Source organism: Limnohabitans sp. TEGF002, assembly GCF_055395845.1.
In genome coordinates this window covers 443,321-498,064 of record NZ_AP029224.1, presented here as the reverse complement: position 1 = coordinate 498,064, position 54,744 = coordinate 443,321, and the positions used below count along the sequence as shown (strand labels likewise).

The following is a 54,744-nucleotide window of genomic DNA, read 5'->3' as shown; positions in this document are numbered from 1 at the left end:
GCGTCATCATCACAGCCGTGGGCATTTGGTCGTCCATCTGCCACCAGCCCTCGGGCACGATGTCCAGAAAGCTCGGATCGTTGAGCTGCATGCTTTCTTTGAAGCTGCTGACCTGCGTGACCTGCGACGCCGCGCCTGTGGCTTGCCCAGCGCTGCCCCGGGTCGAGACCATGGCGGCGTGGCGGTGGTGCGCGTCCATGCGCAGCTCGCTTTTGTTGTCGGCACGCCAAAGGCCGAAGGTCACAAACCAGGTGTGCAGCAGGCCGGGGTGGTACGGGTCTTTGATGTTTTCCTGCATCAGCTTCCAGTTGCCCGGAATGCGCTGGCGGTTGTAGCCCAGCACCACCAGCTTACGGCCATTGAACAGGCGGTCAAAGTATTTCAGGATGGTCGGGCCCATGAAGTCTTCGAGCGACTCCACGTTGTGGTCGAACGACGCGAAGACCACACCGCCGCGTGTGGCCACTTTCAAGGCTGTGAGGCCGTGGTCCTTGGGTTCAAAGTCAGCGGGCATGCCGCCGTTGACCTTGCCGTCTTGCCGCACACCGCGCCGAAACGGCACGCCCTGCAAATCACCCTTGAGCGTGTAGCTCCACTGGTGGTAGGGGCAGACAAACTCTTTCTTGTTGCCATGGCGTTCGCGGCAAAACTGCATGCCCCGGTGGGCGCAAACGTTTTCCACCACATGGATCTGCCCATCGGCGGCGCGCGTCATGATGACCGAACGCTCGCCCACCACGGTGCGCTTGAAGTCGCCCACGTTCGGGATCTCGGCCTCCAGGCCGACATAGCTCCAGTGGCTCTTGTAAAAGAAACGCTCCAGCTCCTTCTTGTGCCGGTCTTCGTCGGTGTACACGGCAAACGGAACGCGGCTGGTGCCGGGCGTTTCCCAGTGGATGGGTTGTTCTGTCATGGTGTCTCCTGCAATGTGTCGGTTTGCACTTGGCCAGCATCATGTCGCGCCCAACCAATTCGGTAAATCGAAATTTAAAGATAATCGGTATTTGAATTTCAAATAACACTGCACCATGGACCTTGCCCGCCTCGACCTGAACCTGCTGCTGGTGTTTCACCACCTGCTGCGCGAAAAACGCGTGTCCAACGTGGCCACCGCGCTGGGCATGAGCCAGCCCGCCGTCAGCAGTGCATTGGGTCGCCTGCGCACCAGCTTGGGCGACGCGCTGTTTTTACGCACGCAAGGCGGCATGGTGCCCACGCCTTATGCCCTCCAACTGGCCGAACCCGTGGCGACCGCGCTGGATGGCCTGCAGCAAGCGCTCCAAGTGCGCGCCTCCTTTGACCCGGCCACCAGCGAGCGCCGTTTCACCCTGGCCATGACAGATGTGGGCGAAATGTATTTCCTGCCCGTGCTGATGGACGCGCTGGCCCAAAGCGCCCCGAGCGTCACGCTGAACGTGGTCGCAGTGACCAGTGCCAGCTTGGGCGAAGACATGGCCACGGGCCGCACCGACTTGGCGCTGGGCCTGCTGCCGCAACTGCAAGCGGGCTTTTTCCAGCAAGCGCTGTTTCGCCAGCCCTATGTGTGCCTGATGCGCGAGGGCCACCCGTTGGCCCTGTCTGAAGAATTGACCTTGCCCGACTTCGCCGCCGCAAGCCATGTGCGCGTGATCGCCGCAGGCACGGGCCATGGACGGGTCGATGAAGCGCTGGAGCGCCAAGGCCTGCAACGCCTCATTCGCCTGACGGTGCCGCACTATGTGGCTTTGGGCGATGTGCTGGGCCACTCTGACTTGATTGCCACGGTGCCCGAACGCTTCGCGCAACGCGTCACCCGCCCGTTTGCCCTGACCACCCGCGCCCTGCCCTTGGCGGTGGACGGCAGCGTGATCCACCAGTTCTGGCACGCCCGCCTGCACAAAGACCCCGGGCACCAGTGGCTGCGCGAACAAGTCGCCCAACTCTTTGGTGACGGCAACAAGTCTGCGGACGAGCAAACGGTGTAAAGCGCCGAGGGCGGGCCTCCTACAATCCTTGCCATGCTCCAATTCGACCTGCTCAAAACCGACCCCTCCAGCCATGCACGCCGCGGCACACTGACCCTGAACCATGGCGTGGTGCAAACACCGATCTTCATGCCCGTGGGGACTTACGGCACCGTCAAGGGCGTGATGCCGCGCAGCTTGCACGAGATGGGCGCGCAGATCATTTTGGGTAACACTTTTCACCTGTGGATGCGCCCGGGGCTGGACATCATGAAAGGATTTGGCGGCCTGCACCAGTTTGAAAAATGGGACAAACCGATCCTGACCGACTCGGGCGGTTTTCAGGTCTGGTCGCTGGGCGACATGCGCAAGATCACCGAAGAGGGCGTGACTTTTGCCAGCCCGGTGAACGGCGACAAGCTCTTCATGTCGCCCGAAGTCAGCATGCAGATCCAGACCATCCTGAACTCGGACATCGTGATGCAGCTCGACGAGTGCACGCCTTACGAGACCAAAGGCCACCTGACCACCGAGGCAGAAGCGCGCAAGTCGATGGAAATGAGCCGCCGCTGGGCTGTGCGCTCCAAAGACGAATTTGCGCGATTAGAAAACCCCAACGCGCTGTTTGGCATCGTGCAAGGCGGCATGTTCGAGAACCTGCGCCAGGAATCACTGGACGCGCTGGTGGAGATGGACTTCCCCGGCTACGCGGTCGGCGGCGTGAGCGTGGGTGAGCCCAAAGACCTGATGCTGCAGATCATGGCGCACACGCCACACCGCCTGCCCGCGAACAAGCCGCGCTACCTGATGGGCGTGGGAACGCCCGAGGATTTGGTGCAAGGTGTGGCCGATGGCGTGGACATGTTCGACTGCGTGATGCCCACCCGCAACGCCCGCAACGGCACGGTGTTCACCCGCTTTGGCGACCTGAAGCTGCGCAACGCCCGCCACAAAAACGACCCGCAGCCGCTGGACACCAGCTGCACCTGCCATGCCTGTGCGGGAACGTCCGGCGTTTCTTGGGACCAAGGTGGCCGAGACGGTTTCAGCCGTGCTTACATGCACCACCTGGACCGCTGCGGCGAAATGCTCGGCCCCATGCTGACCACCATCCACAACCTGCACTACTACCTGAACCTGATGCGCGAGGTGCGCGAGTCGCTGGACGCGGGGCAGTTTGCGCAGTTCAGGGCGCAGTTCAAAAGCGAACGCGCACGCGGGGTTTGATCAATCGGTCGTGAACACCGTGAGCACCCCGGTGTAGCCATACAGCTGCTTGCGGCCGATTTCGCCAGCGGCAAAAAAACCCACCAGCGGCACATCGCCCAGGGCGTGGCGGATGATTTGCAGCTCGGCGCTGGGGCCGCCAAAGTGGGGGCCGCCACGGCCGGTGCAGCTAACGTACACCGCGCCGGCGATGCGCTTGCCGGGCTGCGGCGCGGTGGGCACCGGGTCGTCGCTCAGGGCGTTGATGGCCTCGATGGACAGGGTTTCGGGCTCCAACTCTTCGCGGATTTCGGCGCACACGCGCACCAGATCGGCGCGGGCGGCCTGCACGTCGCGGCGCACAAAGCTCAGGCGCATGCCGGGTTGCAAGTGCTCGGCAATCGCCACACCTTGGCGCAAAGGGTCCAGGCCAATGATGTGGCGCACCCGCACATCGCAGCCCAAATGGCCGGTACGGCCCACGCCTAATTGCCCAGCGGGGCTCAGGCCTACCAAGGTCGAGCGCACCACCGCAATGGCTTTTTGCGGCTCGCTCAGGCTGATGTCCAGATCGGCCAGCATCACGTCCAGGGCGGGCTCGCCACCCAGCTTGAGCAGGACATGCCCCTCCGCCTCGGTGACCTCGCGCTCGACTGACACGGGCTGGCAACCCTGCGTGACCCGCGACAGCAAACCCACCGCCGCAGAAAACGCCACCCCGCTCAAACCGCCTTGCAGCACACCGCTCCCGGCCAAGTCCTCATCACCCACACGGCCCGCTTGCGCAGAAAACTGCACCGAGCGCGTGCGGCTGGCCGTCAGGCCGCCAAACAAATAGCTTTGTTGTGTGCGCTCAGCCACCTCGTCGATCAACTCGGCCAAATCGGGCGTGTGCGGGTCGGCGTGCACCAAGGCGGTGTCGGCCCAGCCCGCCGGCAAGGGCGACACCCCAGAAAACAGCCGGTAATCTTCGGGCGGCACATCGCACAGCATCACCGCCATGGCGGGCTCGTCAAAATACTCGGCCCCATTGACCGCCAGGCCAATACCGACCGTGCCCGCCCAATCGCTCACCCCCGGCAACTCCTGCCGCAAGTGATCCAACACGGCCTGCGCATCCTCGGCATAGTGGTCGGTGATGTAGAGCAGCGCCAGCCGGGGCGCAGCGGCATAGCCGGGCAAACCCATTTGCGCACGCAACTGCGCCAGCACCAAGCCAGCGGCCATCTGCCACTGCGGGTGGGTGGCGTGGCCACAGGGAAACAACTTCATGGGCAGATCACTTGGAAGAAATTTTGCGCGGTGCAGACTTGGCCTTGACCACTGTCTTGCCCGCCTCTTTGGCGGGTGCTTTGCGTGCAGACTTTGCAGGGGCTTTGGCCGAAGCCTTAGCCGCATGGGACTTTGGGGCCACCGCTTTGGCGGGGGCTTTCTTGGCCGACACACCTGCTTTCATGGCATCGGCGGCCACGTCTTTCAGGGCCGCAGCCGCAATGCCCTGAAACTGCTGCGTGAGTGCGCCCCACCACTGCATCGGGTCCACGGCAGGCTTGGCCTCGGACGCGGCTTGTGTTGTGTCTTGAGCGGCGTCGGCGGCGCTGGGCGGTTGGGACTGCGCAGGCTCGGGGGCTGTGGGCGAGGCAGCAGGCTTGGGCGTGAACAGAGAAGGCTTGGGGGCAGCGGGTGTTGCTTCTGGCGCTGCCGAAGAAGGTGGAGAAGACGAAGCGCTCGCATCGGATGGGGCGCTTGGCGGCTTGGCCGTAAAGGCTTTGGCCAAGTCAGCCATGTTCACGTTCATGCTTTGCAGCGTCGTCAAAGTCATTTTTTGCACCTCCATCGCCTGGATGGTGGCCTTGAGCGCCGTGGTGTTTTGTTCCAGCCAGAACAGCACCGACTTGAGCTCCTGAATGCGCTTGTCGATGTCTTCGATGCTCAAGGTAGGCGCTACCCAACTGGCCATCCCCGGCATGCCTGCAGCCGCAGCGGGCTGGGCTTGTGCGGCGGTTTTCGACAGGTTTTGCAAAAAGTCAAAACCAGGGACGAATTGACCAAAGCCGAAGGCGGATGTGTCGCTCATGGCAGCTCCTTAAAAAAGTGTTCTGCAAAGCTTACCTGAAGACGCTTTCAAATACCCCGTGCGAAAAGATGCGCGACTCATCCACCCCAGGCTTTTACCGCCTAAGACTCAGAAAGTGCGGTCGGCCGTGAACGTAACCCGGTGCAGTTTGCGGTGCTGCGGATAAAAGTCGGCCACGGCGTAGTGCTGGGTCGAACGGTTGTCCCACACGGCCAATGAGTGGTCCTGCCAGCGAAATCGGGCTTGCACTTCGGGTGCCGTGATCAGCCCAAACAACTGCGCCAGCAATGCGTCGCTTTGCGGGCGTGGCAAACCATGGATGTGGGTGGTGAAAGTAGGGTTGACGTACAAAATCTTTTTGCCCGTGATGGGGTGCACGCGCACCACGGGGTGCGTCACGGGCGGGTACTTGGCGCGAGCAGCCTGCAGCTGCTCGCCCGTGGCATCTTGGCGCAGCAGGTATTCGGTCCAGCCGGTAACCTCCCAGGTGTGCATGGCGCTGAGCGTTTCCAGATAGGCTTTGAAGTCGGCAGGCAAGCCTTCGTACGCGGTGGTCATGCTGGCCCAGACGGTGTCGCCACCGCTGGCCGGAATGACTTGCGCATACAAGCTGGTGCCGATGGGTGGATTGGCCTGCCAGGTGATGTCGGAATGCCAATTGTTGTTGGCAGCAGGGCGCTCGGCGGTGCTTTCCACAATTTCAATCTCGGGCTGGCTCTCCACACGGGGAAAGAAGGCTTTGACTTCATTGACTTGGCCAAAACTGCGGGTGAACGCCACCTGCTGAGCAGGAGTGAGCACTTGATCCCGAAAAAAGATCACCTCGTACTGGGCCAAGGCCGCTCTCAGCTCGGTTTGAGCCAACTCGCTCAATGGCTGCGACAAGTCCAAACCATGCAGCGTGGCCCCGATATTGGGGGTGTAGGGTTCGGCTACAAAGGTTTGGAAGGACGCAGAGGAATGGCTCGATAAGGTCATCCTTCAATCATGCCAGAGCACTTCAAGCAGGTGCCAACCATCGCTTGAGCATCACGGGCGTTGGTGGCCCAATCACCCTCTGAGTCTGGCCTTTGGCGTCCACCAGAACCACATAAGGCGTGACGTTGGGCCAGGCCGGATCGACCGCCTGACGGATGGCGGGCTCAAACCCCTCAAAGGCATACATCTGGGTCATGCCCTTGAAATGCGCTGCATGGCGCAAAGCCTGTGGGCCCGCCACGTCCATCATGACGGCATTCAGCTCAGGCTTGTCTTTGCGTTGTTGGACCGCCTTGTGCAGCACCGCAAAAGCAGCAGGGCAAGTGCTGCAGTAAGAGGTAGTGAACAAATACGCCGCAGGACGTGGGCCATGATGCAAAGCATGCGCCCAGGTTTTTTCATCGAAAGGCAAGACCGTGCGCTGGGTCGAAGCTTTGGATTGGCCCTGAGGGTGTGCGTGCTGGTGTGTTTGCGCCCAAACCGCCGAGGCACTCAGGCTGAGTGCAGCGCTAAAGATGGCCAGAGCCGTGTTTTTAAAAACGGATGTCATGAACTTGCGTCTCCTGTGTGTTGCGCCAAACCACCACCATGCGCGCGCCACTTTGGGCCAGGCGCGGGTGGTCGTTGTAACCCGTGGCTTGGCCCAGGGTTTTAAGGGTGAAGTTCTGACCGCCATCGGTCGACAGCCAGGCCTTGAGTGTGGTCTGCGCCCCTTCGCTGCTGCGCCAGACCACGGCCACGTTTTGCCCATCGGCCATCACATCGGCATGCTCGGCGCGCGCATCGGGCAACACGCGCACAGTCTCGGTCAGCGGCTCACCTTGCGTATTGAGGCGGGCATAGCGCACAGCAGCTTGGTCTTGACCATTCACTTTGCGGATGCCAAACCAGACGGTGTGATAGCCCGAAGTACCTGCGTTGAGTGCCAAACCGGGGCCGTGGTGCGGGCAGGCGTTGATCTGCCAGTCGTCATGTGTGCTGCGCGTTATGCGGTTGGCAGGTGCGCCCACACTGGCAAAGGCATGGTCGCGCGTGCTGTTGTCAAACACATGCCGCCAGGTCGCTTGCAGCTGCCCCTTTGGGTTGCGTGCCAGCCCGATGCGGCAGCACTCGCACGAGTGGTCGGCCACTTTGGTGTCGGGGCCAAAAGTCTGACCACCGTCCTTGGATTCGTTACGGTAAATGGCGGCACCCGCATATTTTTGTGCCGAGCCTTTGGGTGGTTGGTCGCGCTTGTCTACCCACAGCGTGTGCAACACACCTTGCCCATCAAAGGCCACCGAATCGAAACGGTGGGTGATTTCCTGCCGATCCTGATGCACCGTGAAGGGCGCACTGAATGTTTGCCCGCCATCGCTGCTGCGCAGCATGCGAATGAAGCCTGTGTAGGGTTTGGCCAACGGCATGGTGTAACTGATCACCGCCCAGCCTTGGGGGCCAAACACTATTTTTGGGCGGCTCTCGCCATCGGCCGCAATCGGGTCGGCTCCGGTGTTCAAGATGCGTGCCTCGCTCCACTGCACAGCGTCGCCCAAAGGCGTGCTTTGCACAAAGAGTTGCGCTTGCGCATTCAAACCCACCACCCACAAACGGCCGTCGGGTGCAATGGCTGCGCCCGTGGCCAGTTGCGGACGCTGGTGGCGGTGCTGTGAAGTCGCAGCAGGTTTGCTGGCATCCTTGGCAGCAACTTGCGCCCCAGCCTGCGGCACCATCAACAACCAAGTCATCACCAGGCCCCACACGGCACACCAACGGTTCAATAATTTCATGGGCTTCTCTCAGAAAGTCGGGAGATTGAATTAAAGGCTGGCGAAGTCATATTTACTTTTTAACAAATCATCGCCAGCCAGACTTCACGTCAACGTTGACCAAAAGATTTGGTCAGGCCCAACATGACGCTGCGTGGCGCACCTGCGGCGTAGGTGTTTTGTGTGTTGGGTGTGTAAGCGCCGCTTTTGTAGTTGCTGGACGCGTTGTCCGAATACAGCTTGTCGGTCAGGTTGCGCACTTGACCCCAAACCTCCCAGCCATCGCCCAACTTGTGGCTGGCCGTCAGGTTGAGCAGCGTGTGACCCGCGTAACGCACCGTGTTGGCGTTGTTCATCCAGTAGCTGCCTTGCTTGACCAGCCCCAAAGCCACGCGCGAAGTCGGTGTGAATTTCCAACCGACTTGGGCCGTGATGGTGTGGTTGGGGGCCTGCGGCATGTCTTTGCCCGAATAGTCTTCGACAGCACCCACTTTGTCGCTCACCCGGTAAGACACAAAGGTGTGTTCGGCCCAGGTCGCACCGACGCGCCAGTCCCATTCACGCAGGTCCTGATTCAAGCTCAACTCCAAGCCCCGGCTGCGCGTGTTGCCTGCGTTCTTGTTGAAGCTGTTGCCAATGTCCGAGGTGTAAGACACGATGGTGTCCTTGCCGCTGAGTTGGTACAGCGCAGAGTCCAAACGGATGTCAGAGGCCAACAAGGCGCGCCAGCCCACTTCCACGTTGTCGTAAGTGGCCGAATTCAATTCGGGAATGGCGGTCTTGCCGTACAGCTGGCTGACTTCGGGCGGTGTGAAGCCCATGCTCAGGTTGCTGTACAGGCTGCTGCTGGGGCTGATCGCGTAGGTAGCGCCCAGCTTGGGGCTGAACTTGGCAAAACTGCGCACCTCGTTGGCAGCGCCGAAGTTGGCACCCGGGGTCAGGTTATTTTTGAAGTCGTAGCGGATGCTGTCGTAACGTCCACTGGCGACGAGACGAATTTGCTCGGTGGGACTGAATTCCAATTGTGCAAAAGCAGCATCGTTCGCAATACCCGCACCGTAGTTGCGCACACCACTGGGGTTGGCAACGCTGTTCAAGGTGTAGCTCATGTAACGGCCGGTGGGCACATCGCGCACGATGGCCAGGTTGTCCGACACGTAATCGTTTTGGCTGCGGTCAATGTAAACACCCGTGACCAAACGGGCACGCAGCCAGTCCAGTTTTTGCTCGTGCTTCACGTCCAAGCCCAGAGACTCCACATGGTTGTTGTTCAAGGTGCCTTTGCAGCTTGCGCCCGAGCACCCCGAGATGGTGTAGTTGGGCAACTGGCCGTGGTCGTTGTTGCGGGCGAACAGCGTCACAGAGGTCAAGCCGCCTTGGGTGGTCTCACCCTCCCACGCCAAATTAGCACGGGTGGTTTTGTCTTTGCGCCAGGTAAAAGTGTTGATGCTTTTGCTCGGGTTGGTTCGGAAGTCGTTTTCAAACAAACTGCCGGGCGTGTCCGAGTCCAAGTTGGTGTGCACCAGCGAAGCGCGCAACCAGGACTTGTCGCTCAGGTTGTAGTCGCCACGCAGTGTGAAAGAGTCTTTTTTGCCACCGCTGTATTGCTGCCAGTTGTGGGTATCGCGCTGCGAGCTGTAGTGCGAAAACCGCAAACCCAGATCACCCCAGGTGTTGCTGGCGCCCGAGTCCACTCGGGTAAAACCGTCGGTGCTGTCGTGGCGAATGCCCACATAGCCGGTGGGCGTGCGTGAAGGTCGTTGCGTCAAAAAGTTGACCGCGCCACCCACAGCGTTGCTGCCGTACAAAGAAGATGCAGCGCCCTTGACCACCTCGACACCGCCCGAGCCGTTCATGTTGTTTTCGTTCAGGGCGTTGTGGTTGAACACGCCCAATGGACGGATCGGGATGCCGTCTTCCAGGTACTGGTAGACCGCGTTGGTGCTGATGGGCTGGCGAATGGCCATGCTGTGCTGCTCGTTACCCAGATCGTTCCAGTGCACGCCGGGAATGCGGTTGATGATCTCGCCCACCGACTTGGGCTTGTCGGCGTCCCACTGAGCACGGCTGACCGCACCAATGGACACAGGGGTTTCGGACAGTTTGGTTTCTGAGCGAGAACCCGACACCACGATGGTGTCCAGCGCTGTTGAAGTTTTGGCCACAGCGTGACCACTCAGGCTGGAGAACAGGCCGAAGATGGCCAAAGACAAAGGAGAAAGAGAAAGGGTGTTTTTCATGGCAAGTTTCAAATCGATCAATCACCGCCAGCACACAGGGCTGCAGTGACAACAAGCGCCGAACACCTGGCGGTGTTCAGTCTGGTTCAACAAGGATCAATTCGAAACAGGTGGCCCGCGAGAGGGCAAAGGCGGGGCCGTGCGTGCGGTCAGCACGGCCTCGGGCAAACGCTGCACGATGTGCGAGCGGGCATCAGGCACATGGGCCAGAGCGGCCACCGTGGGCGGCGGCAGAGCGGGCGTGGCGTGGGCGCACAGCGGGCAGTCCATGCTGCTGCGCACCTGGGCGTCACCACCCTCGCCTTGCACCACCACTTTCATAAGACCCATGCTGGAGCACACCACCTCCATGGTTTTGGGCTGCAGCGTGGCAGCTAATACCGACACCCCCACAAACAGCACGTACCAGACCAACACAAGGCGGGCCAGGCGGCGCAACTTTGTCGTGGTAGAGGTCATGTTTGTGCTCATGGGCTGGTCAGTGGCTGACGCTCAGGCCGATCAGTGCTTGTGCATCTGGCCTGCGCCATGGTTCATGGCCGGTGCAGCGGCCGTGCGGGCGGGCACTTTCAATTCGACCGATTGGCGCTTGCCATCTTTGCCTTCCACCACCAGGATCACGGGCACGGTGTCACCGTCTTTGACTTGGCCTTTCAGGTCCATCAGCATGACGTGGTAACCGCCGGGCTTGAGTTCAACCGCTTTGCCTGCAGGCAAGGCCAAACTGGGTACTGCGCGCATTTTCATGACGCCGCCGTCCATGGCCATCTCGTGCACCTCGACCACACCGGCCACGGGCGACTGGGCCGACAGCAGTTTGGCGTCTTGCGCCGATTGCAGTTGCATGAAGGCGCCGGTGGCTTTTTGCTGGGGCACAGTGGCGCGCACCCAGGCGTCTTTCACAGTGACCTGCGCTTGCGCGGCCAAGGACACGGTCATGGCCAGAAAAAGGGCAGACACAGACAAAGTGGGACGGAACATGGATCACTCCTGGTGGTTATCGAAAGATGAAGGGGCACAAACAGTACGCTCGGCAAACCCCACCAATCGGGGCGCACAGGCACTGGGGGATGCCGAAACCGACTCAGCCTCCCTGCGTTTCAGGGGGTGGTGTTTCAGGCGAAAAAGATGGGGGGTGCGCGGGCTTGCCAGGGCTGACCCAGCAAACTGGCCAGCCGAGCGGCTGGCAAGGGCTGCAAAACATGGGACAAGCTGCCCGTTGGCAAAGGTGCCAACAGGTCGACCACAGGGGGCGCGATCAGGGGCAAGCAGGCGGGGCAGTCGAGCGCGGTGTGTGATACCACGCCATCCACATCGGCACCTGCAGCGTCCGCCTGCACCAATTTCACGCCGCCAATGGCGCTGCAAACCAGGTGTACGGCTTCCGGTTTGACCAACGGCGAAGCCACCGCCGCCCCCACAAAAAATGCAAACCACACCAGCACGAGGCGGGTGAGGTGATGGGCATTGCGCAGGGTTTGCAGGCTGAACATGACGCGAATTATGGCATCGAAGGTCTGGTAACTGTGCATCACCTTGACAAGAAGGGGGACTGGCCGATCTCCGCAATCTCACACGATCCGGCCGTGTCGCCACCAAGCCCAAGCGCAACCCCAGCTCAGCAGCAGCATGCCCAGCAAAGCGCACAAGGCAGAGACCTCGGTGCGGCGGTGCTTTTTGAGCACGATCTTGCTGCTCAGGGATTTGTAAATCTGAAGCAGGTCTTGGCGGTTGTCCGCGCTGAAGTATTCAGCCTTGGTGATCTCGGCGATTTTTTTCAAGCTGGCTTCATCCAGCTTGACCCGCATTTGCATACCTTGGGCTTTGAGCACCGTGCCTTGCGCCGTGCCCACCCCCACGGTGTAAACGCGCACCCCCAGATCGGCGGCCACTTGGGCCATCTTGACGGCATCAGGCCCCACATTGCTTTGGCCATCGCTGAGCAGCACGATGGCCGCAGCCGTGTTGGAGCCGGGTGGCACTTTGGGCAGGCTGACCGGCTTGCGCGGGGCCGTGCCTGAATTGCCTGCGGTTTCTGGGGGTGCGGGTGTGGCGCCACCCAGGGGTGCCCCGCTTGCGGGCTGGGGGCTGGTCTCGCCCTCAATCAGCCCGCGCACGTCCAGGCCCGAGCCGGGCAGCATGGCATGCAGTGCGATCACGATGCCACTGCCCAAGGCCGAGCCGGGTTGCAGACTCAGCTGCTCAATGGCCTGGATGACCAGGTCGCGTTGGTCGGTGGGTGCCTGCACCAGCGCAGCCGCTCCTGCCACGCTCACCACACCCAATTTGACTTGGCCAGGCTGGCCCAGCACAAAGCTTTTGGCGGCGGCCTGGGCCGCCTCGATGCGGCTGGGTTGCACATCGGTGGCGCGCATGCTGCCCGAGCTGTCGATGGCCAGCATCACGGTGTCGATGCGGCTGGGCAAGAGCAAGATAGCCTGTGGCCTGGCAATCGCCACCAACAAGCCAGCCAAGCCCAACAGCACCAGCATCGCCGGCGCGTGTCGCGTGAAGCGGATGTTGCTTGCACCTGCATTCATGCTGGCCGAGGGCCATGCCCGCTGCACGCCCCGGCGTTGCCAAGCGATGTACAGGCCCAGCCACAGCGGCAAGCTGGCCAGCAGCCACAGCAGGCGCGGCCAGACGAACTGGATCGAGTGCCATTCAGGCATGAACACCTCCAGCTTGAGCGAGCCGCTGCTTACCCAAAGAGGCAGCAGGGCCACCGGTGCTCAACTGGCTGGCGCGTTTGCGCAGTTGTGCAAAACGCAGCAGGGCTTGGTCCATCGCTTCGTCGGTGTTCAGCTCCAGGCAGTCCACACCGGCTTGAGAAAGGCTCTCCAGCAAAGCGGCTTCACGGTCTTGAGCCTGCTGGGCAAACCGCTGGCGGAACGCTGCATCGTTGCCGTCCACCAGCAGTTGCTCGCCCGACTCGGCGTCTTGAACTAGCAGCATGCCGGTGTTGTCGGGCCAGGCCATCTCCAGCGGGTCACGCAGCCGCACCGCCACCACTTCATGACGCCTGGCCAACTGGGCCAGAGGTTTTTCCCACCCGGTGGAGCTGATGAAGTCGGACACCACAAACACCGCCGAGCGGCGCTTGAGCACCGACTGGGCCTGCGCCAGCCATGCCCCCAGTGCGCTGGTCTGCACGGCCTGGGCTTGGTTTGGCGCTTGGCTCGCCTGCAGCATCTGGTGGACGATGTGCAGCAAATGCCGCCTGCCCGAACGGGCGGGTACCACGCTGTGGGCGCGGTCTTGTCCGGTGAACAGCATCAGGCCCACGCGGTTGCCGTGTTGTGACAACAGCTTGGACAACACGGTCACGATGCTGCAGGCCAGATGGCGTTTGCTGGTTGGGCTCGAGCCAAAAGCCACCGAGGCAGACAGGTCCACCACAAACCAAGCGGCGATTTCGCGGTCCTCCTGGTGTTCTCGCACATATGGGGTTTGCATGCGGGCGGTCACGTTCCAGTCGATGTGACGCACGTCGTCGTGCGCCTGGTATTCACGCAGATCGGCCAGCACCAGACCGCTGCCGCGAAACAAGCTGCGGTAGTCGCCTTGCAGCTGGCCATCGAGCCGTTTGAGCACAGTCCATTCCAGCCTTTTCAGCCATTGCGCTGCGTTGGGCCATGACGAGTCTGCGCCGGGCACGCCAGACGCAGAGGCCTGGGCTTGGCCCGTGCCTGCCTCGGCCGTGGCCTCAGTTCGCTTCTTGCGCAGCCAGCTGAACATGGCGGTCCAGGGGTTGACTCGGGGCGGGCACGGCCTGCAGGATTTTCAGGATCAGCGCATCGGCCGTCATGCCTTCGGACAAGGCTTCGTACGACAGCACCAAGCGGTGGCGAAGCACATCGGGCACCAAGTCGATCAGGTCTTGCGGCAGGGCGTAGGGGCGACCGCGCAGAAAGGCCAGCGCCCGAGCGCCTTCGATCAGGGCGATGGTGGCGCGGGGGCTGGCACCAAAAGTCAAATAGGGCGCCAGTTCGGCCAAGCCGCAGCGCACCGGATCGCGCGTGGCCGCCACCAGCTTCACGGCGTACTGCACCAGGGCCGGATCCACATAGCCTTGGCGGCATTGCGCCTGAAGTGCCATGATCTGTGCGGTGTCGGCCACGGCCGCTGCGGTGGCAGGCATGCCGGTCACGCGCTGCACGATCACGAACTCTTCTGCCTCGGTGGGGTAGCCCACCACCACCTTCATCATGAAGCGGTCCACTTGCGCCTCGGGCAGAGGGTAGGTGCCCTCGGTCTCGATCGGGTTTTGCGTGGCCATCACCAAAAAGGGACGGGGCACGGCATGGGTTTCGCCTGCGATCGTGACTTGCCGCTCTTGCATGACTTCGAGCAGGGCGCTTTGCACTTTGGCGGGCGCACGGTTGATTTCGTCGGCCAGCAGCAGGTTGGCAAACACCGGCCCCAGCACGGTGCTGAACTCGCTGGTTTTGAGGTTGAAGATGCGGGTCCCCACTAAGTCGGCAGGCAACAAATCGGGTGTGAACTGGATGCGCTTGAAGCTGCCACTCACGGTTTTTGCCAGCGTGTTCACGGTGAGGGTTTTGGCCAGCCCCGGCACGCCTTCAATCAGCAAATGGCCTTGCGCCAGGATGGCCACCAGAATGCGTTCGAGGAAAGCGTCTTGCCCCACCACCACGCGTTTGACTTCATAGAGCACACGCTCCATCAGCGCGGCGTTGACAGCAGTGCCTTGGGGCGTCTGGCCCTGGTTCCATGCCAATTCAGGGGGGTTCATGCACAAAGCCTTTCAGATCGGGTGGGTCATCAAAATCAAAACGGCGACACGCCCATGCCGCCGCCTGCGCTTTCAATGGTGGCGGCAAACACGATGCCAATGAAGGTGCGGGCCGAGGTGGGGTTGAGGATAGCGGTCACGATGCCCACCACTTCGCCGGCCATGTTGATCAGCGGGCCACCCGAGTTGCCGGGGTTGGCGGCAGCATCGGCCTGGATCAGGCCGCGCATCATGGTTTTGCCCTCAGAGCCGAAAGACCGGTTCAGGCCCGAGACCACGCCGGCCGAGACCGAGGGCCCGATGCCAAAGGGAAAACCGACCGCGACCACTTCATCACCCGGCTGCAGGTTCTGGCTGCTGCCCAGCGTGGCGGGCTGCAAGTCATCGGGCAGGCGCTTGGCCTTGATCACCGCCAGATCGTTTTCAGGTTGCACACCAATCACCAGCGCTTCCGATTCCGTGCCATCGGCAAAAGTGACCTGAATGCGTTTGGCACCTTGCACCACATGCAAGTTGGTCAGGATGACGCCTTCTTCCGAGATCACCACGCCAGAGCCCACGCCGGTGTTTTGCATCTCGCCTTTGGGGTTTTTCTGGTCTTCGTCTTGAGTGTTCACACGCACCACCGAAGGCGCGATCAGCTGCGCAGCGCGTGCGGTCCGCGAAGGCAGTTCCTGGGTGTTCAGGGTGTGCAGCACCGCCGCGTTGATGTCGTCTTGGGTCAACCGCTGGGGTGCGCCCACCTGCCGGGTCAGGGCCCAAGTGAGCGTGGCGCTGAGCAAGGCGCACAGCAGCAAAGCGGCCCAAAGCGGTAGGCGTTGCAAGCGCTGGGTGATGTTGCTGCTGCGGGAAGCCGTGCGCGCTGGATGGGTATCGTCCGCTTTTGCCGGTGCAGGAAGCATTCTGTCAGCCCCTTGTCCAGAGGGCTTTCGGCTGTAGAGCGCGGCGCGTTTCATCGTTGATGGAGCCTTCGGTGATACAGTGGCCAGACTTCATAGCACGCCACACAACATGCACTTTATCTGGCCCGAGCTGCTTTGGCTATTGCTGTTGATCCCCCTGTTGGTGGTGGGGTACATCCGGGCTTTGCGCCGCAAACGCACCGATGTGGTACGTTATTCCAGCCTGGCGCTGATCCGGCCCGCTTTGGGCCCGGGGCACCGAATCCGCAGGCACATTCCCCCCGCTTTGCTGCTGTGCGCCCTGACTCTGGTGCTGCTCGGCACCGCCAGGCCCAGTGCCCGGATCTCTTTGCCTGCCGACTACCTGACCCTGGTGCTGGCCATGGACGTGTCGCGCAGCATGCTGGCCGAAGACGTGCCGCCCAGCCGCATCGTAGCGGCCCAGCAGGCAGCCAAATCCTTTTTGCAAGAACTGCCAGGCCATGTGCGTGTGGCCGTCGTTTCTTTTGCTGGCAATGCGCAACTGGTCCAGGGCGTGACGGACCAAAAAGATGAGTTGCTGGCCGCCATCGATGGTTTTCAACTGCAGCGCGGCACGGCCACCGGCAGTGGCTTGCTAGTGGCCCTGAACACCTTGTTGCCCGAGTCGGCCATTGACTTGGAGTCGGTGTTGTACGGCGCCGAATTCAAATCGGGCAGCTTGGCAGCGCAAAGCGGTGGGCTGTCAGGGAGATCGCTGGACCAGCGCCCTGCCCCCGGGTCCGCAGAGCCATCCAAACCAGTGCCTGTGGGCTCGTACACGGCCGGTGCGGTGATCTTGCTTTCCGATGGGCGCCGCACCACCGGGCCCGATCCGGTCGAAGTGGCCAAGTGGGCAGCTTCCAAGGGGGTGCGTGTGTACACCGTGGCCTTTGGCACGCCCAATGGCTTCATACCCGGTTTGGAGGGCTTTTCTTTCTATGCCAGGGTCGATGAAGAGGCCTTGCAAAAAGTAGCAGAGACCACAGGCGCCGAGTTTTTCAGGGCTACCAACGCCAGTGAACTTGCCAACATTTACCAGCACCTTTCATCCAAGTTCACGCTGGAGCGGCGTGACACCGAAATCAGCGCTTTGCTGGCGGCGCTGGCGGGTGTTTTGGCTTTGCTGGCCATGGGCCTTTCCATGCGCTGGTTTAGACGCTGACCCAGACTTGATCGGTCAATGCCCAGCTCTTTTCAGGCCGTTGCATGGTCATTTTCGGCGGACAAAGACTGGGCGCCCCACTGTGCGCAACGGTCTGCCGCACTGGACATGCCCTTGGCATCCACCGGGAAAAAACCGGGGATGTCGTACTTGTCAAAGTGCGCATAGGACGAAAAGGCCATCGCCCAATCTGAAAACTGCCGATCGGTGATAGGGCCTCGCGACAAAAGCTGCAAGCTGTGGTGCCGCTCATCGCGCTGCAGGCTTTTCCATAAAGCATCGAGCGAGCCCGAAGGGCCCTCGATGCACTGGACAAAGATTTCCTCGGTGTAGAGCAAATGCCCCGTGATGCCCAGGCTCAGGTTGCGCTTGCGGCACTGAACCAGCAAATTGAACAAGTGCAAGCTGCCCAGCTTGTGGGTGGCTTGTGAGCGGTAAACCAGGCGCTCCAACATAAGGGCTCCGAATAATAAGTGGCAATATTTTGGGTGGGTGCCTTGATACGGACCTTACAGGCATATTGGTGACTCTTCGGTTCACCGGCTTGGGCTAATCTTTGCTGATTGCTTAACAACTGGAGAATCCCATGCTCACACTCTGCGGCTTTGCAGCCAGCAATTACCACAACAAAGTCAAATTCGCCCTGCTCGAAAAAGGCGTGCCCTTCGAAGAAGAATTGGCTTGGGTCGGTGCCACCGACGCTGCCGCCAGCCCCTTGGGCAAAGTGCCTTACCTCAAAACCCCCGATGGCGCGATGTGCGAATCGGCCGTGATGCTGGAATACATCGAGCAAAAGTACCCACAAAACCCCTTGATCCCTGCCGATCCTTTTGCTGCTGCCAAAGTCCGCGAATTGGCGCTGTTTTTGGACTTGCACCTGGAGCTGGTCGCTCGCAACCTGTACCCAGAAGCCTTTTTTGGTGGCAAGGTGAGCGACTCGGTGAAAGAAAAAGTGGGCGCGCAACTCGAAAAGAACGTCGCCGCGTTTGCCAAGCTGGCCAAGTTTTCGCCTTTTGTGGCGGGCGACAGCCTGACGCTGGCCGACTGCGCGGCCGTGACCCACCTGCCTTTGATCTCTGGCGTGACCAAAGTCATTTACGGCAAAGACTTTTTGGCAGACCTGCCAGCTCGCGACTACCTGAAGATGATGGGTGAGCGCCCCCACATGCAAAAAGTCAACGCCGACCGCAAAGCCAATATGGATTTGATGATGTCGCGCATGAAAGCCAAAAGCTGAGTCTGTGCGCTTGAGCACTTAAGGCACATCAACCCCGACCCATGGCAAATGCCATGTGGCTCTGGGGTTGACCCACATCAATACCGCGTCACCCCAGACGCATAGGATGAAGCCATGACTTCATCCCACACCCCATCCCTCTCCGCCCACCGCGAGCGCCTTTTGCATGAGCGCACGCAACTGCTGCAACGCATCGCCCAAGAGCGTGGTGGTTTGGTTTCACGCGCCGATATGGCCGCTGAACATGATGTGCGCAGCTTGGATGACCAAGCCCAAGCCATTTCCGAGCGCGACGAAGAGTTCGCCATGAACGAACACGAAACGGCCGAGCTGGGAGACATCGAAGCAGCACTGGAACGCATGGATGCGAGCACCTATGGCCATTGCACCGCCTGTGGCGTGAGCATCCCGCCTGCACGCCTGAACGTTTACCCAACCGCCAAACGCTGCATCGATTGCCAGACTGTGGTCGAGCAGCGCCGTTGATTTTTAACCAAGGATGTTAATGAGTACTTTTCATGCTGTGGTCTGGATGGACCACCAAGAAGCCCATGTGGTCATGTTTGACCGTGAGCACGTTGAAGCGCAGCGCATCAAATCGCGCAGCCACCACAAACACCAAGGCAAAGCCGGAGACACTGCGGCCTTTTTTGCGGAGGTGGCCAAAGCGCTGGCGGGCGCACGCGAAGTGCTGTTGACGGGCCCAAGCTTGGCACGCAACGAATTCCGAGATTGGTGCACCACCCACCAAAAAAGCATTGCAGCGGTTGTTGTCGACAGCATCGCCAGCGATCACCCCTCGGATGCGCAACTGGTGGCCATGGCCAAACAGTATTTCAAGAAATTTGACGCGATGGCAGCAGACCCCTCGCATACCTGAGCGCTTGCGGCAGCCCTGCTCAGGCGGGTGGGTGCATTCGGGTTGTTCCGGCTGCCCCAGCGCCTAACTGGCTGATATGCTTTCGGGCATGCACAGCCTTTTTCATTTTGCTTTTCATGTCACCGACCTCGACGAGGCCCGCCGTTTTTATGGCGGCCTCCTCGGCTGCCAAGAGGGTCGCTCCACCGACACCTGGGTGGACTTTGACTTTTTCACACACCAGATTTCCCTTCACTTGGGCGAGCCTTTCAAAACGACCCTCACGGGCCGTGTCGGCGACCACATGGTACCCATGCCGCACTTCGGCCTGGTTTTGCAAAAGGACGATTGGCAAGCCCTGGCAGACCGATTGCAAGCGGCCAATTTCAACTTCGTGGTCGAACCTCACTTGCGCTTTGCCGGTCAGCCCGGCGAGCAATGGACCATGTTCTTCATGGACCCATTCGGCAACCCGATTGAAGTCAAAGGCTTTGCCGACCTGAGCACGGTTTACGCGAGCTGATGGGCATGGAGCACACCTTTGCTTCGGCCACCATCTTGCTGCTGCTGATCACCGACCCGCTGGGCAACATCCCGATTTTTGTCAACACCTTGCGAGCAGTTCCGCCCGAGCGGCGTGCCCGCGTCATCGTGCGTGAAGTGTTGATTGCTTTCGGTCTGCTGCTGGCTTTTATGTTCGTGGGGCAATCGTTCCTGAAAGCCTTGAGCTTGTCGGACGTTTCCCTGCAAATCGGCGGCGCGGTGGTGCTGTTTTTGATTGCTTTGCGGATGATCTTTCCGCCCCCACCCCAAGACACCCCCGTGCCTGTGGCTGAGCCCTTGATCGTGCCCTTGGCCATTCCTGCCTTGGCAGGCCCTTCGGCCATGGCGACGGTGTTGCTGTTGGTCAGCCAAGCGCCCGAGAGGCGCTTGGAGTGGGTCGCTGCGCTCACGGTGACCATGCTGGTGTGCGCCGTGGTGTTGCTGCTGGCTGAACGCCTGCAACGCGTGGTGGGTTTGCGCGTGGTCTCTGCCTTTGAACGTTTGATGGGCCTGATTCTGGTGTCCATCTCCGTCGAGATGCTGATCCGGGGCTTGAAGTCGCTGGCGCAAAGCTGGCCACACTGAAGCCCAGCTGTCTGAAATCAATTGAATGAATTGAGCCTTCGGCTGTCCAAGGGCACCTCTTGCTTGGTGCGCGGTTTGCCTATTGGTGCAGCTGTCTGGCCTTTTTGGGTGGCCGCCATGTCTTCTTCGCTGGGGTATTGTCCGAGCAGCCAATAGTCAAACACACGCCGAGCAATGGGAGCGGCCGAAGCCGCACCGAAACCGGCGTTCTCCACCACCACCGCGACCGCAATTTGCGGCTTGTCGGCAGGGGCATAGGCCATGTACAAGGCATGGTCACGCTGGTATTCGGACAAATTGGCGGCGTTGTACTTTTCCTTTTGGCCGATGGTCACGGCTTGCGCTGTACCTGTCTTGCCTGCGCTGGTGTATCCAGCCCCGGCAAACACGCGCGCCGAGGTGCCTGACGTCACCACGCCCACCAAGCCATTGCGAATCACTTCCATGTGCTCGGGTTTGTAGCCCAGGTCCACAGGCTCTGTCGCATTGACTTGGATTTGCGCGTGGGTCAAGGCATCTTGAATGGCCGTGACGACGCGGGGCTTGAACTGCACACCTGCATTGGCCAGTGTGGCAGTGGCAGAGGCCAACTGAAGCATGGTGAAGGTGTTGTAACCCTGCCCAATGCCCAATGAAATGGTTTCTCCGCCGTACCATTTTTTTTGCTCGGGTTTTTTGTAATAACTTCGCTTCCAGTCAGTGCTGGGCAGGATGCCGCGCACTTCCCCCGGCAAATCAATGCCAGTGATCTGACCAAAGCCCAGCGGTTTCATGAAGTCATGGATCGCATCGACACCCATCTCATTGGCGAGAGAGTAGTAGTACACGTTGCTGGACAAGACGATGGAGCGCACCATGTCCACAGGTCCCAGGCCGCTATCGCCATGGCTGCGGAAAGTGTGCCCGCCATAGGTCCATGAACCCGCATCGTTGATGATGGTGTTGGCGCTGCGCTTGCCTGTGGCCAATGCGGCCATGGCCATGAAGGGCTTGTAGGTCGAACCCGGCGGATAGGTGCCACGCAAAGCCCGGTTGAGCAAAGGTTTGTCGATCGACTCGTTGAGCTTTTGCCAGTTTTCGACGTCAATGCCATCGACAAACAAATTGGGGTCGAAGGTGGGCTTGCTGACAAAAGCCAGCACCTCACCCGAGTTGGGATCCAGCGCGACCAATGCACCGCGCCGATCACCAAACAAGTCCTCCACCATTTTTTGTAACTGAATGTCGATCGACAACACCACGTTTTGCCCCGGCGTGGCCAGGCGACTCGACAGGCTGCGGGTGGCGCGGCCTCCGGCCGAAGTCTCCACCTGGTTCACCCCGGTGATGCCATGCAACTCACGCTCGTAGCGCTGCTCCACACCCAGCTTGCCGATGTACTCGGTGCCCCGGTAATTGCCGGCGTCGTCCTCTTCTTCAATGCGTTCTTTTTCTTTGGCGTTGATGCGACCGATGTAGCCCACCACGTGGCTGGCCAATTCGCCGTAAGGGTATTGCCGAAAAAGGCGGGCCTTGATGTCCACGCCCGGAAAGCGATAGCTCTGAGCGCTGAAACGCGCCACCTCTTCATCACTCAATCGGGTTCGAATGGGCAGCGAGTCAAAGCTGCGCGAGTCCTCGCGCAAGCGTTTGAACCTGCGCCGGTCCTTGCCCTGAATCTCGACCACCTCCGACAAAGCATCGATGGTGGCTTCCAGGTTGGCCACACGCGAAGGCGTGATTTCCAAGGTGTAGGCCGAGTAATTGCTGGCCAGCACGACGCCGTTGCGGTCCAGGATGGTGCCGCGTGGCGGCACCGTCGGGATAACGGCTGTGCGGTTGCTTTCGGCCTGCTCGTGCAAATCCTCGTGCCGCACGATCTGCAAATAAGACAGCCGCGCAACCAACAACAAAAAGCACACCAGCACCACCAGCTGCATGACGGTCACCCGAGCGCGGAACCGTTGCAGTTCGGCCTGGCTGTCACGCAACTCGGCAAGGGAGGGCAGCCTGAGTGACATGGTCAAAGGGGACGGATGTTGTCAGGGTCAAACGCGCGCCGCTGTGGCGCGAGCAACAACGCACCCACCAAGGGCCAAAGGGCAGCCTGAACGAATGGCATCAGCAACTGGGTCCAGTGCGGCCAGACATCGTGAACGATCAGGCGAGTGCCCCATTCGAGCAAGGACGCCGCCAAAAACAAGGGCACGATCTGCAGGGTTTGCTCACGCAACGGAAACCACAACAGCCGACGCTGAACCGCCAGCGCCAAACTGCTGAGCACGACGTAAGACAAGGCGTTTTGCCCCAGCAAGGCCGACTCGTGCACGTCCAGAGCCAAACCCAGCACAAACGCCAACACCACACCCACACGTCGTGGCTGATAGACGTTCCAAAACACCACCACGATGGCCAGCACATCGGGCAGCCAGCGCCAGCCGACCAAGCCCAGCAACATGTTCAAAAGCAAGCCCACCACCACCGTCGAAGCAATGAATCGGGGGTTGGCAGGCAAGAGCAAATGACGCCCTGCGGGCATGATCATGGTTTGTCTCCCGATGGTGCAGCAGAAGATGGTCGCCCTTTACCGCTTCGCTTGGGCTCTGGCGCGGCAGCTGGCACAGTGGGCCAGTCTTTCACCGGCATCAACACCAACAAATGACGCCCTCGCGGCTTGGCTGCTGGGGTGGCATGCACCCGGGCAAACGAAGAATCCACACGGCGGTCAATCTGGCTGACTTGTCCCACATGCAAACCCGGCGGGTAGACACCGTCGATGCCACTAGTGGTGAGCAAATCACCTTGCTTGACGTCAGTCCCCGAAGGTACGAACTTCAGCTCCAGTGCGCCACCCGGGATGGTTGGATTGCCCACGGCCACATGCCGACTGCCCGTGCGGGCGTTCATGATCGGAATGGTTTGGCCACGGTCGGTCAGCAGCGTCACTTCGCTGATCAAGGGGTACACACGCGTGACTTGCCCCACCACGCCGCCGACATCAATGACCGCAGAGCCTTGCACAATGCCCGCGACTTGTCCTCTGTCCACCACGATGCGATCGGTGTAAGGGTCTGCCGTGTCATACAGCACCTCAACGGCCTTGGACGGTCCTGCCATTTGTTCACGCAAGTCCAGCAACTCACGCAACTGGGCGTTTTCCCGACTCAACTGCTCCACTTGCTGCAGTCGCTGAGCTTGCGCAATGGTGCGTGTCTGGAATATTTGCGCAGCATCCTGTGCGGCTTCCAGATCGCCAAAGTATTGACCCACACCGCTCAGCGCGCGTCCGGGTTGAAGTGATAGCCACTGAAAAGGCGCCAACAGCACCGCAATGCCGGACCGCAGGGGTTGCGAGATCTGAAAACGGTGGTCTGAAGCCATCAACAAAATGGACAGCAAGGAGAGCAACACCAGTTTGGAGGTCGCAGACAAACCCTGCCGGAAAATCGGCGGAGCACTGCGTTCAAAGGTATCCAGAGCCATGAGTGTGTTGCGCCGGATTCAGATGGAAAAAGGCAGGATCGTTGACCGTTGGAAGACAGCCCGAAACAAGCCTTATTCGCTGGTGAAAATGCTGCCCAATTGGTCCATGCGTTCCAGCGCCATGCCGCAACCGCGGGCCACGCAGGTCAACGGGTCTTCGGCAACCAAGACAGGCAAACCTGTTTCTTCGGCCAGCAGGCGGTCCAGATCGCGCAGCAAAGCACCACCGCCGGTCAGCATCATGCCGCGTTCGGCGATGTCTGCACCCAACTCGGGCGGGGTGTGTTCGAGCGCGGTTTTGACGGCCGAGACGATCTGGTTGAGCGGATCGGTCAGGGCTTCGAGAATCTCGTTGGAGCTGATGGTGAAGCTGCGCGGCACGCCTTCAGACAGGTTGCGGCCCTTGACTTCCATCTCCTTGACTTCGCTGCCCGGGAAGGCCGAACCGATGGTCTTTTTGATGGATTCGGCGGTGGGCTCGCCGATCAACATGCCGTAGTTGCGGCGAATGTAGCTGATGATGGCTTCGTCGAATTTGTCGCCGCCCACACGCACGCTGCCTTTGTAGACCATGCCGCCCAGCGAGATCACGCCCACTTCGGTCGTGCCGCCGCCGATGTCGACCACCATGGAGCCCGAAGCTGCCGACACCGGCAAGCCGGCACCAATGGCTGCGGCCATGGGTTCTTCGATCAAATACACCTCAGATGCACCCGCGCCCAGCGCCGATTCGCGGATGGCGCGTCGCTCGACCTGGGTGGAGCCACAAGGCACGCAAATGATGATGCGCGGGCTGGGGCGGAAGGTGCTGCGGGGGTGCACCATGCGGATGAACTGCTTGAGCATTTGCTCGGTCACCGTGAAGTCGGCGATCACGCCGTCCTTCATGGGGCGAATGGCTTCGATGTTGCCAGGTACTTTGCCCAGCATCGCCTTGGCTTCGTGGCCCACGGCTTGCAAAGTCTTTTTGCCCTGGGGGCCGCCTTCGTGGCGAATCGCAACCACCGAAGGCTCGTCCAGCACGATGCCTTTGTCGCGCACAAAAATCAAGGTGTTGGCAGTGCCCAGGTCGATGGCCAGGTCACTGGAAAAATAGCGGCGGAAAGAAGAAAACATTCGGAGTCCTTTGACGCGCCATACACCAAGCTCATGGATGGCATGCTGGAGTAAGCGCGGCTGTCAAATCAGGGGGTCGTCAGGGCGTGTTCGGAGACTGCGCAATGAACGGCACCAAACGCAGGATAATACCCGATCCCCCGGTGAAACAGGTGCTTCCAAGCTCTGTTTGGGCCGGAAAATACGTCCTTTACAACTCTTTTTAAACCATGTCCCTGACCCCGCAGGATATTGCCCGGATTGCCAACCTCGCTAGGCTGGAGCTTAAGCCCGACGAAAGCGAGCGCATGCTCACTCAAATCAACGGCTTTTTCAGCATCGTCGAAGCCATGCAGGCCGTGGACACCACCGGCATCGAGCCGATGGCCCACCCCGTGGCCGCCATCCAGGACATCACGCTGCGCCTGCGCCCCGACGTGGCCAGCGAACCCAACCAACGCGACCTGAACCAAAAGAGCGCCCCCGCCGTCGAGCGCGGACTGTTTTTGGTGCCCAAGGTGATCGAGTGAGCCGCACGATGAAGACTCTGCATGACATGACCGTGGCCGAACTGGCCCAGGCCCTCAAGACCAAACAGGTGAGCGCCGTGGAAGTGGCCACCGGCTTTTTGGCCCGTTTGGGTGGCAATCCGCACAACGCATTCCTCGACATCAACAGCGAAGTCACGCTGGCCCAAGCGCAAGCGAGCGACGCCCGTCTGGCCGCTGGCACAGCTGGCCTGCTCGAAGGCGTGCCCGTGGGCCACAAAGACGTCTTTGTGACCCGCGACTTCGCCACGACCGCTGGCTCCAAAATTCTGACCGATTACCGCTCACCGTTTGACGCCACGCTGGTGCAAAAACTCGGCGCATCTGCTTTTGGCGGCGCGGGCATGGTGACCGTGGGCAAACTCAACTGCGATGAGTTCGCCATGGGCTCGGCCAACGAAAACTCGGCCTTTGGCAAAGTGACCAACCCATGGGACACGGCCCGCGTGCCCGGCGGCTCGTCGGGCGGCAGTGCCGCCGCGGTGGCGGCCCGCTTGGTGCCCGCAGCCACCGGCACCGACACCGGTGGCTCGATCCGCCAACCCGCCAGCTTTTGCGGCATCACCGGCATCAAGCCGACCTATGGGCGCGCCAGCCGCTACGGCATGATCGCCTACGCTTCTAGCCTCGACCAAGGCGGCCCCATGGCCCGCACGGCCGAAGACTGCGCGCTGCTGCTCAGCGCCATGTGCGGCCCCGACATGGACCGCGATTCCACCTCGCTGGACGTGCCTGCCGAAGACTTCACCGCATCGCTGAACCAATCGCTGGAAGGCCTGCGCATTGGCATTCCCAAAGAGTTCTTTGGTGAAGGCCTGCACGCCGATGTGCGCGCTGCGGTGGACGGCGCTTTGCGCGAGTATGAAAAACTGGGCGCCAAGCTGGTGCCCATCAGCTTGCCACGCACCGAGTTGTCCATTCCGGTGTACTACATCATTGCCCCGGCTGAAGCCAGCTCCAACCTGAGCCGCTTTGACGGCGTGAAGTTCGGCCACCGCGCCAAGGACTACACCGATCTGGTGGACATGTACAAAAAGACCCGCGCCGAAGGCTTTGGCAACGAGGTCAAGCGCCGCATCATGACCGGCGCTTATGTGCTGTCTCACGGCTACTACGACGCCTACTACCTGCAAGCCCAAAAAATCCGCCGCATGATCGCCGACGACTTCCAAAACGCGTTCAAAGAATGCGACGTGATCGCTGGCCCCGTGGCCCCATCGGTGGCCTGGAAGTTTGGCGAGAACGCCAACGACCCGGTGGCCGACTATTTGGCCGACATCTTCACGCTGCCCGCATCTCTGGCCGGTTTGCCCGGCATGAGCGTGCCTGCCGGCTTTGGCGCGGGCAACATGCCCGTGGGCTTGCAGCTGATTGGCAACTACTTCAAGGAAGCCCAGTTGCTGAACGCCGCACACCGCCTGCAACAAGCGACCGATTTCCACCTTCGCAAGCCAGGCACATTGGCATGAGCCTGTCCATCGTCATCGCGAGCGAAGCGTGGCGATCCATGGACTGCCGCGTCGCATGCGCTCCTCGCAGTGACGGCCAAAGCCACTTGTGATTCACCGGATAAACACACCATGAGCAAACTCGTCCAAGGCTACGAAGTCGTCATCGGCTTCGAAACACACGCCCAACTCTCCACAAAGAGCAAGATTTTCAGCCGCGCCTCGGTGGCGTTTGGTGCCGAGCCCAACACGCAAGCCTGCGCGGTGGACATGGCCCTGCCCGGCACGCTGCCCGTGATGAACATCGGTGCCGTCGAGCGCGCCATCGAGTTCGGTCTGGCCATCAACGCGCACATCGCCGAGCGCAGCATCTTTGCGCGCAAAAACTACTTCTACCCCGACCTGCCCAAGGGCTACCAGATCAGCCAGTTTGAGATCCCGGTGGTGCAAGGCGGTGAGGTGTCTTTCTTCTTGGAAGTGGGCAAAGAGACCGTGCGCAAAACCGTGCGCTTGGAACGCGCCCACCTCGAAGAAGACGCGGGCAAATCGCTGCACGAAGACTTCATTGGTCAAAGCGGCATTGACCTGAACCGCGCTGGCACCCCTTTGCTGGAAATCGTGACCCAGCCCGACATGCGCAGCAGCGAAGAGGCTGTGGCCTATGCCAAAGAGCTGCACAAGATCGTGACCTGGATCGGCATTTGCGACGGCAACATGCAAGAAGGCTCGTTCCGTTGCGACGCCAACGTGTCGGTGCGCAAACCCGGCCAACCCTTGGGCACACGCCGCGAGATCAAGAACCTGAACAGCTTCAAGTTCATGCAGCAGGCGATTGACTACGAAGTGCGCTGGCAGATCGACCAGATCGAAGATGGCATCGCCATCCAGCAAGCCACGGTGTTGTTCGACCCCGACACGGGCGAGACCCGCGCCATGCGCACCAAGGAAGACGCCGCCGACTACCGCTACTTCCCCGACCCCGACCTGCCGCCGTTGGTGATCGGCCGCGACTGGGTCGAGCGCGTCAAAGGCGAAATGGCAGAACTGCCCCGCGTGATGGCCGAGCGCTTTGTCAAAGATTACGCCCTGCCCGAATACGACGCCACGCAGCTGACGCAAAGCAAGGCGGTCGCCGCCTACTTTGAAGCCACGGCCAAAGCCTGCGGCCAAGCCAAACTGGCCAGCAACTGGATCATGGGCGAAGTCTCACGCCGCTTGAACGCCGGCGAGTTGAGCATCGAGCAATCGCCTGTGAGCGCTGCCCAACTGGCCGCCCTGATCGGCCGCATCAGCGACAACACCATCAGCAACAACGCCGCGCGTCAGGTGTTTGAAGGTCTTTGGAACAAAGAGGGCGAAGTCGACGCCATCATCGAAGCCAAAGGCCTCAAACAGATGAACGACACCGGCGAGCTGGAAAAGATCATCGACGACGTCTTGGCCGCCAACCCCAAAAACGTGGAAGAGTTCAAGGCCGGCAACGCCAAGGCCCTGAACGGTTTGGTCGGCCCGATCATGAAAGCCAGCAAGGGCAAGGCCAATCCGGGGCAGGTCAACGCTTTGTTGATGAAGAAGTTGGGTTGATTTCCACAAAATCACTGACTAACGCGTAGCTTGGAGTCAACTTAATGGGCGAGCGGACTTGTCGTAAATGTGGAGTGACGAAGCCCTTTACGAGAGAGTTTTTTAGCCCGCGTCGTTGGACTTGCAATGCATGCATGCGTGCTAATGCCAATAAGTGGGATCAAGAAAATCCAGAAAAAAAGGCAGTCAGTAGATCCGCATACAAGCAACGCGCAATCAGCGCCGGCGGGGTTCATACAGAAGATGAGCTGCTTTTGCTTCGATTGATTCAAGAGCGTAATTGCTATTACTGTGAGATGAGCTTTGGTGACACTCCAGTTGAAAAAGATCATCGATTTCCCCTGATTAAAGGTGGAACCAATGATGCTTCTAATATCGTTTACGCATGCCGCACATGCAATCGTGACAAAGGTGGAAAGTCGGCGACTGAATTTTTTGCTTGGAAGCGGGCAGAAGGGTTGCATTGCCCACCTCTATTGGCGTGCTTCTTTTGCGAGTCGGACATCACCGATGCGGCAAACGTAAGTCTGCGAGTTCCAATTCAAAGAGGCGGAGCCTATTTGCCTGAAAATCTTGTGTGGGCCTGCCCTAAATGCCACACACAAAAGAACCATTTAACAGCTGCAGAATATTTGAGTTGGCGTCGGCAGAATGGTTTAAAAACGAGACCACCTGCGCGAATTGTCGTAAAGAAAATTAGGCCAAAATAATCTTTTCCTCACGAAAAATTTGGCCAGTTCAGGGCAATAAATACTGCTTCCTGCACCCCGTCCCTGTCTACACAAACACCCCAATCTCGCACAAGGCCATGAGTTCGCGGTATGCCGTGGCACAGGTTCAGGTTTTTATCGGCGCTGATGCCGTTGGCAAAACCATCTAGCCGCACGCCATTAAGTTTATTGATAGCTTCAGCTGCGGGTGTCAGTTTAGGATGTTGCTCGTTTCGCACTGAAATTTACGCTTCATCCGTGAAGCGCAAATGGCCTTTTTACGCTTCACGCCTCTGAACGACATCCAGCACAGCACGCCCGGATCATTGACAAGTCAAGCGATTGTCGTAACATACAAACATTAAATCCTAAAAGGTCACACATGAGCATTCACACGTTTTCAAGCCGCGACTTCACACGAGACGTGTCGGCCGCCAAACGCGCTGCCGTGGATGGACCTGTGTTCATCACCGACCGGGGTCGCCCCGCGTTTGCATTGCTCAAAATCGACGACTACTACCGCATGGCCGGAAAGGCAGCACCTTCTTTGCTGGAGGTGATGGACAGCATTCCGGGCGGTGAAGGCTTCGATTTCGATCCACCCAAACTGGGTATTCAGATTCAAGCAGCGAACTTGGACTGAAGGCTACCCATGTTCATACTGGACACCAACGTCATTTCCGAACTGCGCCAAGGCAAGCCCAACCCTTCCATGGCGGTACGCCAATGGGCCGCTGGGCAGCCCAGCAACCAGCTGTTTTTGTCAGCCATCACACTGCTAGAGCTGGAATTGGGTGTTCAAGCGCTGGAGCGCAAAACGCCTCCACAAGGCAGCGCTTTGCGCCATTGGCTGGGTGGCGTTCGCGCCGCTTTTGCGGGCCGCATTTTGCCGTTTGCAGAAAGCACCGCACCCGTGTGTGCGGCGCTGCACATCCCCAACCCGCGCTCAGACCGGGACGCAATGATTGCGGCTACCGCCCTTGAGCATAAATTCACGGTGGTGACGCGCAACGTGCCGGATTTTGAAGCGACAGGCGTGGCGCTTTTGAATCCTTGGATCAGCTAGCCAACAGCACAATTTCCTGCTCAATCGCCCCAAACAAACTCTCACCGTTTTGGCACTTCATCTCGATGCGGATGGTGTCTCCGAACTTCATGAACTCGGTTGAAGGCTTGCCGTCCAGGATGGTTTCAATGGCGCGTTTTTCGGCGATGCAGCTGTAACCTTTGGGCCACTCGGGTTTTCCGTTCACGTCCACGCTCTTGTTGCTCACGGTGCCGCTGCCCACGATGGAGCCGGCGCGCACATTGCGCGTCTTGCAGATGTGGGCGATCAATTGGCCGAAGTGGAAGGTCATCTCGGGGCCAGCCTCGCACATGCCCACTTTGCGTCCGTTCCAAGTCGACTGCAGCGTCAGGTGCACGCGGCCGCCTTGCCAGGCGTCGCCCAACTCGTCGGGCGTCACGGCCACGGGGCTGAAGGCGGTGGCGGGTTTGCTTTGCAAGAAGCCAAAACCTTTGCCCAGCTCGTTCGGAATCAGGTTGCGCAGGCTCACGTCGTTGGCCAGCATGATCAGGCGCACGCCTTCGATGGCGTCATCGGCGCTGGTTTGCATGGGCACGTCGCCCGTGATGACGGCGATCTCGGCTTCAAAGTCGATGCCAAACGCCTCGCTGGCGCACACCACCGGGTCGCAAGGGCCAATGAAATCGTCGCTGCCGCCCTGGTACATCAGTGGGTCGGTATAGAAACTGCTGGGCACTTCGGAGTTGCGCGCCGCACGGACCAGCTCCACATGGTTGATGTAGGCTGAGCCGTCCGCCCACTGGTAAGCGCGGGGCAAAGGGGCCATGCACTGCTCGGGGTCAAACGGGAAAGCGTGGCGGGCTTTGCCTTGGTTGAGCGTGGTGTACAGGTCTTCGAGCTGAGGGGCCAAAAAGTTCCAGTCGTCCAGGACCTGCTGCAATTTGCTGGCGATGCCGGTCGCATAATGGGCGGTGCTCAGGTCGCGCGAAACCACCACGAGTTGTCCGTCGCGTGAGCCGTCTTTGTAGGTCGCCAATTTCATGTTGAATGTGTCCGTTCTTGCCTTGATGCGCTACAGTGTGCACCACCGAGAAGTTACGCATTGTTAAACTCGTTTAACTAAACGAAACCGGATTTTAGGCGATATGGACACAGACAACGCAGCCTCCCAGCCCAAAGACAGCGACAAGGAACGCGCCGGCATTCAGTCGGTCGAAGTTGGCTTTGCGCTGCTGGATGTGTTGGCACAAGCCCCTGGTCCTTTGATGCTGCGCGACTTGGCGGCGGCGGCCCAGATGAGCGCCGCCAAAGCCCACCGGTACCTGGTCAGCTTCCAGCGCTTGGGCCTGGTGGTGCAAGACTCGGCCAACACCCGTTACGAACTGGGGCCCGCCACACTGCGCTTGGGGCTGGCCACCTTGTCGCGCATGGATGCTGTGAAAATGGCACGTGACCGTTTGCCCGCCATGATCGAAACTTCGGGCCACACCATGGCGCTGGCCGTGTGGGGAAACCGGGGGCCCACCTTGGTGCATTGGCAAGAAACGCCGCTGGCCATGCCGGTCAGCTTGCGTTTGGGTGATGTGATGCCGCTGCTGTCTTCGGCCACGGGCCGTTGCTTTGCCGCGTTCAACAGCCATGGCGGCGCGGCCGAAAAAGCGGGCCCCATGATCGAAGAAGAATTGGCGCTGGCCCGCAAAATCGGGCGCAGCGATTTGCCCAGCACGCCCGCGCAAGTACAAGCCATGTTGAAAGAAACCCGCCAACAAGGTTTGGGCCGCGTGGTCAATGTGTTGCTGCCAGGCATCTCTGGCTTGTGCGCCCCAGTGTTCGATGCCGATGGGCACCTGGTCTTGGGTGTGGTGTCGCTGGGCTCGTCAGCCACGCTCGACACCGCATGGGACGGGCCGATGGCACAAAGCCTGCGCCATTTTGCGCAGCAACTGTCGGCCGATTTGGGCTGGCGCAGCCGCTGAACAGGGGGCTCGGGTGACTGCACGCTCCAGCGCCAACGCGAGCTCAACCGGATCGGCGCTGCCATCGCGTCGCGCTCCACTGTGGCTGGTGGGTGCGGTGCTGGTCGTGCACATGGCCCTGATATTGGGCCTCACCGGCACGCTGGAGTGGCGGCTGCAAACGGCTGAACCGGTCCGCGTGGCCCCAATGCAAACCCGGTGGGTGCCGCCCACACCCGCGCCAACGGTCACGCCCCCCCCAGTCGCCGCCCCCAAGCCCCGCACTCGGGTCGCGACAGAGCCCAAAGCAGCACCAGCACAGCCCTCGACCCCAGCAGCGGCACCTGTCACGCCAGTCGATGTGGCCACAGCCAACGACAGCGCCATGGCTGTGCCCACACCTCAGCCTACACCACAAGCACCTGCAGAGCTGCCAGCTTCAGTGCCCGGGCAAGGGCTCAATGCCAGCACCCAGACAGCCAGCGCCGCGGCACCCGATGCATCCCCAGCGCCTGTATCGGCGGCTCCACCCGAAACTGCCAGCGTGTCTTTACCGCCCATACCTCTCGGCGCGCTGCCGCCCCCGGTTTTGTTGAGTTACCGCCTGACGGGCCAGGACAAGGGATTGACCTACCACGCCAGCGGTGAATTGAAGTGGCAGCACAACGAGAAGGCGTACGACTTGGGTTTGTCGGTCAAGGCATTTCTGGTGGGCACGCGCCAATGGCGCAGCCAGGGCGAAATCACCAGCGCTGGCCTGACCCCTACCCGGTTTTCGGACAGCTGGCGCAACGAGCGGGCCGCCCACTTTGACCGCGTACAAAACCGGGTGGTTTTCAGCAACAACGCACCGGTGGCCGCGCTCGAAGCGGGTGCGCAAGACCAGATCAGCCTGTATGTGCAACTGGCTGCGGCCATGGCCGGTGAACCCGAGCGCTTTCAGCCCGGCACGCGTTTGCAATTGCAGACCGCCACCATTCGGGACGCCCTGCCTTGGCTCTTGACCTTGGGCCCGCCCGAAACATTGCAATTGAACGGTCAAGCCGTTTCCACCCTCAAATGGGTGTGCCAGCCGCGCAACCGCTTTGATGCCACTGTGGAGTTTTGGGTCTCTGCAAAGCACGCATGGATGCCTGTTCGCATCCGTATCACCCAAGTCAGTGGCAGCTTCATCGATTTGTTGCTGCGCAGCCAAGAGGCACTGCCCCCGCTGCCCACCTCGGCCCCTGCCGGAGAAAAAACCACACCATCTTGAAGTTGTTCTGAAAAGCCCCACTTCTGAAGCAGAACTTGAGGGAGAATGAATGCATGAACCTGCTCTACGAATCTGAAACTTTTGCCGTGATGCATGTGTTGGCCAACGCGCCTGCAGAACCGGCCCCCGTGCCCAGCCAACCCCTGCTGGAACGCCATGGGTTTGAAATCGTGGACAAACGCTCTGGCAAAGAGGTGTATCTGGACGGCTCGTGGGCCGAAATGTTCCAACAACAAATCCAGGCTTGGCAACAACACACACCCACGCAGGAAGAAGTCGAAGACACACTCGAAGGCTACACAGGGCTGGCGCAACAGCCTGTGGTGGTGCACTGAGGGGTCTCCTCGTTTTCAGTGCAATAAGTGACGGTACGCAAAGCTAGCACTGGCGCGGGGGTGGTCTGGGTAGACCGTTGATTTCATTGACTTTCCTGTTCGCTTTGTAAACGGGTATGGTGGCCTCCCACTTTTGAGGTTCACGATGCAGGGTTGGCACACAACGTTTTTGGGGATGCGTGGGCTCCCCCGCGATATCAGCGACTTCGAGATGAAGGCATTTTTCACCTTCGATGGTGCCGAGCGCGACGCAATCAATGCACGCCGAGGTGATTCCCACAAGCTTGGTCTGGCGCTCCATATTGGTTTCCTGCGCATGAGTGGGCGTTTGCTCGGTGCCTTTCGGGTAATTCCAGTAGCCTTGTGGCGCCACCTTGGCAACGAGCTTGGCATTGCAGCACCAGAAGTCGCCTCGCTGAGAGCCATGTATGAACGCGGGCGCACGCTATTCGATCACCAACAAGTAGCCTGCACGGTCCTTGGATTCCAGTGGATGAGCGAGCACCAGCGCCGCTCACTGGTACGTGAACTGCGCGACGAAGTGGCGCGCTGCGCCGACCGCGATCAGCTACTCGTGCGGGCGCGTCAATGGCTGTACAAGAACAAGCTGGTGATCGTGCACGAGCGGGCAATTCGGACACTGATTGCGGCGGCACTTGCCCAGCTTGAAGTTGAAACAGGCACCGCCATCGCCGCCAGCGTTGATCCAGCAACACTTGATCGCTGGCGAGCCTCAGTTTCAGAGCTGCGCCCAGATGGACAAACCCAGCAGAGTTGGCTATGGGCTGCACCGGCGAAACACTCAACCCGCCAAATCAGCGAGGTACTGGAGCGCATCGACCTGCTTTACACGCTGGACGTTCATAAGCACCTGGCAGACATCCCCGATCTCATCTTGCGCCGCTACGCGCGCCGACTTGTCTCCAGGCCGCCCTCAGCCGGAGCCAAGATCAAAGAGCCAGCGCGCACCGTGGAGGTCGCATGCTTTCTTCGGTATTGCCTGTTCACCACCACAGACCAGTTGATCCTTATGGTGCAGCGCCGGATCGCCGATCTGTGGCGTCAGGCTGCCGCCGATGTCCCCGCTACCGTCAATTGGGCCGCAATGTACAAAACGCTGCTCGGCGAACTTGTTGCCTTGAGCGCGCAAGGTGCGGTGCCAGATGCTGAGTTGCGTGCCCGTCTTGAAGCCTTGATCACCGAAACCCAGAAACGCAAACCACCGAGCAGGGCCTCCCTGGTCCGCGAGGGATTGATTGATGGAATTCGCCCCGTGCGGTCGTTGCTCGTCGCCATTGCAAAGCTGCCCTGGCAGGCCACCGGCGAGCATCCTGCCATCGAGTACCTTGCCAAGCTGCAAGCTTTATATCTCAAAGGATCCAGAAAGCTGCCAGTTGAAGTGGTGGCACCAAGTCTGGGAATGATCTGGCAGGTTTCGATCTCCAGCCCAGACCGGGAACGGGCGTTTCAGGCGTTGGAGGTGGCCACCCTGTTTGCCCTGCGCCGCGCGGTGCGCAATGGCTCGGTCTGGATTGAGCACAGCCTGAGCTTTCGGGGTCGTGCGCGCTTGTTCTTCACGGACGAGCGTTGGCAGGCAGAGTCCAAGAAACACTATGCCCGTCTATCGTTACCCAGCAAGGCTGCCACTTTCTTGAAGCCTTTGCTGGCCAGAGTAACTGCCGGTGTCGATGCGGTGGCCGCTGCAGCCCGCAGTGGCGTACTGCGCGTGGATGATGAACTCCATTTGTCGCCATTGCCCGCAGAGGACGAAGACCCAGAAGTGACCAAGCTGCGCGCGGCTTTGGATCACCGCATCGGTGAGGTTCAATTGCCGGAAGTGATTCTGGCCGTTGACGCCCAGGTGCGCTTTAGCTGGATCATGCTCGGACGTGAGCCGCGCTCTACCGACGAGCTGCTGATGGTCTATGCCGGCATCATGGCCCACGGCACCAGTCTGACTGCGGTCGAATGCGCGCGCATGATTCCGCAATTGTCTGCCACCAGCATTCGCCAGGCCATGCGCTGGGCGCGGGACGAACGGCGTCTGAGCCAGGCCTGCCAGGCTGTGCTGGAATTCATGCAGCGACACCCGATTGCCGCCACCTGGGGGCGGTCCGATTTGGCATCTTCTGACATGATGAGCATGGAGACCACCAAACGGGTGTGGCAAGCCCGGCTTGATCCTCGGCGCAACACACCTTCCATTGGAATCTACTCCCATGTAAAAGACCGGTGGGGCATCTTCCATGCGCAGCCCTTTGTGCTCAATGAGCGCCAGGCGGGCGTGGCCATTGAAGGTGTCATCCGCCAAGAAAAGCTGGAGACCAGCCAGCTTGCTGTGGATACCCATGGCTACACCGACTTTGCCATGTCACATGCCCGTTTGCTTGGTTTTGATCTTTGCCCGCGGTTGAAGGAACTCAAACAGCGCCACCTCTTTGTGCCACGCGGCACCAAAGTGCCCGCAGAAATCGCTGCGGTGTGCGAAGCCAATGTCGACGTCGCTTTGATCGAAAAGCATTGGGATAGTCTGGTGCACCTGGCAGCCTCGGTCATGAGCGGACATGCCAGTGCGGTGGCAGCTCTTGCGCGGTTCGGTTCTGCCGCCCAGGGCGATCCAATCTATGAGGCTGGCGTGCAATTGGGGCGGTTGCTGCGTACGGCGTTTTTGGCTGACTACTTTGTCAAGGACGCTTTCAGGAACGAGTTGCGCCGGGTGCTCAATCGGGGCGAGGCTGTTAACGCCCTCAAGCGCGCCATTTATACCGGCCGGATCAGCCCGGCGCAGGCCAAACGTGTCGATGAAATGCAGGCTGTGGCCGATGCGTTGAGCCTGATGGCCAACATCGTGATGGCGTGGAATACCTCACAGATGCAGGCGGTCCTGGATCGCTGGTCGAACCGCCGCCAGGTCATTCCACCGGAACTGATCGGGAAGATTGCGCCCACCAGGCTGGAGAGCATCAACTTGCGGGGTGTGTTTCGCTTCCCGGTTGACCGCTATGCTGACCAAATCCTGCCTTCGCGGCCAAATGCATCGATAACTGGCACCAATGGATGAAACCGACCACGGTTTGACGCCACGAATCGCAGATTTGAAAGTGAACAGGAAAGTCAATGAAATCAACGATCTACCAACACCACCTCCGCGCCAGTGCTAGCTTTTCGTACCGTCACTTATTGCACTGAAAACGAGGAGACCCCAAGTGCCGCATGACCGGCATCCGAAGGCAGGTCGCCAGCCCAGTGCGCGCCTTTTTGACGTGGCCCAGGCCAGTCATTTGTATGAAACACGTGCACCTGTCCGACTGCCTCGGGGTCTTCAACGAATTGACGCAACTCCGGGCGCATCCGATTGAGGCAGTCAACCACGGTCTTGACCGACCGGAAATTGGCTTCCTTGCCGATCTCCGTGACGGCTGCATGCTCTAGCTTGCCGCATCCGTCGCCGTAGATTTTTTGCCAATGATCTCCAAAGAATCCGAACAACGGTGTCCCAGGCTGTCCCAAGAAATGGACTTTGATCGCTTCTACCCAATCATTGTCGGTATCCTGGTACTCGTCGACCAGAATGATTGGAAAGCGGTCCGCAATCATCCTTCGGAACTTCGCGTGCTCCATCAGAGAGATCGTGAGTGGAAGCACATCGTCATGGTGGAGAGAGACGCGGTCATCACGAATGGATCGATGACCGAGGCTGTATTCAATGGCGCGTTTCCCCAAACTACCGCCAGCCTCCTCGATCCGATCCTTCCATGCGGGTAAGGCTTCGACCAACGTTCTGAGTGATTTTTGGAATGCGCTGATCAGCGCCCAGCAGAAGGCGTGATTCGTCTCGCAGTAAATTAACGGGCTTCGATCCGTGCGTGCGGCGATTTCATTCTTGGCCACGTTGGTAAAAGTAATGCACGCGATTTGCTGACTTCGCTTGGGCAGAGATTGGTGATTGCGCTCAATCAAGAATTGCAAGGCTTTGATTAAGGAGTAGGTTTTTCCGGCGCCTGCACCGGCTTCCAGCCGGAAGCTTTTGCACCGGAACAGGCGGCGCGCTTGCTCAAGCTCAAGAAGAACGACTTGGCCAGCGAGGCAGGGCGGCTGGCAGCGGGTACGGGTTGGTTGCCGGTGATGTTGCGGGCACCAGTAGCCGAAGCACAGGCGGTGCCGGAAGCAGGGGATGCAGAAGCAGCGCAGGAAGAAGAGGCCCCGGTCGCTGATACGACCGAGTAAGCAGGATGCCCCGGCGAGTCGCCGGGGTGCTTTGCGCGGCGCGCGCGGCAAGTGTGCCGCGCGCGTTTTGACTTCCAGCAGCCCCCACACACCCAAACATCCATCAGCGTTGCCCCATCGGGCAATCGCCATAGACAGGGCTATCAAGCCAGCTACGCCGGGGAACGCCTGATTGGGTTGGTCGTGCGGTTCATCCGCACGAGGATCGAACGCTGTTCCGGTCACCCCGCTTTGCGCGTGGGTTCCCAGAACGGACACATTTCGACAACCTTTCCCCCACATTCCCATGAACCATCAAGGCGTCAGTGAAATATTCTTTGAAGAAACCTACAGCGTGCCGCCTGAGCAGACGGCGCGGGCATTGTTTTCCAGACTGCCGCATGGAATCGACTATGCAGAAAGGCTGATCGAATGTCTGGCGACCGGGTACCTGGTCGCCGTTGTCGAATCCATTTGTATCCGCGAGATGCAGCGGCATGTGGACGCTGCATCAGAAGTTGTTGTGGGACGAACCGTCCAGATGGAGCACAAGGGGCCGATCCCGCCGGGATCCGCAGGGGTCAGCCCTGGACTGGGCGCAGCGGCGCGCGCAAAGCGGACACAACCGCCTGTACGGCGTGTTTGGCCTGGCCCGGGACTCTCTGCACCAGGAGGCTCCAGCGATTGCCTTGCAGGCTGATTTCGTCGTGATTGACGGCCCACCCCGGGTCGCGGCACTCGCGCGCTCGGCGCTGCTGGCCGCCGACCTGGTGCTGATTCCGGTACAGCCCAGTGCCTACGACGTATGGGCCAGTCATGAGATGGTGCAGCTGATCACCGAGGCACGGGTGTTTCGGCCGCAGTTGCGCGCGGCCTTTGTGATCAACCGGCGTGTCGTGGGCACAGTGATCGGGCGCGAGGCGCGTGCCGCGCTCGCCGATCAACCGTTTCCCGCGTTGCAGGTCGAAGTGTCCCAGCGCATTTTGTTTGCCGACAGTGTGGCTGCGGGCCGACTGGCGTTTGAGGTGGCACCAAACTGCGCAGCCGCGCGCGAGATCGCTGCGCTGGCACAGGCGGTGCGGGAGATGTTGTTATGACCAAACCACAGCAGTCCAATTTGCAGCGGCGGGCACCGATTGGCCGCAGGCCTGGTGCTGATCCAGCTTCAGCCTGGGTGCAGCAGATTGACGCGGTGATGGCAACCGCAAAGGCATCAATCTATACCGCGCGACTCACCATTGATGTCACGCCCGTGATGCGCGGGCGTATCAAGGTCGTGGCGTTCCAGCGGGGTGTTACTGCTGTCGAGATGTTGCGTGAACTGCTGGAGCGTGAGTTTCCGGAGGGAGCGTCATGATGCAGTCAAACGTTCAAGCAGCGGTAAAGGTCATGCGACCTGAATTCTCAACGCACAGGCCGATACCGATGCAGGTTTCTCTTGCCTTTGTTGATCAACGGGTGAACGTGTGGCTGCGCTTTGGCAGGTCAGTGCGCGAAACCGTCCTGAATCGCTGGCGGCGCGTCGCAGTGTTTGAATCTGGAGCGGTCTGTTGCCGGGTGAAGTGGATTGCCAATGACTACGGTACGGCGCTATGGCAGTTGATGGTGTTGCAGGCGTCCATGCCATTTGACGGTGCGCAGCGCGTCGCAGGTGTGGTGCCAGGCGCGCGCATTCTGCTGCGTGCCGACGGTGAGCTGCAGGTCAATGCCGTGCTGGTCGTCATTGACGGCATTGAGGCGTTGGGCATCGATCCTTGTGCCGTTGCTGTGACGTATTGGCGCACGGTTGGCAACCGGCTGGCTGCATGCCAGCCGCTACCCGAATACACACCTGAGCGACATGCGGCGTACACCGCACGCGGAGCGCTGCAATGAAACGGGTCATTGTGATTCTCTGTATGGACATCGGCCTGGTGGCGCTGCTGATGCCGATTGCCATCCCGAACCGTGTACAGCTGGTCTACAACCCCAGCGACAGCGTGCCGCGCGGCTGGTACCGCATAGTGCCAGCCGACTCGCTGCAGGTTGGCAGCATCGTGCTGGCACGGCTTCCGACACAGGTGGCTGCGCTTGCCGCGCAGCGCGGTTACCTGCCAGCTGGCATCCCTCTGCTCAAGCGCATTGGTGCGATTGCCCCGCAGCGGGTGTGCATTGAGGGAACATCAGTGCGCATTGACGACGTGGCGGTTGCCGCCGCGCTGGCTGCCGATGGGAGTGGTCGTCCACTGTCGGCATGGTCGCAGTGCCGACGCCTGGCACACGGTGAATTGTTTCTTTTAAGCAGCACCAATCCGGCGTCGTTCGACAGTCGTTACTTCGGCCCCATCCGTGCATCGGATGTGATTGGAAGTGCGAAGCCGATTTGGACGTGGAGCACGCCATGAACATACCTTCTGTCGTGCAGATGCCTTGCCGCCAGCGTGCAGCTTGGGCTGCACTGTCGCTGCCTGTTTGGCAGCGTCGCAAGCACCGCATGCGGCTGGCGTGGACTCGGAGCCGGGCAGTAAGTCGGAGGCTTCAGGGACCGGTGAAGAGAGAGGGCAAGATAAAAGGGCCGGCACGTTCCGGTCCGCAAAGCCAGTCTGCACGTGGGTTGGGCGCGGCACGGCGGCTTGCAGCCTGTGTGCCGTCACAGAACGCAAACCCGCGGGGCACTAAGGTTGGCAGCGTGCCGTCTTGGATGCGATTCGCTGCATTACGCTGGAGATTGTTTCATGGCCTCGCGTGACGATGACCGTTTCAGGGTTAAGCCAGGAGCGCCCAAGGGCGGTGTTGGCGACGGTAGTGGACCTCGATCACAGCGTTTTGTCTCGCAGGTATTGAAGCAGGTATCGAAGTCCGGCGCAAAGGCTTCTGGCGTGGGTGGTGCTAGGCCTGCATCGACATTCGGGCGGGGGCGCGTTGCAGCGGGTATCCCCGAACATGGAACAGACTTTGAACGATATGGGCGAGCGTGGCGACATCCTGCGGGCTATGCACAATGCCCTGAAAGGGCAGCAGCGCGAGTTGGTGTTGGAAACGGAACCCGCAGCACCTGTCATCGGCCGCATCGTCACCAAGGGCCTGGCCGACGAGCTCAATGACCGGGGCTATCTGGTGGTGGATGGCATTGATGGCCGTGCGCACTATGTCCGTCTGCCAGTCGGAGCTGACCTGGTCGCGCTGCCGGTGGGCGGCATCGCGGAAGTGAAGTCCGCTGGAGGGGAGCGGGTGGTGGACCGCAACATCGCGAGCATCGTACGGGAGGGTGTTTACCGCAGCGCTGACCATCTTGTTCAGCTTCGACAAGAAGGTGCCACAGACCCACAAACCACGATAAATGTTCACGTGCGTCGGCTGGAAGCCATGCGGCGTGGCGGCATCGTAGAGCGCGCGGCCGAAGGCGTCTGGAGTGTGCCATCTGACTTCGTATTACGTGCCCAGGCGCATGATGCCCAGAAGACGGCAGGCATGGTTATCGAACTGCGGTCGCATTTGTCGCTTGACCAGCAACGGCAGGCCCTCGGTGCTACTTGGCTTGACCGCCAATTGATAGGCAATGGCCAGGGGCTGACGCGGCAAGGTTTCGGTGCCCAAGTGCATGAGGCGATGAAAGATCGCGTGGATTTCCTTGCCGGACTGGGCCTGGCCGAGCGACACGGCCAGCGCGTTGTCCTTGCGCTCAACGTTCTGTCCAACCTACGGGATCGAGAACTGGCGAGTACGGGGAGGGCTATTCAGGATCAGACCGGTCTAGCTTACCGCCCACTGCGCGACAGTGGCAATGCCAGTGGCATCTACCGGCGTTCTGTTCAGCTTGCCAGTGGCCGCTTCGCGATGCTCGACGACGGCGTGGGCTTCAGTCTGGTGCCATGGCGTCCCGTGGTGGAGCAGCGCCTGGGGCAGCATGTCTCTGTCGTCGTACGGGGTCAGTCAGTGACTTGGGAGCTTGGTCGCCAGCGTCAGCTCTCGGTACCGGGTGGGCAATTCTGAGCGCTGACCAAATATCTGCAAGAAACCTATCGACGAGCTACGAGAAATGAGCCTTCAGCAAATCGACCAGTGACAATACTGTCGCAGATTACTCCGCCACACGGAAAGCAGCCCCGATGCTGATGCGAAGCCGTTCCCCTTCCTCAATGTCTTTGTAGGCTATAGTCAAAATTGACACAGATTTTGAACAACGAAGTTTCCGTTGCTTCGTGTCACATGCGGGCTCGGAATCCGGGCATTGGTGGTGCGGCTGAAAATCGGGTATTTCGCATGCCCACGCCAAGACTATTTTGGAATTGGAATCGCCTGCGCTCAATTCGCCGCGCCGCTGGCCTTTGACACGTAGTGCGCCAGCGCAAGAATCTGGACCTCGCTCAGGCTGGCCCTGTAGGACGGCATCTGCCCAATCCCGTTGCGCAGCGCTTTGGCCACGCGCTGGGCGTCGGGTTTGAGTTCGTCGAGGACGGGGCCTACAGCACCGCTGGCTCCCGCGTCCTTCAGGGTATGACAGAGCACGCACGCGGGTGCCGAGGATTGCGTGAACAGTTTTTTACCTAATGCGAACTGGGATGCCTCATCCACAGCCATCACCGGGAATGAGATGAGAACGCTCAGATAAAGGAGCGGCGCCAGGGTGTAACGGGACGTGGCAACTTGCAGGGTGTTCAACTTCATGGGGTGCTCGATTCAATAGTTTGGAAGGAACAACTGCGAATGCCTCAGGCCACCTTCACCGTCACCGCGTGGTCAGCCCAGCTGGTGTTGTTGTAGCCGGCGGCATTCTCCAGGCGCTGCTGCGGCTGAACTTTTCCCATCGCATCCGTGGCGCGGCTGGCCAGCACATGCTGCCCGGCGGGCAGCCGAGTTTCCAGCACGAACTGTCGCCATGCGTATTTGCCCATATCTGGCCCGACAAAGCGCGCATCGACCCAAGTCTTGCCGCCATCGACAGAGACCTCGACTCGTTTGACCGCATGCAAGCCACCGAAGGCGACCCCGCTGATTTGAACCCGCCCTTTTTCAAGCGGCGCGCTGTCTGAACCAGGCGAGTTGATCCAGGACTTCACAGTCATCTCCTGCACCGAGGGCTGGTTCGGATCACCCTTGCCGCCGGGCGGTGAAATACGGTAACCGTGCGACATGATCTTTGCGTCGGTCTCTTCGGTCGTGAACGCCAGTCGTTTGATGTACTTGATATTGTTAACGCCGGTGTAGCCGGGCACGATCAGACGCAGCGGTCCGCCGTGTGCGAGAGGAATTGCAGCCCCATTCATCTCCCAGGCCAACAGGGCATCGGTCATGGCCGAAGCGGGAACCGAACGCTCGACGATGATGCTCTTGGGGTCAAGGCCTTCAGGCAGTTTTTCACCACCGGTGCCCGTCATGAATCGCATGCCGCCATCCATGCCTCCCAGCGCCTCGGCCACCGCGCGCACAGGCACTCCGCTCCAGACCACGCACCCTGCAGCGCCGACAGTCCAGGGCGTACCACTGGGCTTGCTGGGAAAGAAGCCGCGACCGTTGCCAGAGCATTGCAGCACCATCGCAACCGTTTCGAGACCCAGGGTCTTGAGTTCGCGCAGGGTCAGCTTGCGCGGCTTACTGACACCTTCGATGGCGATCTCCCAGGCATTACGGTCGGCCACGATCGAGGCATCGGGTGCTGGCAGGTTGTTGCGAATATAGAGTTGCTCGGCCGGGGTGATGACGCTGGTGCCGAATGCGCTGCGTTTGGTCTCGATGGTGGTCGCGCTATGCACAATCGTGCTGTTGGCATCTTTCCAGGAGACGTAAGCGGGCAGCGGCTTGGCCTGTGCTGCCGCGCCATTGCTCCAGGTCGACAATCCGACAGCGGCCAACGCGCTGGCGCTGCCCACCAACAGGTGGCGACGATTGAGCGCCGAGGGCACCATCGCTGGGGCGGTATGACGAAGGTCTTGAGTGTGCATGGTTTGTCTCTCTTTTGATGAATGGCAACATGGAACGGGAAAGGCGCTGGGGTCTGGCGGACGTCGGGCGTCCGCTCAAGGTCTCAGATAAATCGCGGCCAGCACAAACGCGGCCATCCACAGGGTTTCAACCAGCAGCAATGTGAACGGTTTCCATCCGGCGCGGGCCAGTTGCCGGAACGAGGTCTTGATACCCAAGGCAGCAATGGCGACGACCAGGCAAATGCGGGACACATTGCTCAGGCCCTCCTGAACGGCCACGGGCACACCACCCATCGAGTTGAGAGCCACCAGGGCCACAAAAACCCACAGAAACCAAGGCACCAGCGCCTGCTTGGCTGCGACCGTGCCGTCTACGGACTGCTCACGTTCTTTCTTGAACATGCTGGACACCACCACCACGACCACGGCCAGCATGGCCACCCGGAACAGCTTGACGATGGTGGCGTAGTCACCCGTTTCATGGTTCAACATGTAACCCGCGCCGACAACTTGAGCCACGTCATGAATGGTACCGCCAAGGAACAACCCCGCCAACTCCGGCGACAGGTGCAGCACTCTAGCGATCAGGGGGTAAACAACCATGGCCAAGGTGGACAGCACGGTCACAGTCACCACCACCATTAGGGTGAAGCGTTCACTTTCCTTGTTGCGCGGCAGCACCGACGAAATCGCCAGCGCCGCGGAAGCGCCGCAAATAGCAACGGCGCCGCCCGACAGCACGCCCTGCGCCCGCGTCAGGCCCAGGCGCCGTCCCAGCAGACTGCCGCACAGCATGGTGGTTACCACGGCGGCAACCACAATGGCGGCGGTTGACCAGCCCAGCCCGGCAATCTGGGAGGCCGTGATACGCGCACCCAAGAGGCCAACACCCAGGCGTAACAAGTTACGCGAGCAAAATTCAATTCCCGGCTTGGCCTTTGGGTCTTGACTCAGGTAATGAAACGCCACGCCGAAAAACAAGGCGTACAGCAATTGTGGACCACCATGCAGGGTGGAGACAAAGGTGGCGGCCATCGCGATCACACAAGACAAGGCGGCACCCGGGAAAAGTTGCAGCAGGTGCTGCGGCAACCAAGCGGGGCGGGCAGTGTCGGCGGCTGACGTTGGCGACAGGAAATTGAACACAGGAAAACCTCTTTCGAACAGCGCGCGTGGGGTACGCGTGGGAGGGTTGTGGTCCTCAATGAATTAGATAATAGGCAAAAGTCATTAAAGAAAAAAGCGGATAATATCGCTCAGGATGATCGATAAATCCAATCAGCAATCGTTCCAACGTCTGCGCCTCAACCTGCGTCAGCTTGAAGTCTTTCTGGCCACGGCGCGCGGCGGTAGCACACGTGCGGCGGCCGACCGGATCGCACGCTCGCAATCTGCGGCCAGCACCTCGCTGGCCGAACTCGAGGCCGCGCTCGGCGTCGAACTGTTCGACCGCATCGGCCGGCGCCTGCTGCTCAACGAGAACGGGCGCGCGCTGTTGCCCAAGGCCCAGGCCCTGGTCGAGCAAGCGGCCGAGGTGCAAGCCCTGTTCACGGACGAGCATGCCGCGCCCTTGCTGGTCGCTGCCAGCTTCACAATCGGCGAATACCTGTTGCCCAGCCTGGTGGCGCAATGGACGCAACAACACCCCAAGAGCCAGATCCATCTGCGCATAGGCAATACCAGCGAAGTGATAGCCGCGGTAGCTGCCCTGGACGTCGACATCGGCTTCGTCGAGGGGTCGCAGACGCATTCCGACCTGGTCGTGCGACCCTGGCTGGATGACGAAATGGTGATCCTCGCTGCACCGGGCCACCCGCTGGCGAATCGCTGCGCGACGGCCCGCCAGTTGGCCGACGCCACCTGGGTGCTGCGGGAACACGGCTCCGGCACGCGCCAGATTGCGGATGAGTGGTTGCTGAAAAACCTGGATCGGGTGCGCGTCGGCTTCGAACTCGGCAGCACCGAAGCGATCAAGCGCGTGGTGGCGGCGAGCGATGCCCTTGGCTGCCTTTCGCGCTACGCGGTGGCGCAAAGCGTGGAAGACGGGCACCTGGTCGAACTGCGAACACGCCTGCCCAAGGCAAGCCGCAAGCTCGCCATCGTGCTGCACCGCGAAAAGCGGCTAGGCCGCGCGACCACGGAGTTCCTGGCGCACTGCAGCGCCGCCGAGCAGCACAGCGCTAGCTGAGCTGCGAGCACCGATTTATTTCGTCGGCGCCATGCCCCGGCTTCAAACAGAGCGCAGGCGCTGGTGCAGCCGCAGCAGCCCGACTACGCCCAAGCCGGCCGAGCAGGCTGCGACTCCGAACGGAATGGCATACCCACCCGTCAGGTCGCGCAGCCAGCCACTGGTCCAGCTCCCGATTCCGACCGCGACAAATCCGAAGAAGTAGATCTCGGTGATCCGGCGACCCGCCTGCGCGGCAGGAAACATCTCCCGCACGAGGACCGCGTAACCCGGCATGTAGCCTCCGAAGCCCAATCCGATCAGTACGGCGCCCACAGTGATCGCGACGGGCCCCTGCGCCATCGCCAGCCAGGCAACGCCGAACACGTGCAGCATCGACATCGCCAGCAGCACGCGGTAGCGCCCCTATCTGAGCGACAGCTGTCCGGCGGACAAGCGCGAAACGAGCGTCACGCCGAGCATCGCCGAAACCACCGCCGCGGCGGCTGCCGGCGCAAACCCTTGCTCCTCGCCGAAAGCCGTCAGGTGTCCGATCACCATGAGGCTCGCATGATTGGAGAGGGCCATGCAAAGGCCCAGCATGAGGAAGCCGCCGCGTGCAGCGGATCGTACCGCTTCGCTCGGGCCGGAAAGATCGGGAGGAAGGACGTGCGGCGGAGGCGCACGCCGGAACGCGAACGCGCATGCCATGAGTGCGACGCCGGCGACAAGCCCGTAAGTTCCGATTGTCGCCCGCCATCCGATCGCATCCGCACCCCATCGCATCAGTGGCGGCAGCGCCAACCCGCCCACGCTCTGCCCGCTGGCCGCGATGGCGATCGCCAGCGCCCGATGCCGATCGAACCATTGGCTGACGGCGGCCGTGAGCGGGCTGAAGAACGCGCCCTGGCCGATGCCACCAATCAGCACACCATAGGCCAGATGCAGAGTGAGCAGATTCCGGGCCGATGCCGCGAGCAGGAGGCCCAGGCCGGTGGCCGTCGCGGCCAGTATCGCGATGCGAAAGAACCCGACCCGGTCGAGCATTCGGCCCAGCACGAGACTGCCGATGGCCGCGCCAAACATCGCCGAGGTATGCACGAGGGCGACGGTGCTCGCTCCCTTCTCCCAGTGGCTGGCAAGAGGCTTCAGCAGGACCGGAATGGAGGTGACAGCACCGAAGCTTAGAGACGCGATCACCAGCGTCATTGCTGCAACCCACCAGCTGTAGCGGCTTTCGATGGAGCGCTCTTCCCTTTGCACGCCAGGAGCGCCCTCTGCGCAACAGCTGGAAGGCTCAGCCATAGAGATCAACCGCTACGCGTCGCCGCACGCGAGCGGCGCAGTGTCCACAAGGATTTTTCCGTTCTCGATGCGCACTGGTGCCACCGCGAGACGTCTCTCCGCGATCCCGAGAGGATCGCCCGTTTCGAGATCCCACTGCCAGAGATGCTTGGAGCAGGTCAACACATTGCCATCGGCAAAGCCGAAGGCGAGCCGCTCTTCCATGTGAGGGCAGACCGCCGGGCAGGCGACGATGCGATCGCCGACGCGCACCAGCAGGATCTCGCGTTCGCCGGCACGGCATTCCATCATCTCCTCGCCGTCGAAATCCGCGGCGTCGCAGGCCGCTTCCCATTTCTCGTTCTGTTGCATTTTCGTATCCTTCGCGTGGTCTCTCGGTTGATCCGGGTTAACGGCAATCACCGTCTCAGGAAAAGCTGTCGTAGCGAATGCCCGCGGGATTCAGCCGGGCCTTGGCGATCAGCATCCGCAGCGTGCTCTGAACCATGGGTGGCGGCCCGGCGACGAACACCGCGTGGTCCTTCCACACACCTTCCAGGCAACGCGCCGCGACCTCGTGCGCCATGCCCGACTCGAACTGCAGATTGGCACCGGCGCCGGAAAGCGCGACGGATCGGCTGTCTTCGTCGGACAGCGCCACGACGATCCTCAGTCGATCCGCAAAGCGCCTGGCAGCCTCGGCCAGTCGATCGATGACTTCGGGACAGCGCGACGTGCGCAATCCACACACGAAATCGAGACGATGCCATTCCAGGTGGCCCGAGGCGACCGCCCAGTCGAGCACCGACAACGCCACCGCCGCGCCGGATCCTCCGACCACCACGGCTAGGTCGCCGTCCTCGTCCGGCCGCACATGCGCCGCGCCCAAGGGGCCGAAGACCTGCACGCGAAAACCTACCGAGTCGGGCGAGCAGAGCAGCGGTGAGAGCCTGTGAAAATTTCCCGGCATGAATTCTGCATGTCCTTCGGCATGACCAACATGATGACAGTACCGGGATCGAATGCAAAGACGGGCGCACTATTTGAGGGCCTGTGTGTTCCCGCAGATAGCGCGGCTGTCCTCAAGCGCAGCACCGCCCCGGGTGCACCGCGCGTGCAAAGCGCCATACGCAATCAAGTCGAGCTGCGTGTCTGTGACCTGGATGCCAGCTTGCCCGCCGACCACCAGGCCCGTGCTGTCTGGGCCTTCGTGCAGTCGCTCGACCTTCAAGGCCTGTACGCGCGCATCAAAGCCGTCGAAGGCAGCGTCGGGCGCGCGCCCATCGACCCGGCCATCCTGATGAGCCTGTGGCTGTACGCCACACTCGACGGCGTCGGATCGGCCCGCGAACTCGACCGCCTGTGCGCGAGCGAAGATGCTTACCGCTGGTTGTGCGGCGGGGTCGGCGTTAACCATCACACGCTGGGCGACTTCAGGGTCAAACATGAACAGTGGCTCGACGGCCAGCTCACCGCCAACGTTGCAGCCCTGTTGTCCCAGGGGCTGGTCAGCATGAACCGCGTGGCCCACGACGGCATGCGCGTGCGCGCCCACGCCGGTGCGGCCAGCTTCAGGCGCAGCGAGACCTTAGTCTTACTGTGTCACAAAATATGCTATTATTTCAATAGCATCAATTCTGACCGGAGGCTTTATGAACGCGGCCAAGGAGTTCAACCAGTACACCGCACATTTGTCTGAAGGGCTCGGGCATGCAGACCGGCATGCAGGACTGAGCGGGTATTGCACCGGCCTGATGCTGCCCTTGTCGCGCAAAAGTGTCGAGCCCATGGCCGCCCGCGTTGACCCCCTGCACACCAGCGCACGGCATCAGGCGCTGCATCACTTTGTGGCCAAGTCCGAGTGGTCGGACACGGCGGTCATGGCTCGGGTACGCGATTGGGTCATGCCCTCGCTGGACCTGGATAGCGGCTGCTACTGGATCATTGATGACACGGGCTTTCCCAAGAAGGGCAAGCACTCGGTGGGTGTGGCCCGCCAGTATTGCGGCCAGCTGGGCAAGCAAGACAATTGCCAGGTGGCCGTCAGCCTGTCGCTGGCAAGCGCTCAAGGCAGCATCCCCATCGCCTACCAACTCTACCTGCCCAAGGACTGGGCAGCTGACCCGGCGCGGCGCAAGTGCGCTGGCGTTCCCGAGGACATGGCCTTCGCGACCAAGCCCGAGATCGCCCTGGCGCAGATGCGCCAGGCCATTGCCGCAGGTGTCCCCATGGGCGTGGTGCTGGCGGATGCAGGTTATGGCGATGAAACCGCTTTTCGCGATGGCATCACTGCATTGGGCATGCTCTACGCCGTCGGTATCCGCCCGGCCACCACGGTATGGGCACCGGGGACAGCGCCGCTGCCACCCAAAGCCTGGGCTGGTCGCGGCATACGGCCCACGCGGCTGCGTCGGGAGCCTGGCAATGAGCCAGTGGCCGTCAAGGCGTTAGCGATGGCCCTAGCCGAGCAAGCCTGGCGCACTGTCACTTGGCGGGAGGGTACCAACACCGAACTCAGCTCGCGCTTCGCCGGGGTGCGCGTGCGTTGCGCGCATCGGGATTATCTAGGCACCGAGATGCGCGCCGAGGAGTGGCTGCTGATCGAATGGCCCGAAGGTGAGGCCGAGCCGACAAAATACTTCCTCACCACCGCCCCAGATGAGGCCACACTGGAGCAAATGGTGTTCGTTACCAAGATGCGCTGGCGCATCGAGCGGGACTACCAGGATTTGAAGCAGGACTTCGGGCTGGGCCACTATGAGGGAAGGGGCTGGCGCGGGTTTCACCATCACGCCACGCTGAGCATCGCGGCCTACGGCTTCCTGATGGCGCAACGCCTGAAGGCTGGCAGCAGTGCCAGCAGTAAAAAAAACTTCACTCAACGCCAAGTGCCTGCCGTTCCCAAAGATTACGTCCCACGGGGCAGCCCAGCGCGCGCAACGGCACATGGCGGACTCGATCACGACCCTGCGCTTACGCCTGAGCGTCGCACTCGCAAGCGCCCTGGGACATTGCCCGCATTGCAATTGGATAAGTCCTAAATTTCGTTTATGACACAGTAATATTAATGCGCTGAACCAGTTTTATTCTTGTTTCGCCTGGCGTTTAACGACGTCGTGCGTCAGGCGCACATGGGCTTCCAGCGCCAGGGCCGCGCGAGCTTCCTGGCGGTCGATGGCGGCGCGAAAGATGTCTTCGTGCTCGCGGTGCACGTCGCGTCCGCTGGCATGGGCGGCTGTGAGGCGCCAGTTGATGTTGCGGTAGCGCTCGGCATGGCGGTACAGGATGGCCAGGAAATACTTGCTCCAGGTCGAATCGAAGCTGGCGATCAGCGCTTCGTGGAAGGCCTTGTTGCGACGCTCCCAGAGGTCGGGCTCGGGTCCGTCCGGGTCGCTTTCGGTTTGCGTCAGCAGGTGGTAGCTGGCCACCAGCGCGGCTTCCCAGTGCGCGTCACCGTGGCGGATCGACTGGCGCAGGGCTTCGGTCTCCAGCATGACGCGGGTGTTGGTCACGTCCTCAAGATCGGCCAGCGAGATCGGTGCCACCCGGAACCCGCGCTGGCCTTCCGAAGTGACCAGTGCGTCGGACACCAGCAGCGACAAGGCCTCACGCAAGGTGCCGGAGCCAACCTGGTACTGATCTTTCAGGTGCTCCACGCGCAGCCGTTCTCCGGGCGCGAGCTTGCCGCACACCACGTCGTGGCGCAGGCCCAGGTAGGCGCGCTCGACAAGGGTCCGCGGGGTGGCCATGTCGGCTTCGGGGGCGGCACTGGTACGGTGTTTCAGGGTAGACATCACAACCCTCCTGGATGGCGGGTGGTTTCAGTCACTGGCGGCGGCGCGTCAGCGCCGCCGCCAGTGCGGCGTTTTTGCCGGTAGGCCAGTTGCGGCCGGGTCAGGCCCAGCAGGCGCGCCGCCTCGGACAGGTTGCCGCGGGCGCGCGCGACCGCATGGTCGAGCACGCGCGCCTCGATTTCCTCCAGCGAGCTGCCGCTGTCCAGAATGCGCGCACTCAGGTCGTCGTCTTGCGCACTGGGCAGCCGGGTCAATTGACCGCGCGCGTCCAGGCCGGTCTGCACCGCCTCCGGCTGGTTAGGGAAAAGATGTTCGACTTCCACCATAGCGCCCTGGCTCGCCAGGATCACGCCCCGCTCGACCAGGTTTTCCAGCTCGCGCACGTTGCCCGGCCAGTCGTGCTGCTGCAATGCCTGCAGGGCTCGCTCTCCAAAGCCCGAGAGGCGCGTGTTGTGCAGCGCGCAAAAGCGCACCAGCATGCTTTGCGCCAGCAGCTCGATGTCGGCATGGCGCTCGCGCAACGCCGGAATGCAAATGGGATAGACATTGAGGCGGTACATCAAGTCACGCCGGAAACGGCCGGCCCGCACCGCCTGCTCCAGGTCGACGTTGGTGGCGGCCACCAGCCGCACATTGACTTTGCGCGTGGTCTCGCCACCCACGCGTTCGATTTCACCTTCTTGCAGTACGCGCAGCAATTTGGCCTGGGCCGCCATTGGCAGCTCACCCACCTCGTCGAGCAACAGGGTGCCGCCGTCGGCACGCTCGAAGCGTCCGGCGCGCGAGGCGTGTGCGCCGGTGTAGGCCCCCTTCTCCACGCCAAACAGCTCGGCCTCGATCAGCTCGGAAGGCAAGGCGGCGCAATTCACCGCCACGAACGGTGCGTCGGCACGGCTTGAGAGTTCGTGCAGGGCGCGCGCGAAGCGCTCCTTGCCTACGCCAGTCTCGCCGGTCAACAACACCGTGACCTGGGTCTGCGCAGCCTTTTGCATCAGCGCGTAAGCCTTGCGAAAAGCCGCCGAGACGCCAATCAACTGACCGCCCTGACTGACAGGCGCAAGCGTTGACTTCAAGGCTTCCACCTGCGGCTGCAGGGCCTCCATCTTTTCCATCAGTGATTCGTCGGTGAAGTAGACACGATGGGCCTCGCCGTCGGGCCATTCTTCGATCGGGCGGCCGACGATCAGGCAGTGGTCAGCGCCACAGGCGGCGCAAAGGGTCTCCTTGAACAGGATCAGCCGCCCCATGAACGCGCTGGTGTAGCCGCTGGCATAGCCCAGCAGCGTCCAGCAAGCCGGGTCGTCGACCAGGCCGAACTTCTGCCGGTGCGCATAGGCCTCCCAGGAGTGGTCCCAGAGAAACTCGCCGTAAAACTGGCCAGCCGACACATCGAACGTGAGCTTGACTGGCGTGACGCGCGCTGCCCCTTCGAGCATGTGCAGTTGGGGCCCGACCAGAAAACTGTCCTGCAGCGCCTGGCCGGGGCGCATCTTCTTGGCGTACTCGGCGTCGCACAGTCCCGAGGCGTAGCCCATGCGTGTCATGATACGTCGGGCGTGCTCGGGGCCGACCGAACTGAGCAGATCCTCGCGCAGCGCTGCCAGCGCCATGGTGTGCATCAAGACCATGCGCCGGTCGCCCAGCCAGATGGCGCCGTTGTCGGGCTCGAAGCGCAACAGGCGACGCAAGTCGCTGTCCGGCGGGTATTTGAAGTTCAGGGGCACATCATCTCCTGGCAAGGCCATGAGGCCATTTTCTCGATATTACGCCATCGGGGCACGATGCCGTGTTGAACACACGGATCGGCGATGGTTTTGATCATTTGGTAAATTGCAGCTGGTTCGAATAGTTCAATTGCGTAATTTAATCGATATTGCATCGAAAAATGGCATTTGTCAAAGCATGGACACCACCCAATCGAGGATAAAAAACCATCGATAAGAATCAAATTTCTAGGTGTTTTCCACTAAATTTTCGAGATTTTTCTAAATCCCGACGATTTTGGCATGCAACTTGCGAGGTCTGACACATCACACACGTCATGCTATGAGCTACACACCTCACTTCAACCCCGACCTCAAGTTCGGGCTCATCAATCGAGCGGGCTGCAAAAGACGGAACTCATGGCCTCTAACGCCTCAATGGCGTCAAAGTCGTTCTTGCCTTGCACCAACAGGCCCAAGTGGCTCTTCGAGATGTCGCCATTGATGATGCCTTTGCCTGCGAGAGGAAAAGCATGGTCAACGCGCTTGTTGCTCTCCGTGCGCTTAAGGAATTGCCCCACGAGTGTCAAACCGGCATTGGAGGAGAGGTCGTATTTGAGCTTCTTGATAATGAAGTCGGTCATGGTTTTTCTCACCCTCTGGGTGAATAGCACTTGACGGCTAAGTTGTTAATTTCGATAGAGATTATGAAAAATTCTCTGATTCTTATCACGGATTCAGGTTCTTATTTAGATCTCTTCGAATTTGATTTTTATTCAATGGATATACATTGCACAAAGGAGTGATATGAGCAACCGTACAGCTTATTCCAATATTTTTTGGGATCGATTACCGAAAACTCATTATGTCGATAATAATATTTTCTGCAGTCAGGAAATATTCGACATTGAGCAGCAGACCATCTTCTCAAAAGTATGGAAATTCGTGTGCTGCGAATCCGAGGTCGCCCAAATAAACGATTTTCGAACGACCACGGTGGCGGGTATCCCACTCCTGATTGTCCGTGGTCCCGATTTGACGATTCGAGCATTGGTGAATTCCTGTTCGCATCGTGGAGTAAAACTTGTCGAAGAAACTGCCGGCAATGCACGAAAGTTTGAATGCCTATTCCATAGGTGGACATACGATGCGCATGGCAAATGCATCGATATTCCCCGCGAAGAGGCGTATGAATGCGTAAAGATCGACAAGGCTCAATGCGGGCTTAAGCAGGTCCGATGCGAGATCATGCGCGGCTTAGTATTTGTTAATCTGGACGACAACGCATCGCCTCTTGAAGAATATCTTGCTGGATGCCTAAGCGTGTTTGACGACGTTTTCGATGGAGCGGATCTTGAGGTTTTCCATTTTCACGAACAGATTTTGAATACCGATTGGAAGCATTGGCAGGAGACCAACATGGAGCTTTATCATGAGTTCCTGCACGTGCTTAATCGAAAGACCAGCATGATAGATCCGGGGTACTTTAAAAGAAAGTGGCACGCATTTCCAAATGGCCATATGACCGTTGATCCACTGGTTATTCAATACGAAAAAATGCAGGGCAGTGTATCTCGAGAGGATTTTACTCTTCCGGGATTAAAGCCGAATGAATTTCGTGCTTTAGATATTTTCCCTGATGTCATGCTTAATTGCCGCGCTTCCGTAATCCGAATCGACACCCAAATCCCCCTGGCGCCAGGAAAGACGTTAATTCAATTTCGAGGTCTGGGCGTCAAAGGTGAGCCCGAAGAAATGAGGCGCCGTCGTATTCGAGACCATGCAGAGTTTTGGGGGCCGTTCGGCAGAAACCTTCCTGAAGATGGCCTTGCGGTAGAAAGACAGACGGAAACCATGGGCAAGGCTTCGAAGTACTCCCTGATGGCGAGAGAGGAAAATCGCCTCAGCCAGGATGACTTTCCGATTCGCGAGTTTTATCGTGAGTGGGAGCGTCATACAGGATTATGTGCCGCATCCGCGGTCGAAGAAAAGCAGGAGTAGATATGGATCA

Annotated in this window: 58 protein-coding genes and 2 pseudogenes (2 of these 60 only partly in view); 28 read left to right on the top strand and 32 right to left on the bottom strand. The window is 60.4% G+C overall.

Annotated features, from left to right (window positions below):
* On the bottom strand, positions 1-913 hold the 5' portion of the coding sequence (locus ACZ5SR_RS02505) for an aromatic ring-hydroxylating dioxygenase subunit alpha (RefSeq protein WP_464450008.1). Its footprint begins 353 nt before the window's first position; only the first 913 of its 1,266 coding nucleotides appear in the window; its start codon is at positions 911-913; its stop codon lies beyond the left edge, outside the window.
* A 115-nt stretch (positions 914-1,028) separates the two neighbouring features.
* Between ACZ5SR_RS02505 and ACZ5SR_RS02500 the strand changes: the two genes are divergently transcribed.
* Positions 1,029-1,964: a LysR family transcriptional regulator gene (locus ACZ5SR_RS02500; protein WP_464450007.1), complete on the top strand. Its 936-nt coding sequence runs from the start codon at positions 1,029-1,031 to the stop codon at positions 1,962-1,964.
* A gap of 33 nt (positions 1,965-1,997) precedes the next feature.
* The gene (tgt, locus tag ACZ5SR_RS02495; RefSeq protein WP_464450006.1) at positions 1,998-3,170 is read left to right on the top strand and encodes a tRNA guanosine(34) transglycosylase Tgt; all 1,173 of its coding nucleotides are present in this window, start codon (positions 1,998-2,000) and stop codon (positions 3,168-3,170) included.
* Here tgt and ACZ5SR_RS02490 read toward each other — a convergent pair whose 3' ends face one another.
* The 13 genes from ACZ5SR_RS02490 to ACZ5SR_RS02430 all read right to left on the bottom strand — a co-directional run bounded on the left by ACZ5SR_RS02490 (position 3,171) and on the right by ACZ5SR_RS02430 (position 15,904).
* Positions 3,171-4,421, bottom strand: coding sequence for an FIST signal transduction protein (locus ACZ5SR_RS02490; RefSeq protein WP_464450005.1), 1,251 nt, complete (start codon positions 4,419-4,421; stop codon positions 3,171-3,173). It abuts the gene before it with no gap.
* Positions 4,422-4,428: 7 nt separating this feature from the next.
* Positions 4,429-5,226 carry a PhaM family polyhydroxyalkanoate granule multifunctional regulatory protein gene (locus ACZ5SR_RS02485; protein WP_464450004.1) on the bottom strand — a complete coding sequence of 266 codons (798 nt, stop codon included), beginning with the start codon at positions 5,224-5,226 and terminating at the stop codon, positions 4,429-4,431.
* A 108-nt stretch (positions 5,227-5,334) separates the two neighbouring features.
* On the bottom strand, positions 5,335-6,204 hold the full coding sequence (locus ACZ5SR_RS02480; RefSeq protein ID WP_464450003.1) for a TauD/TfdA dioxygenase family protein: 870 nt from the start codon (positions 6,202-6,204) through the stop codon (positions 5,335-5,337).
* Between the two features lie 22 nt (positions 6,205-6,226).
* The gene (locus tag ACZ5SR_RS02475) at positions 6,227-6,754 is read right to left on the bottom strand and encodes a hypothetical protein (RefSeq protein ID WP_464450002.1); all 528 of its coding nucleotides are present in this window, start codon (positions 6,752-6,754) and stop codon (positions 6,227-6,229) included.
* Entirely contained in the window at positions 6,738-7,973 is a 1,236-nt protein-coding gene (locus ACZ5SR_RS02470) for a hypothetical protein (protein ID WP_464450001.1), read from the bottom strand. Before ACZ5SR_RS02470 ends, ACZ5SR_RS02475 begins: the two co-directional genes overlap by 17 nt.
* Positions 7,974-8,062: 89 nt before the next feature.
* Complete coding sequence (locus tag ACZ5SR_RS02465; protein WP_464450000.1) at positions 8,063-10,192, bottom strand: TonB-dependent receptor family protein; 2,130 nt, start codon at positions 10,190-10,192, stop codon at positions 8,063-8,065.
* A gap of 96 nt (positions 10,193-10,288) precedes the next feature.
* Positions 10,289-10,651: a DUF2946 family protein gene (locus ACZ5SR_RS02460; RefSeq protein WP_464451138.1), complete on the bottom strand. Its 363-nt coding sequence runs from the start codon at positions 10,649-10,651 to the stop codon at positions 10,289-10,291.
* A gap of 42 nt (positions 10,652-10,693) precedes the next feature.
* On the bottom strand, positions 10,694-11,173 hold the full coding sequence (locus tag ACZ5SR_RS02455) for a copper chaperone PCu(A)C (RefSeq protein ID WP_464449998.1): 480 nt from the start codon (positions 11,171-11,173) through the stop codon (positions 10,694-10,696).
* Positions 11,174-11,307: 134 nt separating this feature from the next.
* On the bottom strand, positions 11,308-11,724 hold the full coding sequence (locus ACZ5SR_RS02450; protein ID WP_464451137.1) for a DUF2946 domain-containing protein: 417 nt from the start codon (positions 11,722-11,724) through the stop codon (positions 11,308-11,310).
* Positions 11,725-11,763: 39 nt separating this feature from the next.
* Complete coding sequence (locus ACZ5SR_RS02445) at positions 11,764-12,864, bottom strand: VWA domain-containing protein (RefSeq protein ID WP_464449996.1); 1,101 nt, start codon at positions 12,862-12,864, stop codon at positions 11,764-11,766.
* Positions 12,857-13,930 (bottom strand): DUF58 domain-containing protein, encoded by a 1,074-nt coding sequence (locus ACZ5SR_RS02440; protein WP_464449995.1) that lies wholly within the window; start codon positions 13,928-13,930, stop codon positions 12,857-12,859. The genes ACZ5SR_RS02445 and ACZ5SR_RS02440 overlap by 8 nt, the downstream gene beginning before the upstream one ends.
* The gene (locus ACZ5SR_RS02435) at positions 13,899-14,948 is read right to left on the bottom strand and encodes an AAA family ATPase (protein ID WP_464449994.1); all 1,050 of its coding nucleotides are present in this window, start codon (positions 14,946-14,948) and stop codon (positions 13,899-13,901) included. The genes ACZ5SR_RS02440 and ACZ5SR_RS02435 overlap by 32 nt, the downstream gene beginning before the upstream one ends.
* Before the next feature lie 35 nt (positions 14,949-14,983).
* Positions 14,984-15,904, bottom strand: a complete 921-nt coding sequence (locus tag ACZ5SR_RS02430) for a S1C family serine protease (protein ID WP_464449993.1) — start codon at positions 15,902-15,904, stop codon at positions 14,984-14,986.
* Positions 15,905-15,959: 55 nt separating this feature from the next.
* Between ACZ5SR_RS02430 and ACZ5SR_RS02425 the strand changes: the two genes are divergently transcribed.
* Positions 15,960-17,033 (top strand): VWA domain-containing protein, encoded by a 1,074-nt coding sequence (locus ACZ5SR_RS02425; protein WP_464449992.1) that lies wholly within the window; start codon positions 15,960-15,962, stop codon positions 17,031-17,033.
* Positions 17,034-17,065: 32 nt separating this feature from the next.
* On the opposite strand, the gene ACZ5SR_RS02420 is transcribed toward ACZ5SR_RS02425, so the two are convergent.
* Positions 17,066-17,488, bottom strand: a complete 423-nt coding sequence (locus ACZ5SR_RS02420) for a BLUF domain-containing protein (protein ID WP_464449991.1) — start codon at positions 17,486-17,488, stop codon at positions 17,066-17,068.
* Positions 17,489-17,619: 131 nt separating this feature from the next.
* Here ACZ5SR_RS02420 and ACZ5SR_RS02415 point away from each other — a divergent pair, with 131 nt between their 5' ends.
* The 5 genes from ACZ5SR_RS02415 to ACZ5SR_RS02395 all read left to right on the top strand — a co-directional run bounded on the left by ACZ5SR_RS02415 (position 17,620) and on the right by ACZ5SR_RS02395 (position 20,257).
* Positions 17,620-18,270 (top strand): glutathione S-transferase, encoded by a 651-nt coding sequence (locus ACZ5SR_RS02415; RefSeq protein ID WP_464449990.1) that lies wholly within the window; start codon positions 17,620-17,622, stop codon positions 18,268-18,270.
* 114 nt (positions 18,271-18,384) lie between these two features.
* Positions 18,385-18,756, top strand: a complete 372-nt coding sequence (locus tag ACZ5SR_RS02410) for a TraR/DksA family transcriptional regulator (protein WP_464449989.1) — start codon at positions 18,385-18,387, stop codon at positions 18,754-18,756.
* A gap of 19 nt (positions 18,757-18,775) precedes the next feature.
* Positions 18,776-19,150 carry a hypothetical protein gene (locus ACZ5SR_RS02405; protein WP_464449988.1) on the top strand — a complete coding sequence of 125 codons (375 nt, stop codon included), beginning with the start codon at positions 18,776-18,778 and terminating at the stop codon, positions 19,148-19,150.
* Positions 19,151-19,238: 88 nt separating this feature from the next.
* Positions 19,239-19,652, top strand: coding sequence for a VOC family protein (locus tag ACZ5SR_RS02400; protein ID WP_464449987.1), 414 nt, complete (start codon positions 19,239-19,241; stop codon positions 19,650-19,652).
* Positions 19,653-19,657: 5 nt separating this feature from the next.
* Positions 19,658-20,257, top strand: coding sequence for a MarC family protein (locus ACZ5SR_RS02395; protein ID WP_464449986.1), 600 nt, complete (start codon positions 19,658-19,660; stop codon positions 20,255-20,257).
* Positions 20,258-20,274: 17 nt separating this feature from the next.
* On the opposite strand, the gene mrdA is transcribed toward ACZ5SR_RS02395, so the two are convergent.
* From mrdA to ACZ5SR_RS02375, 4 genes are all read right to left on the bottom strand, one after another.
* Positions 20,275-22,257 carry a penicillin-binding protein 2 gene (gene mrdA, locus ACZ5SR_RS02390; RefSeq protein WP_464449985.1) on the bottom strand — a complete coding sequence of 661 codons (1,983 nt, stop codon included), beginning with the start codon at positions 22,255-22,257 and terminating at the stop codon, positions 20,275-20,277.
* Positions 22,258-22,259: 2 nt separating this feature from the next.
* Positions 22,260-22,781 (bottom strand): rod shape-determining protein MreD, encoded by a 522-nt coding sequence (mreD, locus tag ACZ5SR_RS02385; RefSeq protein ID WP_464449984.1) that lies wholly within the window; start codon positions 22,779-22,781, stop codon positions 22,260-22,262.
* Positions 22,778-23,719: a rod shape-determining protein MreC gene (gene mreC / locus ACZ5SR_RS02380; RefSeq protein ID WP_464449983.1), complete on the bottom strand. Its 942-nt coding sequence runs from the start codon at positions 23,717-23,719 to the stop codon at positions 22,778-22,780. Before mreC ends, mreD begins: the two co-directional genes overlap by 4 nt.
* Before the next feature lie 72 nt (positions 23,720-23,791).
* The gene (locus ACZ5SR_RS02375) at positions 23,792-24,835 is read right to left on the bottom strand and encodes a rod shape-determining protein (RefSeq protein ID WP_416559679.1); all 1,044 of its coding nucleotides are present in this window, start codon (positions 24,833-24,835) and stop codon (positions 23,792-23,794) included.
* A 209-nt stretch (positions 24,836-25,044) separates the two neighbouring features.
* Between ACZ5SR_RS02375 and gatC the strand changes: the two genes are divergently transcribed.
* The 4 genes from gatC (at position 25,045) to ACZ5SR_RS02355 (ending at position 29,104) form a co-directional block, all read left to right on the top strand.
* Positions 25,045-25,344 carry an Asp-tRNA(Asn)/Glu-tRNA(Gln) amidotransferase subunit GatC gene (gene gatC / locus ACZ5SR_RS02370; RefSeq protein WP_464449982.1) on the top strand — a complete coding sequence of 100 codons (300 nt, stop codon included), beginning with the start codon at positions 25,045-25,047 and terminating at the stop codon, positions 25,342-25,344.
* 8 nt (positions 25,345-25,352) lie between these two features.
* Complete coding sequence (gene gatA / locus ACZ5SR_RS02365) at positions 25,353-26,831, top strand: Asp-tRNA(Asn)/Glu-tRNA(Gln) amidotransferase subunit GatA (protein WP_464449981.1); 1,479 nt, start codon at positions 25,353-25,355, stop codon at positions 26,829-26,831.
* Between the two features lie 111 nt (positions 26,832-26,942).
* Complete coding sequence (gatB, locus tag ACZ5SR_RS02360) at positions 26,943-28,394, top strand: Asp-tRNA(Asn)/Glu-tRNA(Gln) amidotransferase subunit GatB (protein ID WP_464449980.1); 1,452 nt, start codon at positions 26,943-26,945, stop codon at positions 28,392-28,394.
* Positions 28,395-28,528: 134 nt separating this feature from the next.
* On the top strand, positions 28,529-29,104 hold the full coding sequence (locus ACZ5SR_RS02355; RefSeq protein ID WP_464449979.1) for an HNH endonuclease: 576 nt from the start codon (positions 28,529-28,531) through the stop codon (positions 29,102-29,104).
* 8 nt (positions 29,105-29,112) lie between these two features.
* Here the strand turns inward: ACZ5SR_RS02355 and ACZ5SR_RS02350 are convergent, their stop codons facing one another.
* Complete coding sequence (locus ACZ5SR_RS02350) at positions 29,113-29,343, bottom strand: hypothetical protein (RefSeq protein ID WP_464451136.1); 231 nt, start codon at positions 29,341-29,343, stop codon at positions 29,113-29,115.
* A gap of 143 nt (positions 29,344-29,486) precedes the next feature.
* Between ACZ5SR_RS02350 and ACZ5SR_RS02345 the strand changes: the two genes are divergently transcribed.
* Entirely contained in the window at positions 29,487-29,747 is a 261-nt protein-coding gene (locus ACZ5SR_RS02345) for a type II toxin-antitoxin system prevent-host-death family antitoxin (protein WP_464449978.1), read from the top strand.
* Positions 29,748-29,756: 9 nt separating this feature from the next.
* Complete coding sequence (locus tag ACZ5SR_RS02340) at positions 29,757-30,170, top strand: PIN domain-containing protein (protein ID WP_464449977.1); 414 nt, start codon at positions 29,757-29,759, stop codon at positions 30,168-30,170.
* Here the strand turns inward: ACZ5SR_RS02340 and ACZ5SR_RS02335 are convergent.
* On the bottom strand, positions 30,163-31,173 hold the full coding sequence (locus ACZ5SR_RS02335; protein ID WP_464449976.1) for a fumarylacetoacetate hydrolase family protein: 1,011 nt from the start codon (positions 31,171-31,173) through the stop codon (positions 30,163-30,165). The two genes, ACZ5SR_RS02340 and ACZ5SR_RS02335, sit on opposite strands and share 8 nt — an antisense overlap.
* Before the next feature lie 103 nt (positions 31,174-31,276).
* Here ACZ5SR_RS02335 and ACZ5SR_RS02330 point away from each other — a divergent pair, with 103 nt between their 5' ends.
* From ACZ5SR_RS02330 to ACZ5SR_RS02315, 4 genes are all read left to right on the top strand, one after another.
* Positions 31,277-32,107 (top strand): IclR family transcriptional regulator, encoded by an 831-nt coding sequence (locus ACZ5SR_RS02330; protein WP_464449975.1) that lies wholly within the window; start codon positions 31,277-31,279, stop codon positions 32,105-32,107.
* A gap of 13 nt (positions 32,108-32,120) precedes the next feature.
* On the top strand, positions 32,121-33,341 hold the full coding sequence (locus tag ACZ5SR_RS02325; protein ID WP_464449974.1) for a DUF3108 domain-containing protein: 1,221 nt from the start codon (positions 32,121-32,123) through the stop codon (positions 33,339-33,341).
* Between the two features lie 53 nt (positions 33,342-33,394).
* A complete protein-coding gene (locus tag ACZ5SR_RS02320; protein WP_416559685.1) occupies positions 33,395-33,676 on the top strand; it encodes a BTH_I0359 family protein in 282 nt (93 codons plus the stop codon).
* A 145-nt stretch (positions 33,677-33,821) separates the two neighbouring features.
* Positions 33,822-36,737, top strand: coding sequence for a Tn3-like element IS1071 family transposase (locus tag ACZ5SR_RS02315; protein WP_003049965.1), 2,916 nt, complete (start codon positions 33,822-33,824; stop codon positions 36,735-36,737).
* Between the two features lie 116 nt (positions 36,738-36,853).
* Here the strand turns inward: ACZ5SR_RS02315 and ACZ5SR_RS02310 are convergent, their stop codons facing one another.
* Positions 36,854-38,161, bottom strand: a complete 1,308-nt coding sequence (locus ACZ5SR_RS02310; protein WP_464449973.1) for a UvrD-helicase domain-containing protein — start codon at positions 38,159-38,161, stop codon at positions 36,854-36,856.
* Positions 38,162-38,451: 290 nt separating this feature from the next.
* On the opposite strand from ACZ5SR_RS02310, the pseudogene parA reads away from it, so the two are divergent.
* The 5 genes and pseudogenes from parA to ACZ5SR_RS02285 all read left to right on the top strand — a co-directional run.
* Positions 38,452-38,979 (top strand): annotated as a pseudogene (gene parA, locus ACZ5SR_RS02305) (ParA family partition ATPase); the annotation flags it as partial.
* Positions 38,976-39,239 (top strand): chromosome partitioning protein ParB, encoded by a 264-nt coding sequence (locus tag ACZ5SR_RS02300; RefSeq protein ID WP_464449972.1) that lies wholly within the window; start codon positions 38,976-38,978, stop codon positions 39,237-39,239. The pseudogene parA and the gene ACZ5SR_RS02300, both read left to right, overlap by 4 nt.
* A gap of 32 nt (positions 39,240-39,271) precedes the next feature.
* Positions 39,272-39,757, top strand: coding sequence for a DUF2840 domain-containing protein (locus ACZ5SR_RS02295; protein ID WP_464451004.1), 486 nt, complete (start codon positions 39,272-39,274; stop codon positions 39,755-39,757).
* Positions 39,754-40,266: a conjugative transfer signal peptidase TraF gene (gene traF, locus ACZ5SR_RS02290; RefSeq protein ID WP_464449971.1), complete on the top strand. Its 513-nt coding sequence runs from the start codon at positions 39,754-39,756 to the stop codon at positions 40,264-40,266. Before ACZ5SR_RS02295 ends, traF begins: the two co-directional genes overlap by 4 nt.
* Positions 40,267-40,735: 469 nt before the next feature.
* Positions 40,736-41,854, top strand: a complete 1,119-nt coding sequence (locus ACZ5SR_RS02285) for a DUF3363 domain-containing protein (protein ID WP_464451003.1) — start codon at positions 40,736-40,738, stop codon at positions 41,852-41,854.
* 312 nt (positions 41,855-42,166) lie between these two features.
* Here the strand turns inward: ACZ5SR_RS02285 and sorU are convergent, their stop codons facing one another.
* From sorU to ACZ5SR_RS02270, 3 genes are all read right to left on the bottom strand, one after another.
* On the bottom strand, positions 42,167-42,529 hold the full coding sequence (gene sorU / locus ACZ5SR_RS02280) for a SorU family sulfite dehydrogenase c-type cytochrome subunit (protein WP_464449970.1): 363 nt from the start codon (positions 42,527-42,529) through the stop codon (positions 42,167-42,169).
* Between the two features lie 44 nt (positions 42,530-42,573).
* On the bottom strand, positions 42,574-43,803 hold the full coding sequence (gene sorT, locus ACZ5SR_RS02275) for a SorT family sulfite dehydrogenase catalytic subunit (RefSeq protein WP_464449969.1): 1,230 nt from the start codon (positions 43,801-43,803) through the stop codon (positions 42,574-42,576).
* A gap of 75 nt (positions 43,804-43,878) precedes the next feature.
* Complete coding sequence (locus tag ACZ5SR_RS02270; RefSeq protein ID WP_464451002.1) at positions 43,879-44,919, bottom strand: YeiH family protein; 1,041 nt, start codon at positions 44,917-44,919, stop codon at positions 43,879-43,881.
* Between the two features lie 127 nt (positions 44,920-45,046).
* Here ACZ5SR_RS02270 and ACZ5SR_RS02265 point away from each other — a divergent pair, with 127 nt between their 5' ends.
* On the top strand, positions 45,047-45,973 hold the full coding sequence (locus ACZ5SR_RS02265; protein ID WP_464449968.1) for a LysR family transcriptional regulator: 927 nt from the start codon (positions 45,047-45,049) through the stop codon (positions 45,971-45,973).
* A gap of 42 nt (positions 45,974-46,015) precedes the next feature.
* Here the strand turns inward: ACZ5SR_RS02265 and ACZ5SR_RS02260 are convergent, their stop codons facing one another.
* Genes ACZ5SR_RS02260 through ACZ5SR_RS02245 form a run of 4 tightly spaced genes read right to left on the bottom strand, consistent with a single transcriptional unit; the run spans position 46,016 to position 48,206 of the window.
* A complete protein-coding gene (locus ACZ5SR_RS02260; protein ID WP_464451135.1) occupies positions 46,016-46,366 on the bottom strand; it encodes a hypothetical protein in 351 nt (116 codons plus the stop codon).
* Positions 46,367-46,378: 12 nt separating this feature from the next.
* The gene (locus ACZ5SR_RS02255; RefSeq protein WP_464449966.1) at positions 46,379-47,257 is read right to left on the bottom strand and encodes an MFS transporter; all 879 of its coding nucleotides are present in this window, start codon (positions 47,255-47,257) and stop codon (positions 46,379-46,381) included.
* A gap of 12 nt (positions 47,258-47,269) precedes the next feature.
* Entirely contained in the window at positions 47,270-47,608 is a 339-nt protein-coding gene (locus tag ACZ5SR_RS02250) for a Rieske 2Fe-2S domain-containing protein (protein WP_464449965.1), read from the bottom strand.
* Between the two features lie 55 nt (positions 47,609-47,663).
* Positions 47,664-48,206, bottom strand: coding sequence for a ferredoxin reductase domain-containing protein (locus tag ACZ5SR_RS02245; protein WP_464449964.1), 543 nt, complete (start codon positions 48,204-48,206; stop codon positions 47,664-47,666).
* A gap of 21 nt (positions 48,207-48,227) precedes the next feature.
* Between ACZ5SR_RS02245 and ACZ5SR_RS02240 the strand changes: the two are divergent.
* Positions 48,228-48,827 (top strand): annotated as a pseudogene (locus ACZ5SR_RS02240) (transposase); the annotation flags it as partial.
* A gap of 61 nt (positions 48,828-48,888) precedes the next feature.
* On the top strand, positions 48,889-50,277 hold the full coding sequence (locus ACZ5SR_RS02235; protein WP_464449963.1) for an IS701 family transposase: 1,389 nt from the start codon (positions 48,889-48,891) through the stop codon (positions 50,275-50,277).
* 42 nt (positions 50,278-50,319) lie between these two features.
* Here the strand turns inward: ACZ5SR_RS02235 and ACZ5SR_RS02230 are convergent, their stop codons facing one another.
* The 3 genes from ACZ5SR_RS02230 to ACZ5SR_RS02220 form a co-directional block, all read right to left on the bottom strand.
* Positions 50,320-51,030 (bottom strand): GntR family transcriptional regulator, encoded by a 711-nt coding sequence (locus tag ACZ5SR_RS02230; protein ID WP_464449962.1) that lies wholly within the window; start codon positions 51,028-51,030, stop codon positions 50,320-50,322.
* Complete coding sequence (locus tag ACZ5SR_RS02225; RefSeq protein WP_464451134.1) at positions 51,030-52,775, bottom strand: sigma 54-interacting transcriptional regulator; 1,746 nt, start codon at positions 52,773-52,775, stop codon at positions 51,030-51,032. The genes ACZ5SR_RS02230 and ACZ5SR_RS02225 overlap by 1 nt, the downstream gene beginning before the upstream one ends.
* Before the next feature lie 347 nt (positions 52,776-53,122).
* Positions 53,123-53,377 (bottom strand): hypothetical protein, encoded by a 255-nt coding sequence (locus ACZ5SR_RS02220; protein WP_177136982.1) that lies wholly within the window; start codon positions 53,375-53,377, stop codon positions 53,123-53,125.
* A 163-nt stretch (positions 53,378-53,540) separates the two neighbouring features.
* On the opposite strand from ACZ5SR_RS02220, the gene ACZ5SR_RS02215 reads away from it, so the two are divergent.
* Positions 53,541-54,734: an aromatic ring-hydroxylating oxygenase subunit alpha gene (locus tag ACZ5SR_RS02215; RefSeq protein WP_464449960.1), complete on the top strand. Its 1,194-nt coding sequence runs from the start codon at positions 53,541-53,543 to the stop codon at positions 54,732-54,734.
* A 2-nt stretch (positions 54,735-54,736) separates the two neighbouring features.
* On the top strand, positions 54,737-54,744 hold the start of the coding sequence (locus ACZ5SR_RS02210) for a nuclear transport factor 2 family protein (RefSeq protein WP_464449959.1). It continues 502 nt past the right edge of the window; 8 of the gene's 510 nt are visible here — the first part of the coding sequence; the start codon lies at positions 54,737-54,739; its stop codon lies off the right edge, out of view.

Coding starts and splice junctions, on each gene's coding strand:
- ACZ5SR_RS02420 (WP_464449991.1), bottom strand. CDS start 17,488: ATGTTGGAGCGCCTGGTTTACCGCTCACAAGCCACCCACAAGCTGGGC.
- gatC (WP_464449982.1), top strand. CDS start 25,045: ATGTCCCTGACCCCGCAGGATATTGCCCGGATTGCCAACCTCGCTAGG.
- traF (WP_464449971.1), top strand. CDS start 39,754: ATGAAACGGGTCATTGTGATTCTCTGTATGGACATCGGCCTGGTGGCG.
- ACZ5SR_RS02450 (WP_464451137.1), bottom strand. CDS start 11,724: ATGCACAGTTACCAGACCTTCGATGCCATAATTCGCGTCATGTTCAGC.
- sorU (WP_464449970.1), bottom strand. CDS start 42,529: ATGAAGTTGAACACCCTGCAAGTTGCCACGTCCCGTTACACCCTGGCG.
- gatA (WP_464449981.1), top strand. CDS start 25,353: ATGAAGACTCTGCATGACATGACCGTGGCCGAACTGGCCCAGGCCCTC.
- ACZ5SR_RS02405 (WP_464449988.1), top strand. CDS start 18,776: ATGAGTACTTTTCATGCTGTGGTCTGGATGGACCACCAAGAAGCCCAT.
- mrdA (WP_464449985.1), bottom strand. CDS start 22,257: ATGTCACTCAGGCTGCCCTCCCTTGCCGAGTTGCGTGACAGCCAGGCC.
- ACZ5SR_RS02445 (WP_464449996.1), bottom strand. CDS start 12,864: ATGCCTGAATGGCACTCGATCCAGTTCGTCTGGCCGCGCCTGCTGTGG.
- ACZ5SR_RS02485 (WP_464450004.1), bottom strand. CDS start 5,226: ATGAGCGACACATCCGCCTTCGGCTTTGGTCAATTCGTCCCTGGTTTT.
- ACZ5SR_RS02435 (WP_464449994.1), bottom strand. CDS start 14,948: ATGAACCCCCCTGAATTGGCATGGAACCAGGGCCAGACGCCCCAAGGC.
- ACZ5SR_RS02235 (WP_464449963.1), top strand. CDS start 48,889: ATGAACGCGGCCAAGGAGTTCAACCAGTACACCGCACATTTGTCTGAA.
- ACZ5SR_RS02315 (WP_003049965.1), top strand. CDS start 33,822: ATGCAGGGTTGGCACACAACGTTTTTGGGGATGCGTGGGCTCCCCCGC.
- ACZ5SR_RS02500 (WP_464450007.1), top strand. CDS start 1,029: ATGGACCTTGCCCGCCTCGACCTGAACCTGCTGCTGGTGTTTCACCAC.
- ACZ5SR_RS02470 (WP_464450001.1), bottom strand. CDS start 7,973: ATGAAATTATTGAACCGTTGGTGTGCCGTGTGGGGCCTGGTGATGACT.
- gatB (WP_464449980.1), top strand. CDS start 26,943: ATGAGCAAACTCGTCCAAGGCTACGAAGTCGTCATCGGCTTCGAAACA.
- ACZ5SR_RS02225 (WP_464451134.1), bottom strand. CDS start 52,775: ATGGCCTTGCCAGGAGATGATGTGCCCCTGAACTTCAAATACCCGCCG.
- ACZ5SR_RS02430 (WP_464449993.1), bottom strand. CDS start 15,904: ATGAAACGCGCCGCGCTCTACAGCCGAAAGCCCTCTGGACAAGGGGCT.
- ACZ5SR_RS02395 (WP_464449986.1), top strand. CDS start 19,658: ATGGAGCACACCTTTGCTTCGGCCACCATCTTGCTGCTGCTGATCACC.
- ACZ5SR_RS02480 (WP_464450003.1), bottom strand. CDS start 6,204: ATGACCTTATCGAGCCATTCCTCTGCGTCCTTCCAAACCTTTGTAGCC.
- ACZ5SR_RS02345 (WP_464449978.1), top strand. CDS start 29,487: ATGAGCATTCACACGTTTTCAAGCCGCGACTTCACACGAGACGTGTCG.
- mreD (WP_464449984.1), bottom strand. CDS start 22,781: ATGATCATGCCCGCAGGGCGTCATTTGCTCTTGCCTGCCAACCCCCGA.
- tgt (WP_464450006.1), top strand. CDS start 1,998: ATGCTCCAATTCGACCTGCTCAAAACCGACCCCTCCAGCCATGCACGC.
- ACZ5SR_RS02300 (WP_464449972.1), top strand. CDS start 38,976: ATGACCAAACCACAGCAGTCCAATTTGCAGCGGCGGGCACCGATTGGC.
- ACZ5SR_RS02215 (WP_464449960.1), top strand. CDS start 53,541: ATGAGCAACCGTACAGCTTATTCCAATATTTTTTGGGATCGATTACCG.
- ACZ5SR_RS02440 (WP_464449995.1), bottom strand. CDS start 13,930: ATGTTCAGCTGGCTGCGCAAGAAGCGAACTGAGGCCACGGCCGAGGCA.
- ACZ5SR_RS02330 (WP_464449975.1), top strand. CDS start 31,277: ATGGACACAGACAACGCAGCCTCCCAGCCCAAAGACAGCGACAAGGAA.
- ACZ5SR_RS02320 (WP_416559685.1), top strand. CDS start 33,395: ATGAACCTGCTCTACGAATCTGAAACTTTTGCCGTGATGCATGTGTTG.
- ACZ5SR_RS02490 (WP_464450005.1), bottom strand. CDS start 4,421: ATGAAGTTGTTTCCCTGTGGCCACGCCACCCACCCGCAGTGGCAGATG.
- ACZ5SR_RS02375 (WP_416559679.1), bottom strand. CDS start 24,835: ATGTTTTCTTCTTTCCGCCGCTATTTTTCCAGTGACCTGGCCATCGAC.
- ACZ5SR_RS02460 (WP_464451138.1), bottom strand. CDS start 10,651: ATGACCTCTACCACGACAAAGTTGCGCCGCCTGGCCCGCCTTGTGTTG.
- ACZ5SR_RS02250 (WP_464449965.1), bottom strand. CDS start 47,608: ATGCAACAGAACGAGAAATGGGAAGCGGCCTGCGACGCCGCGGATTTC.
- ACZ5SR_RS02425 (WP_464449992.1), top strand. CDS start 15,960: ATGCACTTTATCTGGCCCGAGCTGCTTTGGCTATTGCTGTTGATCCCC.
- ACZ5SR_RS02295 (WP_464451004.1), top strand. CDS start 39,272: ATGCGACCTGAATTCTCAACGCACAGGCCGATACCGATGCAGGTTTCT.
- ACZ5SR_RS02410 (WP_464449989.1), top strand. CDS start 18,385: ATGACTTCATCCCACACCCCATCCCTCTCCGCCCACCGCGAGCGCCTT.
- sorT (WP_464449969.1), bottom strand. CDS start 43,803: ATGCACACTCAAGACCTTCGTCATACCGCCCCAGCGATGGTGCCCTCG.
- ACZ5SR_RS02455 (WP_464449998.1), bottom strand. CDS start 11,173: ATGTTCCGTCCCACTTTGTCTGTGTCTGCCCTTTTTCTGGCCATGACC.
- ACZ5SR_RS02355 (WP_464449979.1), top strand. CDS start 28,529: ATGCGTGCTAATGCCAATAAGTGGGATCAAGAAAATCCAGAAAAAAAG.
- mreC (WP_464449983.1), bottom strand. CDS start 23,719: ATGGCTCTGGATACCTTTGAACGCAGTGCTCCGCCGATTTTCCGGCAG.
- ACZ5SR_RS02265 (WP_464449968.1), top strand. CDS start 45,047: ATGATCGATAAATCCAATCAGCAATCGTTCCAACGTCTGCGCCTCAAC.
- ACZ5SR_RS02475 (WP_464450002.1), bottom strand. CDS start 6,754: ATGACATCCGTTTTTAAAAACACGGCTCTGGCCATCTTTAGCGCTGCA.
- ACZ5SR_RS02340 (WP_464449977.1), top strand. CDS start 29,757: ATGTTCATACTGGACACCAACGTCATTTCCGAACTGCGCCAAGGCAAG.
- ACZ5SR_RS02335 (WP_464449976.1), bottom strand. CDS start 31,173: ATGAAATTGGCGACCTACAAAGACGGCTCACGCGACGGACAACTCGTG.
- ACZ5SR_RS02220 (WP_177136982.1), bottom strand. CDS start 53,377: ATGACCGACTTCATTATCAAGAAGCTCAAATACGACCTCTCCTCCAAT.
- ACZ5SR_RS02465 (WP_464450000.1), bottom strand. CDS start 10,192: ATGAAAAACACCCTTTCTCTTTCTCCTTTGTCTTTGGCCATCTTCGGC.
- ACZ5SR_RS02255 (WP_464449966.1), bottom strand. CDS start 47,257: ATGGCTGAGCCTTCCAGCTGTTGCGCAGAGGGCGCTCCTGGCGTGCAA.
- ACZ5SR_RS02245 (WP_464449964.1), bottom strand. CDS start 48,206: ATGCCGGGAAATTTTCACAGGCTCTCACCGCTGCTCTGCTCGCCCGAC.
- ACZ5SR_RS02230 (WP_464449962.1), bottom strand. CDS start 51,030: ATGTCTACCCTGAAACACCGTACCAGTGCCGCCCCCGAAGCCGACATG.
- ACZ5SR_RS02415 (WP_464449990.1), top strand. CDS start 17,620: ATGCTCACACTCTGCGGCTTTGCAGCCAGCAATTACCACAACAAAGTC.
- ACZ5SR_RS02400 (WP_464449987.1), top strand. CDS start 19,239: ATGCACAGCCTTTTTCATTTTGCTTTTCATGTCACCGACCTCGACGAG.